This is a genomic window from Afipia birgiae 34632 (genome assembly GCF_000308295.2).
Taxonomy (GTDB): Bacteria; Pseudomonadota; Alphaproteobacteria; order Rhizobiales; family Xanthobacteraceae; genus Afipia; species Afipia birgiae.
Genome location: NZ_HG326653.1, coordinates 637648 through 694651, shown reverse-complemented (window position 1 = coordinate 694651; position 57004 = coordinate 637648). Strand labels below are relative to the sequence as shown.

54 protein-coding genes (1 of these 54 cut by a window edge) are annotated in these 57004 nt (G+C 62.8%); 27 read left to right on the top strand and 27 right to left on the bottom strand.

Annotation, left to right across the window (positions count from 1 at the left end):
- Positions 1-368 carry the 5' end (the start) of a bifunctional DNA-formamidopyrimidine glycosylase/DNA-(apurinic or apyrimidinic site) lyase gene (gene mutM / locus BN32_RS17285; RefSeq protein ID WP_019199086.1) on the bottom strand. 514 nt of this gene lie to the left of the window's left edge, so the window shows 368 of its 882 coding nt (coding positions 1-368); its start codon is at positions 366-368; the stop codon falls past the left edge of the window.
- Positions 369-377: 9 nt separating this feature from the next.
- On the bottom strand, positions 378-758 hold the full coding sequence (locus BN32_RS17280; protein ID WP_019199087.1) for a glyoxalase superfamily protein: 381 nt from the start codon (positions 756-758) through the stop codon (positions 378-380).
- Positions 759-877: 119 nt separating this feature from the next.
- Here BN32_RS17280 and ubiE point away from each other — a divergent pair, with 119 nt between their 5' ends.
- The 11 genes from ubiE to trxA all read left to right on the top strand — a co-directional run bounded on the left by ubiE (position 878) and on the right by trxA (position 17985).
- On the top strand, positions 878-1639 hold the full coding sequence (gene ubiE / locus BN32_RS17275; protein WP_019199088.1) for a bifunctional demethylmenaquinone methyltransferase/2-methoxy-6-polyprenyl-1,4-benzoquinol methylase UbiE: 762 nt from the start codon (positions 878-880) through the stop codon (positions 1637-1639).
- Positions 1636-3204, top strand: a complete 1569-nt coding sequence (gene ubiB / locus BN32_RS17270) for a 2-polyprenylphenol 6-hydroxylase (RefSeq protein ID WP_019199089.1) — start codon at positions 1636-1638, stop codon at positions 3202-3204. The genes ubiE and ubiB overlap by 4 nt, the downstream gene beginning before the upstream one ends.
- Positions 3205-3278: 74 nt before the next feature.
- Complete coding sequence (coaBC, locus tag BN32_RS17265) at positions 3279-4694, top strand: bifunctional phosphopantothenoylcysteine decarboxylase/phosphopantothenate--cysteine ligase CoaBC (protein ID WP_019199090.1); 1416 nt, start codon at positions 3279-3281, stop codon at positions 4692-4694.
- A 5-nt stretch (positions 4695-4699) separates the two neighbouring features.
- Positions 4700-5158, top strand: coding sequence for a dUTP diphosphatase (dut, locus tag BN32_RS17260; RefSeq protein WP_019199091.1), 459 nt, complete (start codon positions 4700-4702; stop codon positions 5156-5158).
- A gap of 152 nt (positions 5159-5310) precedes the next feature.
- Positions 5311-7827 carry a PAS domain-containing sensor histidine kinase gene (locus BN32_RS17255; protein ID WP_019199092.1) on the top strand — a complete coding sequence of 839 codons (2517 nt, stop codon included), beginning with the start codon at positions 5311-5313 and terminating at the stop codon, positions 7825-7827.
- Complete coding sequence (locus BN32_RS17250; protein WP_019199093.1) at positions 7824-9347, top strand: bifunctional tRNA (adenosine(37)-N6)-threonylcarbamoyltransferase complex ATPase subunit type 1 TsaE/phosphotransferase; 1524 nt, start codon at positions 7824-7826, stop codon at positions 9345-9347. Before BN32_RS17255 ends, BN32_RS17250 begins: the two co-directional genes overlap by 4 nt.
- 135 nt (positions 9348-9482) lie before the next feature.
- Entirely contained in the window at positions 9483-9806 is a 324-nt protein-coding gene (locus BN32_RS17245) for a hypothetical protein (protein ID WP_019199094.1), read from the top strand.
- 171 nt (positions 9807-9977) lie between these two features.
- Positions 9978-10700 carry a nucleotidyltransferase family protein gene (locus tag BN32_RS17240; protein ID WP_040426625.1) on the top strand — a complete coding sequence of 241 codons (723 nt, stop codon included), beginning with the start codon at positions 9978-9980 and terminating at the stop codon, positions 10698-10700.
- An 84-nt stretch (positions 10701-10784) separates the two neighbouring features.
- Positions 10785-13940 (top strand): double-strand break repair protein AddB, encoded by a 3156-nt coding sequence (gene addB, locus BN32_RS17235; RefSeq protein WP_019199096.1) that lies wholly within the window; start codon positions 10785-10787, stop codon positions 13938-13940.
- Positions 13937-17455: a double-strand break repair helicase AddA gene (gene addA, locus BN32_RS17230; RefSeq protein ID WP_040426624.1), complete on the top strand. Its 3519-nt coding sequence runs from the start codon at positions 13937-13939 to the stop codon at positions 17453-17455. Before addB ends, addA begins: the two co-directional genes overlap by 4 nt.
- 209 nt (positions 17456-17664) lie before the next feature.
- On the top strand, positions 17665-17985 hold the full coding sequence (gene trxA / locus BN32_RS17225) for a thioredoxin (RefSeq protein ID WP_002714060.1): 321 nt from the start codon (positions 17665-17667) through the stop codon (positions 17983-17985).
- A 759-nt stretch (positions 17986-18744) separates the two neighbouring features.
- Here the strand turns inward: trxA and BN32_RS17220 are convergent.
- The 3 genes from BN32_RS17220 to trpA all read right to left on the bottom strand — a co-directional run bounded on the left by BN32_RS17220 (position 18745) and on the right by trpA (position 21927).
- Positions 18745-19989, bottom strand: coding sequence for a bifunctional folylpolyglutamate synthase/dihydrofolate synthase (locus tag BN32_RS17220; protein WP_244438206.1), 1245 nt, complete (start codon positions 19987-19989; stop codon positions 18745-18747).
- Positions 19990-20087: 98 nt separating this feature from the next.
- Positions 20088-20999 carry an acetyl-CoA carboxylase, carboxyltransferase subunit beta gene (gene accD / locus BN32_RS17215; protein ID WP_019199099.1) on the bottom strand — a complete coding sequence of 304 codons (912 nt, stop codon included), beginning with the start codon at positions 20997-20999 and terminating at the stop codon, positions 20088-20090.
- Positions 21000-21090: 91 nt separating this feature from the next.
- Positions 21091-21927, bottom strand: coding sequence for a tryptophan synthase subunit alpha (gene trpA, locus BN32_RS17210; RefSeq protein ID WP_019199100.1), 837 nt, complete (start codon positions 21925-21927; stop codon positions 21091-21093).
- Between the two features lie 72 nt (positions 21928-21999).
- Here trpA and BN32_RS17205 point away from each other — a divergent pair, with 72 nt between their 5' ends.
- A complete protein-coding gene (locus tag BN32_RS17205; protein WP_040426623.1) occupies positions 22000-22344 on the top strand; it encodes an endonuclease domain-containing protein in 345 nt (114 codons plus the stop codon).
- 88 nt (positions 22345-22432) lie between these two features.
- On the opposite strand, the gene trpB is transcribed toward BN32_RS17205, so the two are convergent.
- The 7 genes from trpB to dapF all read right to left on the bottom strand — a co-directional run bounded on the left by trpB (position 22433) and on the right by dapF (position 28640).
- Positions 22433-23650, bottom strand: a complete 1218-nt coding sequence (gene trpB / locus BN32_RS17200) for a tryptophan synthase subunit beta (protein ID WP_019199102.1) — start codon at positions 23648-23650, stop codon at positions 22433-22435.
- On the bottom strand, positions 23647-24327 hold the full coding sequence (locus tag BN32_RS17195; RefSeq protein ID WP_019199103.1) for a phosphoribosylanthranilate isomerase: 681 nt from the start codon (positions 24325-24327) through the stop codon (positions 23647-23649). Before BN32_RS17195 ends, trpB begins: the two co-directional genes overlap by 4 nt.
- A gap of 74 nt (positions 24328-24401) precedes the next feature.
- Positions 24402-24806, bottom strand: coding sequence for a LapA family protein (locus tag BN32_RS17190; protein WP_019199104.1), 405 nt, complete (start codon positions 24804-24806; stop codon positions 24402-24404).
- 84 nt (positions 24807-24890) lie between these two features.
- Positions 24891-25199, bottom strand: coding sequence for an integration host factor subunit beta (locus BN32_RS17185; RefSeq protein WP_019199105.1), 309 nt, complete (start codon positions 25197-25199; stop codon positions 24891-24893).
- A 171-nt stretch (positions 25200-25370) separates the two neighbouring features.
- Positions 25371-26351: a signal peptide peptidase SppA gene (sppA, locus tag BN32_RS17180; protein ID WP_019199106.1), complete on the bottom strand. Its 981-nt coding sequence runs from the start codon at positions 26349-26351 to the stop codon at positions 25371-25373.
- Positions 26352-26515: 164 nt separating this feature from the next.
- Positions 26516-27766, bottom strand: a complete 1251-nt coding sequence (gene mtaB / locus BN32_RS17175; RefSeq protein ID WP_019199107.1) for a tRNA (N(6)-L-threonylcarbamoyladenosine(37)-C(2))-methylthiotransferase MtaB — start codon at positions 27764-27766, stop codon at positions 26516-26518.
- A gap of 1 nt (position 27767) precedes the next feature.
- Complete coding sequence (gene dapF, locus BN32_RS17170) at positions 27768-28640, bottom strand: diaminopimelate epimerase (protein WP_019199108.1); 873 nt, start codon at positions 28638-28640, stop codon at positions 27768-27770.
- 163 nt (positions 28641-28803) lie between these two features.
- On the opposite strand from dapF, the gene BN32_RS17165 reads away from it, so the two are divergent.
- Together BN32_RS17165 and BN32_RS17160 are read left to right on the top strand one after the other, a co-directional pair.
- Entirely contained in the window at positions 28804-29610 is an 807-nt protein-coding gene (locus BN32_RS17165; protein ID WP_019199109.1) for a GyrI-like domain-containing protein, read from the top strand.
- 51 nt (positions 29611-29661) lie between these two features.
- Positions 29662-30363: an SIMPL domain-containing protein gene (locus tag BN32_RS17160; RefSeq protein ID WP_019199110.1), complete on the top strand. Its 702-nt coding sequence runs from the start codon at positions 29662-29664 to the stop codon at positions 30361-30363.
- Between the two features lie 178 nt (positions 30364-30541).
- Here the strand turns inward: BN32_RS17160 and BN32_RS17150 are convergent, their stop codons facing one another.
- Entirely contained in the window at positions 30542-31600 is a 1059-nt protein-coding gene (locus BN32_RS17150) for an MBL fold metallo-hydrolase (protein ID WP_040426870.1), read from the bottom strand.
- Positions 31601-31880: 280 nt separating this feature from the next.
- Between BN32_RS17150 and ffh the strand changes: the two genes are divergently transcribed.
- The 5 genes from ffh (at position 31881) to rplS (ending at position 35563) form a co-directional block, all read left to right on the top strand.
- Positions 31881-33395 (top strand): signal recognition particle protein, encoded by a 1515-nt coding sequence (ffh, locus tag BN32_RS17145; RefSeq protein ID WP_040426622.1) that lies wholly within the window; start codon positions 31881-31883, stop codon positions 33393-33395.
- 45 nt (positions 33396-33440) lie between these two features.
- The gene (rpsP, locus tag BN32_RS17140; RefSeq protein WP_019199115.1) at positions 33441-33770 is read left to right on the top strand and encodes a 30S ribosomal protein S16; all 330 of its coding nucleotides are present in this window, start codon (positions 33441-33443) and stop codon (positions 33768-33770) included.
- A 12-nt stretch (positions 33771-33782) separates the two neighbouring features.
- Positions 33783-34316 (top strand): ribosome maturation factor RimM, encoded by a 534-nt coding sequence (gene rimM, locus BN32_RS17135; protein ID WP_019199116.1) that lies wholly within the window; start codon positions 33783-33785, stop codon positions 34314-34316.
- Positions 34317-34333: 17 nt separating this feature from the next.
- Positions 34334-35062, top strand: coding sequence for a tRNA (guanosine(37)-N1)-methyltransferase TrmD (trmD, locus tag BN32_RS17130; protein ID WP_019199117.1), 729 nt, complete (start codon positions 34334-34336; stop codon positions 35060-35062).
- A 102-nt stretch (positions 35063-35164) separates the two neighbouring features.
- The gene (rplS, locus tag BN32_RS17125) at positions 35165-35563 is read left to right on the top strand and encodes a 50S ribosomal protein L19 (protein WP_002714041.1); all 399 of its coding nucleotides are present in this window, start codon (positions 35165-35167) and stop codon (positions 35561-35563) included.
- An 82-nt stretch (positions 35564-35645) separates the two neighbouring features.
- On the opposite strand, the gene BN32_RS17120 is transcribed toward rplS, so the two are convergent.
- Positions 35646-36059 carry a VOC family protein gene (locus BN32_RS17120; protein WP_019199118.1) on the bottom strand — a complete coding sequence of 138 codons (414 nt, stop codon included), beginning with the start codon at positions 36057-36059 and terminating at the stop codon, positions 35646-35648.
- 124 nt (positions 36060-36183) lie between these two features.
- On the opposite strand from BN32_RS17120, the gene leuC reads away from it, so the two are divergent.
- Entirely contained in the window at positions 36184-37596 is a 1413-nt protein-coding gene (leuC, locus tag BN32_RS17115) for a 3-isopropylmalate dehydratase large subunit (RefSeq protein ID WP_019199119.1), read from the top strand.
- 77 nt (positions 37597-37673) lie between these two features.
- On the opposite strand, the gene BN32_RS17110 is transcribed toward leuC, so the two are convergent.
- Together BN32_RS17110 and BN32_RS27340 are read right to left on the bottom strand one after the other, a co-directional pair.
- Positions 37674-38078 carry a hypothetical protein gene (locus BN32_RS17110; protein ID WP_019199120.1) on the bottom strand — a complete coding sequence of 135 codons (405 nt, stop codon included), beginning with the start codon at positions 38076-38078 and terminating at the stop codon, positions 37674-37676.
- 279 nt (positions 38079-38357) lie between these two features.
- Positions 38358-38735, bottom strand: coding sequence for a hypothetical protein (locus BN32_RS27340; RefSeq protein ID WP_082757466.1), 378 nt, complete (start codon positions 38733-38735; stop codon positions 38358-38360).
- A 392-nt stretch (positions 38736-39127) separates the two neighbouring features.
- Between BN32_RS27340 and BN32_RS26895 the strand changes: the two genes are divergently transcribed.
- The gene (locus BN32_RS26895) at positions 39128-39328 is read left to right on the top strand and encodes a hypothetical protein (RefSeq protein ID WP_152343877.1); all 201 of its coding nucleotides are present in this window, start codon (positions 39128-39130) and stop codon (positions 39326-39328) included.
- Between the two features lie 22 nt (positions 39329-39350).
- On the opposite strand, the gene BN32_RS17100 is transcribed toward BN32_RS26895, so the two are convergent.
- On the bottom strand, positions 39351-39665 hold the full coding sequence (locus tag BN32_RS17100; RefSeq protein WP_040426620.1) for a hypothetical protein: 315 nt from the start codon (positions 39663-39665) through the stop codon (positions 39351-39353).
- Positions 39666-39828: 163 nt separating this feature from the next.
- Between BN32_RS17100 and BN32_RS17095 the strand changes: the two genes are divergently transcribed.
- Positions 39829-40227, top strand: a complete 399-nt coding sequence (locus tag BN32_RS17095) for a metallopeptidase family protein (RefSeq protein WP_040426619.1) — start codon at positions 39829-39831, stop codon at positions 40225-40227.
- Positions 40228-40347: 120 nt separating this feature from the next.
- The gene (gene leuD / locus BN32_RS17090) at positions 40348-40953 is read left to right on the top strand and encodes a 3-isopropylmalate dehydratase small subunit (protein WP_019199127.1); all 606 of its coding nucleotides are present in this window, start codon (positions 40348-40350) and stop codon (positions 40951-40953) included.
- 164 nt (positions 40954-41117) lie between these two features.
- Here the strand turns inward: leuD and BN32_RS17085 are convergent, their stop codons facing one another.
- The gene (locus tag BN32_RS17085; protein ID WP_019199128.1) at positions 41118-41999 is read right to left on the bottom strand and encodes an HpcH/HpaI aldolase/citrate lyase family protein; all 882 of its coding nucleotides are present in this window, start codon (positions 41997-41999) and stop codon (positions 41118-41120) included.
- 113 nt (positions 42000-42112) lie between these two features.
- Here BN32_RS17085 and BN32_RS17080 point away from each other — a divergent pair, with 113 nt between their 5' ends.
- Positions 42113-42772, top strand: a complete 660-nt coding sequence (locus tag BN32_RS17080; protein ID WP_019199129.1) for a carbonic anhydrase — start codon at positions 42113-42115, stop codon at positions 42770-42772.
- A gap of 51 nt (positions 42773-42823) precedes the next feature.
- Here BN32_RS17080 and BN32_RS17075 read toward each other — a convergent pair whose 3' ends face one another.
- Together BN32_RS17075 and BN32_RS17070 are read right to left on the bottom strand one after the other, a co-directional pair.
- Entirely contained in the window at positions 42824-43408 is a 585-nt protein-coding gene (locus BN32_RS17075; RefSeq protein WP_019199130.1) for a TIGR00645 family protein, read from the bottom strand.
- Positions 43409-43581: 173 nt separating this feature from the next.
- Positions 43582-44616: an aspartate-semialdehyde dehydrogenase gene (locus tag BN32_RS17070; RefSeq protein WP_019199131.1), complete on the bottom strand. Its 1035-nt coding sequence runs from the start codon at positions 44614-44616 to the stop codon at positions 43582-43584.
- A gap of 208 nt (positions 44617-44824) precedes the next feature.
- Between BN32_RS17070 and BN32_RS17065 the strand changes: the two genes are divergently transcribed.
- Together BN32_RS17065 and BN32_RS17055 are read left to right on the top strand one after the other, a co-directional pair.
- Positions 44825-45643, top strand: a complete 819-nt coding sequence (locus BN32_RS17065) for a hypothetical protein (protein WP_019199132.1) — start codon at positions 44825-44827, stop codon at positions 45641-45643.
- 320 nt (positions 45644-45963) lie between these two features.
- Entirely contained in the window at positions 45964-46341 is a 378-nt protein-coding gene (locus tag BN32_RS17055; RefSeq protein ID WP_019199133.1) for a hypothetical protein, read from the top strand.
- 110 nt (positions 46342-46451) lie between these two features.
- On the opposite strand, the gene leuB is transcribed toward BN32_RS17055, so the two are convergent.
- Positions 46452-47564: a 3-isopropylmalate dehydrogenase gene (gene leuB / locus BN32_RS17050; protein WP_019199134.1), complete on the bottom strand. Its 1113-nt coding sequence runs from the start codon at positions 47562-47564 to the stop codon at positions 46452-46454.
- A 197-nt stretch (positions 47565-47761) separates the two neighbouring features.
- On the opposite strand from leuB, the gene BN32_RS17045 reads away from it, so the two are divergent.
- On the top strand, positions 47762-48904 hold the full coding sequence (locus tag BN32_RS17045) for a YbfB/YjiJ family MFS transporter (RefSeq protein ID WP_019199135.1): 1143 nt from the start codon (positions 47762-47764) through the stop codon (positions 48902-48904).
- A gap of 92 nt (positions 48905-48996) precedes the next feature.
- Here BN32_RS17045 and BN32_RS17040 read toward each other — a convergent pair whose 3' ends face one another.
- The 6 genes from BN32_RS17040 to BN32_RS17015 all read right to left on the bottom strand — a co-directional run bounded on the left by BN32_RS17040 (position 48997) and on the right by BN32_RS17015 (position 56719).
- Entirely contained in the window at positions 48997-52185 is a 3189-nt protein-coding gene (locus tag BN32_RS17040; RefSeq protein ID WP_019199136.1) for an efflux RND transporter permease subunit, read from the bottom strand.
- A gap of 207 nt (positions 52186-52392) precedes the next feature.
- A complete protein-coding gene (locus BN32_RS17035) occupies positions 52393-53607 on the bottom strand; it encodes an efflux RND transporter periplasmic adaptor subunit (RefSeq protein ID WP_019199137.1) in 1215 nt (404 codons plus the stop codon).
- Between the two features lie 439 nt (positions 53608-54046).
- The gene (locus BN32_RS17030; protein ID WP_019199138.1) at positions 54047-54832 is read right to left on the bottom strand and encodes a molybdopterin-dependent oxidoreductase; all 786 of its coding nucleotides are present in this window, start codon (positions 54830-54832) and stop codon (positions 54047-54049) included.
- A gap of 9 nt (positions 54833-54841) precedes the next feature.
- On the bottom strand, positions 54842-55480 hold the full coding sequence (locus BN32_RS17025) for a cytochrome b/b6 domain-containing protein (protein WP_040426865.1): 639 nt from the start codon (positions 55478-55480) through the stop codon (positions 54842-54844).
- Between the two features lie 161 nt (positions 55481-55641).
- A complete protein-coding gene (locus BN32_RS17020; RefSeq protein WP_019199140.1) occupies positions 55642-55899 on the bottom strand; it encodes a hypothetical protein in 258 nt (85 codons plus the stop codon).
- Positions 55900-56122: 223 nt separating this feature from the next.
- Positions 56123-56719 carry a fasciclin domain-containing protein gene (locus BN32_RS17015; protein ID WP_040426863.1) on the bottom strand — a complete coding sequence of 199 codons (597 nt, stop codon included), beginning with the start codon at positions 56717-56719 and terminating at the stop codon, positions 56123-56125.
- Positions 56720-57004 lie beyond the last annotated feature (285 nt).

The following is a 57004-nucleotide window of genomic DNA, read 5'->3' as shown; positions in this document are numbered from 1 at the left end:
CGCGGATCGTTGAACGAGATCATGACGCCGGATGCCATGTGGAACACCACGTGATCGTGGGTTCGGTTTTCGCTGCGCGGATAGTGGAAATCGCCCGGCGTGCGCTCGCCTTCGGGAAGGGTCACGCGAAACGATCCCGACATGCCGAGATGCATCAGCAGCACGTCGCCGCTTTCCATATCGGCCATCAGGTATTTCGCGCGCCGGCCGAGGCCACTGACCACCTTGCCCTCAAGACGTGCGACGAAATCCTTTTGAAACGGAAATCGCAAGCCATCGCGGCGGGTCTCGACACGCGCGATCCGCTGCCCCTCCATCACCGGCTGCAAGCCGCGCCGAACGGTTTCGACCTCGGGTAATTCAGGCATCGGCTGCTCTCATGCCGAGGCCTTATCGGCTTCGCTGAAGGTGATATGATTGGAGAATGGATCGTACACGGTCAAAGTGGTGGCGCCCCACGGCTGCTTTTCGAGACCCGGGCGCATGTAGTTATAACCCTTCGCCGTGAGTTCGGCGTGGTACTCGGCAACGCCAACGGTATCGACCGTAATGTGGACGCCCGGCGAACCGTCCCCATGATGTTCACTGAGATAAAGCTGGATCCCGCCGCGCGAAATCCCCATGAACAGGGGCAATGACGGCTCAAAGCGATGCTCGAAATCGACCTTGAACCCGAGATAATCGAAATAAAACTCGCGCGCCTTGGCAATATCGAACATCCGCAGAATTGGAATAACTCGGCTGAACTCGATGGGCATGGGCGACCCCGCAGGCGATTTGCGCATTAACCTTGACGCGCTTTCCGACACGGTATGTAGCGCGCTGCGGCGCGACACGCTATGGTCCCGCCGCAAAAAGCCGCTTGGATAGACAGAGTATGGAACGGCCTGACGGAACGACGCATTTTGGCTTCCGGGACGTGGAGCTTGGCGAGAAGCAGACGCTCGTGAACGAGGTATTTCACAGCGTGGCCAAACGCTACGACCTGATGAACGACCTGATGTCCGGCGGCATGCACCGGCTCTGGAAAGAGGCGATGATTACCGCGCTCAACCCGCCGCGCTCCGACGCGCCGTTTGCGCTCCTCGATGTCGCCGGCGGCACCGGAGATATCTCCTTCCGCGCAGCCAAGGCCGCAGGCCACGGATTTCAGGCCACTGTCTGCGACATCAACACCGAGATGCTCGCTGTCGGTCGCGAGCGCGCAGTCGCGCAGCACCTCGATCATCAGGTGTCGTTTGTCGAAGGCAATGCAGAAGCCCTCGCCTTTCCCGACAACAACTTCGATGCCTACACCATCGCCTTCGGCATCCGCAACGTGCCGCGGATTCCGCTGGCGCTCAGCGAGGCCTACCGCGTGCTGAAACCCGGCTCGCGGTTTCTCTGTCTGGAATTCTCATCGGTTGATGTGCCCGGTCTCGATCGGATCTACGATCTGTTTTCGTTCAATGTGATCCCGCAGCTCGGCCGCGCGGTCACCGGCGACGCCGAATCCTATCGCTATCTCGTTGAATCGATCCGCCAGTTTCCGAAACCCAATGCCTTCGCCGAGATGATCGGCGCCGCAGGCTTTTCGCGCGTCAAGTACGACATCATGTCCGGCGGCATCGTCGCGCTCCATTCAGGCTGGCGTTTGTGATTTCTGCCATCACTCATACCCTGAGACTGGCGCGCGCGGGTTACGTGTTCGCGCGCGAAGGCGTGTTCGGCTTCGCCGATCCATCCACCATGCCGCCGCAGGCGCAGTTCGCGGTCCGCATGGCGCGGCTGATCGAACGGCCCGGCGCGGCGACCAGCGGACGGTTGTCCCGCGCATTGACGCGCCTTGGTCCGACATATGTGAAGCTCGGCCAGTTTCTCGCCACCCGGCCTGACGTCGTCGGCATCACGATGGCCCGCGACCTGGAGAATCTGCAGGATCGCCTGCCGCCGTTTCCGCAGGCGCAGGCGGAAGCCGTGGTGGTTACTGCGTTCGACAGGCCTGTGCCTGAGGTGTTTGCGAGTTTCGGCGAGTCGGTGGCTGCCGCCTCCATCGCACAGGTCCATCGCGCCGAAGTGGAAAAAGACGGCGTCCGCAAGACGGTTGCCGTCAAGGTGCTGCGGCCAAATGTCGGCGGCCGTTTCCGACATGATCTGAGCTCTTTCATGTTTGCCGCACGCAAGATCGAAGCGATTTCCGCAGAGGCGCGACGTCTGCGGCCGGTGGAAATCGTCGACACCCTGTCGCGGTCGGTCGCAATGGAAATGGATCTGCGGCTGGAGGCGGCCGCGCTCTCCGAGATGGCGGAGAACACCCGCGACGATCACGATTTCCGCGTGCCATCGGTGGATTGGGATCGCACCAGCCATCATGTGCTGACGATGGAGTGGATCGACGGGATCGCGCTCAATGATCGCGCCAAGCTCGAGGCCGCGCAAATCGACCTGCCGGATCTCGGCCGCAAGGTGATCCAGAACTTCCTGCGGCATGCGCTGCGCGACGGTTTTTTCCACGCTGACATGCATCCCGGCAACCTGTTCGTCGACGACACCGGACGACTGGTCGCAGTCGATTTCGGCATCATGGGACGGCTCGGCCTGAAGGAGCGCCGCTTCCTTGCCGAGATTCTGCTGGGCTTTATCACCCGCGACTATCGCCGCGTCGCCGAAGTTCATTTCGAGGCGGGCTATGTACCAGCGCATCACTCGGTGGAGAATTTCGCGCAAGCCATCCGCGCCATCGGCGAACCGATCCACAACCGCGCCGCCGATGAGATCTCGATGGCGAAATTGCTGTCGCTGCTGCTCGAAGTCACCGGCCTGTTCGACATGCGCACACGGCCCGAACTGATCATGCTGCAAAAGACCATGGTGGTGGTCGAGGGCGTGGCACGCGGCTTCGATCCCAAGCTCGATATCTGGACCACCGCCGATCCCGTGGTGCGTGAATGGATCGCGCGCAATCTCGGCCCGCTCGGCCAGATCGAAGGCGTGGTGCACGGCGCGGGCGACCTCGGCAAGGTATTGTCCGGGCTGCCTGCGATCGCCGCACGCTCGGTCGCCGTGCTGAACCAATTCGACCAGATGACCCGTGACGGCTTGGTGCTTTCGCCCGAAACCGTCGCCGCCATCGGCAAAGCCGAGGCGAAGCGCACCCGCTGGCAGACCGCCGCGCTCTGGATGATTGCATTGACGTTTATTGGGATTCTCTGGTCCATTCGCTGATGCGATAGCATTGCAATCATGATTTGATTGCAATGCTATCATTCGCTATAAATGACGCTCGTTAGGAGTATGTCATGGCCAGTCTGACCGTCCGTAAACTCGATGAAGCTCTCAAAGCAAGTCTCCGGCTGCGCGCCGCCAAGGCCGGCCGCTCGGTCGAGGACGAGGTGCGGATGATCCTGCGGGAGGCCGCGGAAGCACCGGCCAAGACCCAGTCGAGCCCCGCGCGAAGCACTCCGGCCCAGCCACACCGGCCCCGCACGCCGTCCGCCACGGATCTTCCCCGGGTGACGCTGATCATCGGCGGCGGCATCGCCGCCTACAAAGCGCTCGACCTGATCCGCCGCCTGAAGGAGCGCGGCATCCATGTCCGCAGCGTGATGACGCGCGCCGCGCAGCAATTCGTGACCCCGCTCACCGCCGGGGCGCTAGCGGATGAACGCTGCTACACGGACCTGTTCGACGCACAGAGCGAGTTCGACGCCGGACATATCCGCCTCGCCCGCGATACCGACCTGATTATCGTCGCCCCTGCCACCGCCGATCTGATGGCCAAGATGGCGCAGGGCCACGCCGACGATCTCGCCACCGCGATCCTGCTCGCGACCAATCGCCCGGTTCTGGTTGCGCCCGCGATGAACCCGCTGATGTGGGCCAATGCCGCCACCAAGCGCAACGTCGCGCAGCTCGCGCGCGACGGCGTCAGCTTCATCGGCCCGAACTCCGGTGAGATGGCCGAAGCCAACGAGGCAGGCGTCGGCCGCATGTCGGAGCCGACCGAAATTGCCATCGCGGCAGAGGCCATGTTGCGCCCGCTGCACACGGGTCCACTTGCAGGAAAGAAGATTCTCATCACCGCAGGCCCGACCCACGAGCCGATCGATCCGGTGCGCTATATCGCCAACCGCTCCTCCGGCAAGCAGGGTTACGCGATCGCGGCATCCGCCGCCGACGCAGGTGCGGATGTCACGCTGATTTCAGGCCCCGTCGATCTCGACGATCCTGCCGGCGTCCGCGTCATCCGCGTGGAATCCGCCCGCGACATGCTTGCGCAAGTGGAAGCCGCATTGCCGGTGGATATCGCGATCTTTGCCGCGGCCGTGGCCGACTGGCGCGTCGCCAGCGCCGGCGAGCAGAAGATCAAGAAGACCGCGAGCGGCATGCCGCCGCTGCAACTGGTCGAAAATCCTGACATTCTGGCGACGGTGTCGAAACGCCAGCAAAACCGGCCACAACTCGTGATCGGCTTCGCCGCCGAAACCCAGAATCTGATCGATAACGCAACATCGAAGCTGAAGCGCAAGGGCTGCGACTGGATCGTCGCCAATGATGTGTCGCCTGCATCTGGCGTGATGGGCGGGGACCGCAACACCGTCCACATTCTTACACGGGATAAAGCCGATATCGCGGTTGATTCCTGGCCGGTGATGACGAAAGAGGAAGTCGCCGGCGCGCTGGTGGCGAAGATCGCCGAGACTATGGAAGAATAACCCACATGACTTCGAGCAAAACCGTCGAGATCCAGCGCCTGCCTCACGCCGAAGGCCTGGCGCTGCCGGCCTATCAGACCGCGCATGCCGCGGGCCTCGATCTCCTGGCGGCGGTTCCCGAAGACAGGCCGCTGACGATGCAGCCGGGACAACGCGCGCTGGTGCCAACCGGGCTGATGATCGCGGTGCCGCCAGGCCAAGAGGCGCAGGTGCGGCCGCGCTCAGGTCTCGCATTCAAGCACGGCGTGACCGTTCTCAATTCGCCGGGAACCGTCGACGCCGACTATCGCGGCGAAGTTTCAGTGCTTTTGATCAATCATGGCGACGAGCCATTCACGATCCGGCGCGGGGAGCGCATCGCCCAGCTTGTCATCGCGGCAGTGTCGCAGGCAAATCTGGTGGCAGTTGCATCGCTGTCGCCCACCGATCGGGGCAGCGGCGGATTTGGTTCCACCGGGCGGTAGATCGATCCTCGCGGAGGGTCGAATCGCACCGCACAATCGCTCACGCAGCCATTATTTTGCAGTGCGATTCACGTTCACGGTCTGGACTCTTACCGGGCGACTCCTCTTGAGGATATTGTCGTTCGATTCGTGTGCGGCAGTTGGGATAGATCATGTCAGGCGTGATCGAGGGGATGCGGCGGACCTTGCTGTCGTGCACTTCGATTGTGCGCGGAGGCGCGGTTGGCCTTGGTGCGGCGGCCCTGCTCGGCATCGCGCCCGCTTTCGCGCGCGACGATGTCTTCCAGAACGCGCTGTCGCTCCTTGCAAACATCGACCGGCAGGAAATTGCCGCGCTGAGCGTCGCGGCTGCGGTCCTCGGATTCTCAGTGGTCGCGGCCATTCTGCTGATGCGCACACGGCTGCGCGCCGCGCACATCGAATCGCGTCTCCTCTCGGACAATCAGGCGCTGCAGCTCGAGGCGGATCGTTTTCGCGCGCTGCTGTTCGCCGAACCGCAGGTACTGATCTCATGGGCGGCGGGCGAAAACCGCCCCGACATCACCGGCGACGTGGCGATGCTGATGCCGCAAGGCGCTGACCCGTTCAGCCCGCAGCGCATCCTCGCCTTCGGAAGCTGGCTGCTTCCGGAACCGGCGCTTGCGATGGATCATGCTATCGACAACCTGCGCGAGGCCGGCGAAGGCTTCCAGCTCAATCTGTCGACGGCTGCCGGGCGCACCATCGAGGCGATGGGCCGCGCCATTGGCGGGCAAGCCATCGTTCGTATCCGCGAACTCTCTGGGGTGCGGATGGAACTCGCCGAACTGAACATCCGGCACAATCATTTGCTGGAAGAAACCGGCGCACTGCGCGCATTCGCGGAGGCCGTTCCGCTTCCGGTTTGGGCCAAGCGCAGCAACGGCGCGCTCAGCTTCGCCAATGCCGCCTACGCGCAGGCAACCGATGCGGCATCGGTCTCCGACGCCATCGAACGCAATCTCGAACTGCTGGATCATGAGGATCGTGCCAACATGGCGCGGGCGCTTGCGGACAAGAATGCCTTCGAAGCACGGGTTCCGATTGTGACCGGCGGTCAGCGCCGGATCTTCGACATTCACGCACTCAACGTGGCGGGTGGCAGCGCCGGGATCGCCATCGATGCGACCGAGGCCGCCAGTCTGCGCGCAGCACTGGAGCGAATGGCGGAAGCACATCGCCGCATGCTCGATCAGCTATCGTCTGGCGTCGCGGTATTCGACGCGTCGGGGCGGCTGACGTTCTACAACGATTCTTATCGCCGGCTCTGGGATTTCGACCGCGCATTCCTCGATGACAACCCGGACGATTCCAGCGTGCTCGACAAGCTCCGTGTCGCCCGGAAGATTCCGGAGCAACCGGATTTCCGTGCATGGAAGAACAAGCTGTTCGAAGCCTATCGCGCCATCGAACCCGCCAAGGACACATGGTATCTGCCCGACGGTCGCGCGCTCAGCGTCGTCACCGCGCCCAACCCCGAAGGCGGCGTCACCTACCTGTTCGACGACGTCACCGAAAGCCTGAAGCTGGCGCGACAGAACGACGGCCTGATCCGCGTCCAGCGCGAAACGCTGGACAATCTGGCGGAAGCCGTCGCCGTGTTCGGCAGCAACGGCCGCGCGCAACTATTCAATCCGCCTTTCGCGCGGATGTGGAAGCTGTCCCCGGAAGCGCTGGCGCAGCAGCCGCACATCGAAGCCGTCGAGCAGTGGTGCCGGCCGCTGTTCGACGACGACGCAACCTGGCAGAACCTGCGCGCCGCTATCACCGGCATCGACGATCGCATTTCGGTTCCGCTCAAGCTTGAGCGCAAGGACGGCAGTGTCCTGGACTGCACCACTATGCCGCTGCCCGACGGCGCGACCATGCTGACCTTCCAGGACGTCACCGACACCGTGAACGTCGAGCGCGCATTGCGCGAGCGCAACGAGGCGCTCGAAGCCGCCGACCAGATGAAGATCGACTTTGTTCATCACATGTCCTACGAGCTGCGCGCGCCGTTGACATCGATCATCGGTTTCGCGCATTTCCTCGGCGATCCGTCGACCGGGCCGATGACGCAGAAGCAGAGCGAATATCTGGGCTACATCACCACCTCGACCGATGCGCTGCTCGCCATCAGCAACAACATTCTCGATCTCGCCACCATCGATGCCGGCGCGATGAAGCTCAATCTCGGGCCGGTGGATTTGCGCAAGACCGTCGACGAGGCGACAGCTGGCATCCAGGACCGTCTCGCCCGCGAAAATATCCGGCTCGATGTTCATATCGATCCTGCCATTGACGATTTTGTCGCTGATGAGCGCCGCATCGTCCAGGTGCTCTATAACCTGCTGGCCAACGCAGTCGGCTTCTCGCCACCGAACAGTGCAGTGACTTTGCGCGCACGGCGCAGCCATTCGAGCGTGGTGTTTTCCGTGTCCGATTCCGGACCCGGCATTCCAGAAGAGGTCAAGGACAAGGTGTTCGACTGGTTCGAGAGCCATGCCAACGGATCGCGCCATCGCGGCGCAGGCCTTGGCCTGTCGCTGGTGCGGTCCTTTGTCGAACTGCACGGCGGCAAGGTCCATGTCGACTCAGTGGTCGGCAGGGGCACGACGGTGACCTGCGAATTTCCCGTCGACCAGACCTTCCGCAATGCTGCTGAATGAGCGATTCCTCGACATTTCACGCTGCGCTGGCCAATGAAGTCGCCACCGGCCAGCTCATGGCCGATCTCGCGCTGCTGCTGAGCGCGGGCGACGTCATCACCCTGTCGGGCGACCTCGGCGCCGGCAAAACTGCCGCCGCCCGCGCGCTGATCCGCTATCTCGCGCAAGACGACGATCTGGAAGTGCCGAGCCCCACCTTCACGCTGGCTCAAACTTACGATCTGCCGTCCTTCCCGCTGCTGCATGCCGATCTCTACCGCGTCAACGATCCGGACGAACTGGAAGAAATCGGATTATCGCCGCTGCCGGACGGCACTGTGGCGCTGATCGAATGGCCCGAGCGCGCGCCTCAGATGCTGCCGCCGGACCGGATCGACATCGCGTTCAGCCACCGCCCGTCACTCGGCACCGGCGCGCGTGCTGCCGAGATCACGGGATACGGCAAGCTGGCCGCGAAGGTCGAGCGGCTGGCAGCGCTGCGGCGCTTTCTCGAACTTGCAGGCAGCCTGGAGGCCAAACGCCAGCGCATGCCCGGTGATGCCTCGACGCGATCCTACGCGCGGCTCTTCAAAGGCGATCAATCGGCCATCCTGATGAATTCTCCGCGTCGCCCGGACGGACCGGCGCTGTACGACGGAAAATCCTATAGCGAGGCCGTCCATCTCGCCGAAGATGTCAGACCGTTCGTCGCGATCGCCAACGGACTGCGCGAGCGCGGCTATTCCGCGCCCGCGATTCATCATGCCGATCTGGACGAAGGCTTTCTCCTCACGGAGGATTTCGGCGGCGATCTCTTCATCGAGGGCGATCCACCGAAGCCCATCGCCGAGCGCTACCAGACCGCAGTGGATATGCTGGCGGCCTTCCATCAGGAACAACTGCCAGACGTGCTGCCGCTGGCGCCGCATCTCGAATATACCGTGCCGCCGTTTGACGACTCCGCAATGATGACCGAAGTCGGGCTGATGCCGGAATGGTATCTTCCCGACAAGGGCGTGACTCTGACCAGCAACATGCAGGCGGATTTCCTGCTGATCTGGAACGATCTGTTTGCGAAGCTCGCAGACACGCCCAAGACCTGGATGCTGCGCGACTTTCATTCACCCAATCTGATCTGGCTCGAGCATCGCAGGGACATCGGGCGCGTCGGCCTGCTCGATTTTCAGGACGCGGTGATGGGTCCCCCTGCCTACGATCTGGTCTCGCTATTGCAGGATGCCCGGATCGATGTGCCCGAAAGCATCGAGATCGCGATGCTAACCCGCTACGCCAAGGAACGGCGAACCGCAGATCCCGCTTTCGATCCCGCAACCTTCGTCCAGCAATACGCGATCATGTCCGCGCAGCGAAATACGCGGCTGCTCGGCACCTTTTCTCGCCTTAACCGGCGTGACGGCAAGCCGCAGTATCTGCGGCATCAGCCGCGGGTGTGGACATACCTCAACCGCGCCCTCGCCCATCCGTCGCTGGAGATATTCCGCGAATGGTGTGCGGCCCACGTCCCGCCGCCGATGGCCTGAAAGCCGCCACTTTGAAGGCATTGCCTTTACCGGTTGTTAGCCAGCCAACCCGTAATTTGGGTTCCGACGACTGTGCAGCGCAGCCCCGGCGATGCAACTCGGACGATCGATAATTAGCGAGTGGAGTGACATTTCATGGCAGCGGAACGACGTGTGGGCGACCGCGTGGTTTTCGAGCGCGGTTTTGCAGCTCACCTGATGGGCATTGATGGTACTTGGCGGCGCAATTGTCTGGTTGAGGATATTTCCGAGACCGGCGCGAAGCTGACCGTCGAAGGCTCCGTCGAAGGACTGAACCTCAAGGAATTTTTCCTGCTGCTGTCCTCAACGGGTCTGGCCTACCGCCGCTGCGAACTGGCCTGGGTCAATGGCGAGCAGATCGGTGCTGGATTTCTGAAACCTGACACCAAGAAGAAACCTGCCCGCCGCCCCGCTGGCTCACAGGTTGTGGAAGTCTGACGCTGAGGCTGGCGAAAATTCTCTCGGGCCCCTCGGTCGCACCGCTGTCACAAAGTGCGATTACAGCCTGAAGCGCCAGCGCGCGGTGCCGATTCGGATGCTATGCTTGGCATTCGTCAGTTTCCGCGAGCAGCTCCAAGGGGCTCGCGGATCAATCGAGATACGCATCAAATGCCCACCAAACCCGTTTCAGCCATGGTTCTCGCAGCCGGTCTCGGCACCCGGATGCAGCCGCTGACGGACAAGATGCCGAAACCGCTGGTGCCGGTTGCCGGCAAGCCGTTGCTCGATCATGTGCTCGACCGGCTCGCCGAAGCCAGCGTGACCACTGCCGTGGTCAATGTGCATTACCTTCCCGATCAGATCGTGCGGCATGTCAAAACACGGCAAATGCCGCGTGTTGTGATCTCCGACGAACGCGATGAGGTGCTCGGCACCGGGGGCGGCGTGGTGAAGGCGCTGCCGCTGCTCGGGGATGCTCCGTTCTATCATCTGAACGCGGATACGATGTGGATCGACGGCGTGCACCCCAATCTGCTTCGTCTTGCCGATGCGTTCGATCCAGCGCGGATGGATATTCTGCTGCTGATGGCGCCAACGGCGAACAGCATCGGCTATGCCGGTTCAGGCGACTACGCGATGCTGACCGATGGCGCGCTGCGCAAGCGCAAGGAGCATCAGGTGGTGCCGTTCGTCTACGCCGGCGCCGCCATTATGTCGCCCGCGATTTTCAGGAATGCGCCCGCGGGGGAGTTCTCCCTGACAAAGATATTCGACGCCGCCAACGAACAGGAACGGTTGTTCGGATTGCGACTCGATGGCCTCTGGATGCATGTCGGCACGCCAGACGCCGTCCAGGCTGCGGAAGAAGCCCTGCTCGCCAGCGTGGCTTAAACGGGTCCCGAAATCGACCCCGCGCGAGACTCCCCTCGCCTACCCCTCACATGCCATGATGCCGATCCCCGAATCGGAATTTTCATGCGCGTTTTCAACGTCCCCCCGTCTGCGCCGTTTCTTCACACGGTGATCTCGGCCCTTGTCGATGGCCGGCTCGTCGCGGGATTTGACGCGCGCGCGAATCCCGAACGGCTGGCGGACGCCACGCTCTACCTGCCGACACGGCGCGCCGGGCGCATGGCGCGCGAGGTGTTTCTCGATGTGCTGCAAACCGACGCCGTCGTGCTGCCGCGCATCGTCGCCCTCGGTAGCGTCGATGAGGATGAACTGGAGTTCTCCGACGACGGACAACTTGGCGGCCCTGAAGTATCCGTTCTGCCGCCGAAGCTGGACGACCTCGAGCGCAGGCTGACTCTGGCGCGGCTTGTCGCTGCTTGGGCCAAACTGCAACCGGCATCGCTTGTCGTCAGCAGCCCCGCATCGACGCTCTCGCTGGCAAGCGATCTGGCGCGGCTGATGGACGACATGGTGACGCGTGGTGTGGGCTGGGACGCGCTGGACGGCATCGTGCCGGACGAACTCGACATCTACTGGCAGCACACGCTGAAGTTCCTGAAAATTGCGAAGGAAGCCTGGCCCGCATATCTCGCGCAGATCGAACGTATCGAACCTGCGGCGCGGCGCGACATGCTGATCGCCGCAGAAGCAAAGCGGCTCGCGGCGAGCCAAAAGGGCCCTGTGATTGCTGCAGGCTCCACCGGATCGATGCCGGCCACCGCGAAATTCCTGCAAGCCATCGCGCAACTGCCGCAAGGCGCCGTGGTGCTGCCGGGACTCGACACCGACCTCGATGACGCTGCGTGGGAGTCGATCGGCGGCGTGGTGAACGCTGGGGGCATTATTGCAACGCCGGCAGCATGGAGCCATCCGCAATTCGCATTGCACGGACTGCTCGCGCGCTTTGGCATCAAGCGCAGGGACGTCGAGCCGCTCGCGATGCCGATGGCCCATGGCCGTGAAATACTGGCGTCCGAGGCGATGCGTCCCGCGACATCAAGCGAGAAATGGCACACGCAACTGGCCGACAAGGCGATCGCGCAGCGTATCGCGTCTGGCACCGATGGCCTGGCTCTGATCGAAGCCGCCAATCCGGAGATGGAGGCGCTGGCCATCGCCGTGGCAATGCGCGAGGCGCGCGAACAGAATCTCACTGCCGCGCTCGTCACACCGGACCGCGCGCTGGCGCGCCGCGTGATGGCCTCGCTCGGTCGCTGGAATCTCGCCTTCGACGATTCCGGCGGCGATTCCCTGATGGATACCTCGGCCGGAATCTTCGCGCGACTCGCGGCGCAAACCGTTGCGGAGGAACTCGCACCGCCATTCTTGCTGGCGCTGCTAAAACATCCGCTGTTCCGGCTCGGTCAGGCGCAAGGCACTTTTGCGAACGCCATCGGCGATCTCGAACTGGCGCTGCTGCGCGGCACGCGGCCGGCCGCCGGCAGCGAGGGACTGGCGCGGGATTTCGCGCGCTTCCGCACTGAACTGGCAAAACTCAGACGCAAGGAGCCGTCCGCTATTCACCGCTCCGAGCCCCGCGCGCAACTGGATGAGGTATCGCTCGATGCCGTGCAGGCGCTGATCGCCGATCTTGCCGCGGCCTTCAGGCCGCTTGAAGATCTGCGGCCGGGCAAGCCGCACGACCTCATCGACTATGCGGCGCGTCACTACGATGTGCTCAAACGCTTGTCGGCGGACGATAGAGGCATCGCTGCCTTCGAGGATTCCGATGGCAGCGCGCTGTCGAAGGCTTTCGATGATCTGTTTCAAGCCTGCGGCGTATCCGCCGACGACACGCCGGCGCCAAGCGGCCTGACGCTTGCTCCCCGCGACTACCCGGATGTGTTTCAGACTGCGTTCGGCGACCGTATCGTGCGCCGGCCACAATCGGTGGCGTCGCTTCGCATCTATGGCCCGCTCGAAGCGCGCCTCACCGAATGCGACCGTGTGATTCTCGGCGGCCTTGTCGAGGGCGTGTGGCCGCCGGCACCGCGTGTCGATCCGTGGCTGAGCCGCCCGATGCGGCATCAGCTCGGGCTCGATCTGCCCGAGCGGCGCATCGGTTTGTCAGCGCATGACTTCGCACAGTTGCTCGGCACGAGCGATATCGTTCTGTCGCGCGCGGCGAAAGTCGGAGGCGCGCCTGCGGTAGCCTCGCGTTTCCTGCACCGGATGGAAGCCGTGGCGGGGAAAGATCGTTGGGCACGAGTCAAGGACAAGGGCGACACCTATGTTCGCTACGCCAACGAACTCGACCGGCCGGATAGTGTGACACCAATGCTGCGTCCGGAGCCGAGGCCGGATGTCGCGCTCCGCCCGCTCAACATGTCGGTCACCGAAATCGAGGACTGGCTGCGCGATCCCTACACGATCTACGCCAAGCGCATTCTCAAACTGACTCCGCTCGATGCGGTGGACATGCCGCTAACCGCGGCAGATCGCGGATCCGCCATCCACGAGGCGCTGGGAGAATTTACGGCCCGGTTCGCGACCGAGCTTCCGGATGACATTGCCAGAGCCTTGCGCGAGATCGGCAGCGCGCACTTTGCGCCACTGATGGAGCGCCCCGAGGCGCGCGCATTGTGGTGGCCGCGTTTCCTGCGCATTGCCGACTGGTTCGCCGGCTGGGAAGCCCGGCGGCGGACGAACGTCATCCGCGTCGATGCCGAAATCCGCGGCGAGATTCCAATTCGTCTGGGCAACGGCCGCACGTTCAAACTCTCGGCGCGCGTCGACCGCATCGAGCATCGCACCGGAAATACCTACGCGATTCTCGACTATAAGACCGGCCAGCCGCCGAGCGCGAAGCAGGTGCGTCTTGGCCTGTCGCCCCAGCTCACACTGGAAGCGGCAATCCTGCGCCGCGGCGGATTCGACAACATCCCTGCGAGCGCGTCGGTCGGCGAACTCGTTTACGTTCGGCTCAGCGGCAACAATCCGCCGGGCAAGGCGACGGTGCTGGAACTGAAGGTCAACAAGAGCGACCCGCCGCAGCCGCCCGATGACGCGGCCGACGAAGCCCTGCAAAAGCTCGAAGGCCTGATCCGCCAATTCGAGAATCAGGACACGCCCTATCGCTCCGTGATCCTGCCGATGTGGGAAAACCGTTACGGCAACTACGACAACCTCGCGCGCATCAAGGAATGGTCTGCCGGCGGCATGGGGGAGGACGAGGAATGAGTTCTCCCCGCAAAGACATCCCCGATGCCGTGCGCGATGCGCAGGCACGCGCGTCGAATCCCGATGCATCGGCCTTTGTCGCGGCCAATGCCGGATCGGGCAAGACCCATGTGCTGGTCAACCGGGTCATACGGTTGCTGCTCACCGGCGTGCCGCCGGAGAAAATTCTCTGCATCACCTTTACCAAGGCAGCGGCCGCAAACATGGCGCAGCGCGTGTTCGAGACGCTGGGGCGCTGGGTCACGCTGCCCGACCGCGAACTCGATGAGGCGATCCGCGCGATCGGCGCGCCTGCGGCCCCCCCTCAGGCCCGCCTGCGGGCGCGCAAGCTGTTTGCCGGCGCGCTGGAAACCCCCGGTGGCTTGAAGGTGCAGACCATTCACGCGCTCTGCACCCGGCTGCTTCAGCAGTTTCCGTTCGAAGCCAACGTACCCGCACGCTTCGCGGTGCTCGATGACCGCGACCAGAACGAGATGATGGAGCGCGCCAATCTCGCGGTGCTGCTGGAAGCCGCCCGCGCGCCCGATAGTGCCGCAGGCCGGGCGCTCAACATCGCGATGTCCGCCGCCGCCGACGTGACCTTCAAGGACGTGGTGCGCGAGGCCTGCCTCAGCCGAGATCATTTCATCAAGTGGTCCGACAGCGCTGGCAGCTTCGAGGCTGCGCTGGCGCAAGTTACGCAGGCGCTGGGAGTCGGCGCTGATGTACGCATCGAGGACGTCGAGCGGGAGATTGTCGACGGACCGAACCTGCCTGTGCGCGAGTGGCAGGCAATAGCGGCGGCGCTCGATGGCGGCAGCGCCGCCGATGCCACGCAGGCCGAGCGCTTTCGGATTGCTGACGGTCTCACCAACCGCACTCAGGTCGAAGCCTATCTCGATATCTTTCTGACGGAAGTGAAAGGCGTCACGGGGCCTCGCAAGACCCTGATGACCAAGGCGCTTGCGAAGGTGCATTCCTCGCTGGCCGCGCGGATGGATGCAGAGCAGGCGCGGGTCCTTCAACTGGATGAGAAACGGCGCGCGGTCATGCAGCGAGACCGTGCCCTGGCTCTCTTTGTCATCGCCACTGCAGCGGCTGTAAACTATCGGCGCGAGAAGCAGGAGCGAGGCCTGCTCGATTACGACGACCTGATCGACAAGACCTACGACATGCTGACCAACGTGTCGTCCGGCTGGGTGCATTTCAAGCTCGACCGCGGCATCGATCACGTCCTGATCGACGAGGCGCAGGACACCAGCCCGCGGCAGTGGGACATCATCGAGCGCCTCACTTCAGAATTCACCTCGGGTGCAGGCGCGCGCGACGGCGTCAAGCGCACGATTTTTGCGGTCGGAGACGAGAAACAATCGATCTTTTCGTTCCAGGGCGCCGCACCGCGCGAATTCGATCATCGCCGCCGCGAGATGAAAGAGCGGTTCGAAGCCGCCGGGCTTCGCTTCGATCCGGTGTCGTTCACCTATTCGTTCCGCTCCGGCGAAGGCGTGCTGCAGGCGGTCGCGAGCACCTTCAAGACATCGGAGATCTACAAGAGCATCACCACCGACCTTGACGGAATGCCGCCGCACATGGCGCTGCAGGACGCAGCCCCGGCACTGGCCGATCTGTGGGAGATCGAGGCTCCCGATGCGCGCGACGACATCGAAGGATGGCGCGCGGCGTTCGACGCCATCGCCGAGACCAGTCCAGAGGTGCGGCTGGCGCGGCGGGTCCAGAACGAAATCAAATCGCTGGTCGCCGCGCGCACCATGACCGGCCCGCGCGATAAGCGCCGCCCGCTGCGCTACGGCGACATGCTGGTGCTGGTGCGGCGGCGCGGCCGCGCCTTCGACGCCATCATTCAGGCGCTCAAGCACGCCGGCATTCCTGTCGCCGGCGCCGACCGGCTCAAGCTGACCGAGCACATCGCGGTCATCGACCTGATGAATCTCGCCGACGCGCTGTTGCTGCCGCGTGACGATCTGGCGCTGGCGGTGGCGCTGAAAAGCCCGCTGCTCGGTCTCGACGACGATGATCTTCAAATTCTTGCCCCGCATCGCAAGGGCACGCTACGCGACGCGCTCACTGAGCACACCGCAAGCAACAGCAAGATCGCGGCGGCGCTGAACCGGCTGGAGCGTTACGAACAGCGGTTTGCGCAGGAAACTCCGTTTTCGTTCTACGCCTGGCTGCTCGGCGGCGACCGCGGTCGCGCACGCATGCTCAAGCGGCTGGGACCCGAGGCCGACGACGCCATCGATGAGTTTCTCGAACTGGCGCTGACCTATGAGCGGAAAGCGCCTGCCTCGTTGCAGGGCTTCATGGCGTGGCTGCGCGCCGCCGACACCGAAGTCAAACGCGACATGGAAATCGCGCGCGATGAGGTTCGCGTCATGACCGTACACGGCGCGAAGGGTCTTGAAGCGCCGGTGGTGTTCCTTGTCGATACCACCACCTCGCCGGCGGATACCCAGCGGATGAATCTCATTCGCATGCCGCAAGGCAATGCCGCGCCGAACGCACCGGCGGTCGTGCTCTGGGCCGGCAAGAAAGCGTATGACCTTCCGGTAGTCGCGGCTGCGCGCAGTGCGATGAAGGACGACACCGAAGACGAGTACCGGCGGCTGCTGTACGTCGCGATGACACGCGCCGCGGATCGCCTGATCGTCGGCGGCGTGCTCCCCGGCAACATGAGATCCGTGCGCCAGCTGTCCTGGTACGATCTCATCCAGAAGGGACTTGCAGACCCTGACTCTGGCCTGCAATGCGAGACCATCGCGACCGGCTTCGGCCCGGTGAAACGCTATGCGCGCCTTGAGGATACCCAATCGCAGGCGGAGACCGCTATACCGGTTCAGGAGATGCTCGCGCTGGAGCAGTTCCCGGCCTGGCTGAAGGAGCCCGCAGCTAGAGAAGTGCCCGCCGATATTCTGCTGCGCCCTTCGGATTCATCGCAAGACGATGCAGAAGGCCGCGCGACCATCACCGACGAATCCCGCGCCGCGCGCGAACGCGCGTTGAGGCGCGGGACACTGATCCATCGTCTGCTGCAGTCTCTCCCCGACATTGCAGTCGCGCGGCGCGAGAAAGCCGCGCTCGACTTCCTGCAGCGCAATGCGCATCAGCTATTCACCGAGGACGAACGCGCAGCACTCGCGCAGCAAGTGATCGCGCTGATCGACACGCCCGCCTTCGCGCCGCTGTTTGCCGAAGGCAGCCGCGCCGAAGTCTCGATCGCAGGGCGCGTGGCGCGTCGCGGACGACCGCCCGCGTTGGTGTCCGGCCAGATCGACCGGCTGGTGGTGACAACGAGCGATGTCCTGATCGTCGACTACAAGACCAATCACGCGCCGCCGCGCTCGGCGGCCGAGGCCCCGCAGGCCTATGTGCGGCAGCTCGCGCTTTATCGCGACGTGCTGCAACGGCTTTACCCTGGCCGGCAGGTACGCTGTGCATTGCTGTGGACAGAGACCGCCGCCATGGTGGAAATTCCCGCCTCCGCGCTGGACGCAGAGCTGCAATCGCTGGTTTCCTGAGACCTGCCCGCCGTCCACAGCGAGTACCGGCCTCGGCTAACCCTTTGAATCCGAGCCGATTCCTGGCGGGAGCAAGGGGCTCTGTGATGGAACACGTCCCGGTGACAAGCCTTGACCGGGCCGGGGGGCATTCATAGGTTCATTCCACGTTTCCGGCGCGCGATTCTCTCGGGAAGACCCCGCGCCTTCATCCAACGAGGCAAAACAACATGAGTGTGGGTAAGGTTTCGGACGCCGATTTCGACAAGGAAGTGCTGAACGCAAACGGCCCGGTCGTGGTCGATTTCTGGGCGGAATGGTGCGGCCCGTGCCGCATGATCGCGCCAGCGCTCGACGAGATCGCCGGCGCCATGGGCGACAAGGTCAAGATCGTGAAGCTCAACGTCGATGAGAGCCCGAAGACGGCCTCGAAGTATGGCGTGATGTCGATTCCCACCCTGATGATTTTCAAGGGCGGCGAGATGGCCTCGCGCCAGGTCGGCGCGGCTCCGAAGGCCAAGCTGCAGCAGTGGATCACCGCTGCAGTCTGATCGCACTTTCGGAAAGAGTCTTAGAAAAAACGGCCGGCGCAAGCTGGCCGTTTTTGTTTGGTTGGCGGTCTTGCTGAGGTCTTGCCCGATTTCTCACCCGGTCATCCCCGCGAAAGCGGGGATCCATACTCCCGCATTATCGATTCTTGATGTTGGAGCGATCTTTCGCGGTGTCATGACCCGGGGGTTATGGGTCCCCGCTTTCGCGGGGACGACGACTGCGGTGTTGCGCTGGTGTGCATCACCTCATCATTCCAGATTCGATTTTCAAACAGCCCGTTCATTCACGCACGCGCATTCGCTCTCGCGCATCGCGCGAGGTGAGCTTTGGTCTTGCCCCCCAACAGGTGAGGGGCATGGAGCGCCGCGAGGCGCAAATGTGTTGTTTCGCTTCCCGTGCGAAGGGAAGCGCGTCGCCTTACGGCGCTCCATTCGCGGCGATTTTGGGCGAGGGGAGCGTGCTTCCGGGACAGGACAGGCGCGACACGCGCCTCGATCCGGCTGGCTTTCGCCGGCCTTCATCCTGTCCGCGTCCAGCCACTGAAGGCAGAGCCACGTAGTTGGCCCGGACGCTGACCCCAGCCTCCCGGACGACGTGTGTGCGAGACACGCGCGCGGGCGCCACATCCTGCTCCGCTTCAAAAGCGCCCTCGAGAAGCGCCCCTCACGAACGGGACTATAGGAATATAATCACAATATCGGGAAATGTCAAGGAGAGATCGGAAATCTCAACACGTCGTCCCCGCGCAACGCCGAAGGTCAGGCCGGCAGCGTGCCGTTCTCGGTCAGCACATGTCCCGCCAGGTACAGCGAGCCGGTGATGAGAATGCGCGGCGGCACCTCATAGGCAAGCTTTGCAACCGATCTGAGCGCCGCTTCGACGCTCGAAGCCGTCTCGACCCGCATGCCGAGCTGCCGCGCGGCATCGGCCAGCACATCAGGCGCCATCGCATTGTCCTGATCGGGGATTTTCACCGCGATGATATGCCGGGTCAGTCCGGAAAAATTGGCAAGAAAGCCGCTGGCGTCCTTGTTCCCCATCATGCCCGCGATCACGACCAGCGGGCGCGACACCCGCTCCTCGAGATCGCCGAGCGCCGCCGCAACCACGCGGCCGCCGTCAGGATTATGCCCGCCGTCGAGCCAGATTTCGCAATCGTGCGGAGCGGCGGCGACCAGCGTTCCCGACGTCAGCCGCTGCATCCGCGCCGGCCATTCGGCGCGCGCGATGCCTTGCTCGAACGCGGACGGCTCGATCTTCAAGGAATCGATGGCGCGCAACGTTGCGATCGCAAGCCCGGCATTGTCGAACTGATGTCGCCCAAACAGCCGCGGCGCGGACAGATCCAGCAGGCCGCGCTCGTCGGAATAGACCAGCCGTCCACGCTCGACATTGACATGCCAGCCTTCCGTCGCCGCATGCAGCGGCGCACGGGCACGCTTCGCGATCTGCTCGATCACCGCAGTCGCCTCCGGCTGCTGTTCGGCATAGACCACCGGCACGCCCTTTTTGATGATCCCGGCCTTTTCAGTCGCAATCCTGGTCAGCGTCTCGCCGAGAAATTCGATGTGATCCATGCCGATCGGCGTGATGACGCTGGCCAGCGGCGCGTCGATGACATTGGTCGCATCCAGCCGGCCGCCGAGACCGACCTCCAGCAGCACCACATCCGCCGGATGTTCGGCAAACAGATGAAACGCCGCGGCGGTTTCGATCTCAAAAATCGTGATCGTCTCGCCGCCATTGACGCGCTCACAATGATCGAGCGCCCCGCGCAACTGATCGTCACTGACAAGGACGCCGCCGCCCACTTGGCCCAGACGAAAGCGTTCGTTGAAACGCACCAGATGCGGCGAGGTGTAAACATGCACGCGCAGGCCGGCCGCCTCGAGAATGGCGCGCAGGAACGCTACCGTCGAGCCCTTGCCGTTGGTCCCAGCCACATGAATGACAGGCGGAATGCGGCGCTCGGGATGATCGAGGCGCTCGAGAATCCGCCACATCCGGTCGAGCGTGAGATCGATGCGCTTGGGATGCAGCGATGCGAGGCGCGCAAGAATGTCGTCGTAGGACGGCGACGGATTTTTGGCCGCAGGCGAGGTCACGCCGGGGACGCGACCGCAGGCACGTCAGGCGGCAACGCGGCGACGGTGAAGCCCTCGGCGGCCGGCGCCTTGGTCAGCAGGCGGCAGAGACGCCCCAATGTCGCACGCAGGTCGTGGCGATGGACCACCATGTCCACCATGCCGTGCTCCTTCAGGTACTCGGCGCGCTGGAAACCTTCGGGCAATTTTTCACGGATGGTCTGTTCGATCACGCGCGCACCGGCAAAGCCGATCAGCGCGCCCGGCTCTGCGATCTGCACATCGCCCAGCATCGCGTAGGAAGCGGTGACGCCGCCCGTGGTCGGATTCGTCAGCACCACGATGTAGGGCTGACCAATTTCACGCAGCATCTGGATCGCGACCGTGGTGCGCGGCATCTGCATCAGCGAGAGAATACCTTCCTGCATCCGCGCGCCACCCGAGGCCGCGAAGATGATGAAGGGCGACTTCTTCTCCACTGCAAGCTCAAGACCTTTCACGACGGCTTCGCCCGCCGCCATGCCGAGCGAACCGCCCATAAAATCGAAATCCTGCACAGCGACAACCACGGCGTTGCCCTCAAGCTTGCCGTAGCCGACCTTCACGGCGTCGTTCATGCCGGTCTTGGTGCGCGCATCCTTGATGCGGTCGGCATACTTGCGCTCGTCGCGAAACTTCAGCGGGTCCGGCGTGACTTCGGGAAGCGCCACGTCGTACCAGGTCTCGTTGTCGAAGATCGACTTCAGCCGCGCAGCCGCGCCCATGCGCATGTGGTAATTCGAGCCGGGAATGACGAACTGGTTCTGTTCGACATCCTTGTAGAATACGAGCTGCCCGGAATCCGGGCACTTGATCCAGAGATTCTCCGGCGTTTCGCGCTTGAGGATGCTGCGAATCTTCGGCCGGACAACATTGGTCAACCAGTTCATGACGGGCTCCGCCTCGGTGAAGTGGATATATGGACGTCTGGGCGAAGACCGGCAACCCGGCTTTGCCCAAATATAGCTCTTGGCAGGCGCGCTATTCCGCCGCCTGTTTTGCGCCGCGCACGCCCTGTGCCAGCGCTGCCGCGAGATCGGCGACCGCAGGAACCGTTTTCGCCGTGGCGCGGCCCTCCGAATCCAGCGTCGCGCGCAGGGCGTCGATCAGCGCCGAGCCGACCACGGCGCCGTTCGCCGCCTGCGCGATTCCGGCTGCCGCCTCCGGTGTCCGGATGCCGAAGCCGACGCACACCGGCAACTGGGTGTGGCGCTTGATGCGTGCGACCGCCGCCGACACCTGCGCCGTATCCGCGCTGGCGGAGCCGGTGATGCCCGTAATCGAGACGTAATAGACAAAACCCGACGTGTTCGCGAGCACGGCAGGCAGCCGTTTGTCGTCGGTGGTCGGCGTCGCGAGGCGGATGAAGTTCAGCCCGGCCTTCATCGCAGGGATGCAGAGCTCGGTATCTTCCTCCGGCGGAAGATCGACGATGATGAGGCCGTCGACGCCGGCGGATTTCGCGTCAGAGAGAAATTTATCGACGCCGTAAATGTAGATCGGGTTGTAGTAGCCCATCAGCACGATCGGCGTCGTTGCATCGTCCTTGCGGAAGTCGCGCACCACACCGAGCGTTTTCTTCAGCGTGGTGCCGGCCTTCAGTGCGCGCAGGCCCGCGGCCTGGATCGCGGGGCCATCGGCCATCGGATCGGTGAACGGCATGCCGAGTTCGATAATGTCAGCGCCGGCCTTCGGCAGCGCCTTGATGATTTCGAGCGAAGTCGCCAGATCCGGGTCGCCGCACATCACGAAGGTGACGAAGGCAGCGCGGCCTTCTTTCTTCAGTTCGGCGAAACGTGTGTCGATGCGCGTGGTCATGATACGATACGAGCCGTGCTATACCTCTCCCCGCCGGGGAGAGGTCGGCCACGAAGTGGCCGGGTGAGGGGGATGGAGAAGTTTAAAGTAAGAGCACGAAGCCTACGCGCTTCGCAAACGAGCGCCGAAGGCAAGCTATGGCAGGCATTACGAGCTCGACGGCTGGCCCGCTGGAAATTTCGCCGCCAGCATCCTATCGAGCGATACATTGTGGATTTTGTAACGCTCGATGGAAAACTCATCGTCGAAGTTGACGGCGTGACCCACAGCGAGCCGTCGGAAGTCCTGGCCGACCAGGAGCGCACACAGGTCCTGAATTCCTGCGGCTTCCACGTCGTACGCGTATCGAACCAGGACATATACGACAACATAACTGGCGTGTTGGATATGATTGAAGTTACGTTGAACAACGATTGAGCGCCCCTCACCCGGCTGCCACGCAGCCGACCTCTCCCCGCCGGGGAGAGGTGAAGAAAGGGCGACCCACCCGTGACCATACGCGTGGTCACTTCTTTTTACCTTTGAGAATATCGCCGACCTGCGGCACGTCTTTGTCGCCGCGGCCCGACAGATTGACCACCATCAGATGATCCTTCGGCCGCTTCGGCGCGAGGTCCATTACTTTCGCAATGGCATGCGCGGGCTCCAGCGCCGGAATGATGCCTTCGAGACGCGACAACAACTGGAAAGCAGCGAGCGCTTCCTCATCAGTGGCCGACAGATAGGTGACGCGGCCGGTTTCGTGCAGCCATGAATGCTCGGGGCCGATGCCCGGATAGTCGAGGCCTGCGGAGATCGAGTGACCTTCCTGGATCTGGCCGTCGTCATCCATCAGAAGATAGGTGCGGTTGCCGTGAAGCACGCCGGGACGCCCGCCCGCGATCGACGCCGCGTGCAGATTGGTGAGGCCGTGCCCCGCCGCCTCGACGCCGAAAATCTCGACACCTGGGTCGTCGAGGAACGGATGAAACAATCCCATCGCATTAGAGCCGCCGCCGATGCAGGCGACCAGTGAATCCGGCAGGCGGCCTTCGGCCTCCTGCATCTGCGTGCGGGTCTCGGTGCCGATGATCGACTGAAAATCGCGCACCATCATCGGATACGGATGCGGACCAGCTACCGTACCGATGCAATAAAACGTGTCGGCGACATTGGTCACCCAGTCGCGCATCGCTTCGTTCATCGCATCCTTCAGCGTGCGCGCGCCGACCTGCACCGGCACGACCTTCGCGCCCAGCATTTCCATGCGGATCACGTTCGGCTGCTGCCGCTCGACGTCGACCGCACCCATGTAGACGATGCATTCGAGTCCGAAGCGCGCGCACAGCGTTGCGGTGGCGACGCCGTGCTGGCCCGCGCCGGTCTCCGCGATGATGCGCTTCTTGCCCATGCGCCGCGCGACCATGATCTGGCCGAGCACGTTGTTGACCTTGTGCGAACCGGTGTGGTTCAGCTCTTCGCGTTTGAAATAGATCTTCGCGCCGCCGAGATGCTCGGTCAGGCGCTCGGCAAAATACAGCGGCGACGGCCGGCCGACGTAATCCTTCAGGTAGCCGTTCATTTCCTTCTGAAACGACGGATCGGCCTTGGCGTCCGCGTAGGCCTTTTCCAGATCGAGGATCAGCGGCATCAGCGTTTCGGCGACATAGCGGCCGCCGAAAATGCCGAAGTGCCCGCGCTCGTCGGGACCGGAGCGGAAGGAATTGGGGAGAGGCAAGTTCATACGCTGCTCGCAATCTTCGAAGGGGCCGTCGCACGCTCCGCTTCGCGCGCGGCGCGAATGAAGGCACGGATCATATCGGGGTCTTTCACGCCGGGCGCGCTTTCCACGCCTGACGACACATCGACACCGCCGGCATGGGTCACGCGGATCGCCTCGGCAACGTTGCCGACATTGAGCCCGCCGCCCACCATGAACGGGATCGTCAGCGTGATGTTTTCAAGCAGGCGCCAGTCGAACGGCACGCCGAGACCGCCGGGACGGGTGGCATCCTTCGGCGCGCGCGCATCGAACAGGATGCGGTCGGACACCGCCGCATAGCCCGGAAGGCCTGCAAGATCAGCCGCCGTCGCAACCGACAGCACCTTCATCACCGGCAGTCCGAATTTCTGCTTGATGTCGCGCACCCGCGCGACGCTCTCCGACCCGTGAAGCTGCAGCAATCCCGGCTGCAGGGCGTCGATGCAGTTTTCAAGCGTGGCGTCGTCGGCATCGACCGTCAGCGCGGCCTTGACGGCGCGGCTTTTGACCAGTCTGCCGAGTTCGCGCGCGGTGCCCAATGTGACATGGCGGGGCGAGGCCTCGAAGAACACGAAGCCCACCATGTCGGCACCAGCATCCAGCGCGACCTCGAGGGTCTCGCGCGTGGACAGGCCGCAAATCTTTACCGCAAGTGACATGGTCTCAGGGCACATTCCGCCATAGGCCGGTGTTCAGAGCGTCAGGCCGTAGGCTTTGGGGTGATCGGCGGGTTCTACAACGCCGCGCCGTGCTTGTCTCGCCCGACGGCCAGATATTGCGGAGCCAGACCGGGGCTCAGCGCCGGAACCTGCCCTCCGGGCGCCGCCGCCAGCGCCCGCTCGCGCTCGCGCTGGGCCACCAGTTCGGCGCGGGCATGACGCGCATCCGCCTCATGCAGCCGGGCGGCACGGCGCCAATGGCGCTGGCCGAACCAGGTCGCGATGCCCCCCGCAATGACCCCGAACACGGCGACGACGATGATAACGACAAACAACGGCAGCGAGACGCCGAGGGCCGGGTCGCTGGAGTTGAAAGGATCGAACGACAGCGTGACGACGTGGCGGTTCGCAACCGCGAAAACGACGAACAGGATCGCGAGCGGCAGGATCACCAGGACGTTGAAAATTTTCCGGAGCATGGTGCGTCCTCGCGACAAAGCCTGAAAGCGCGGTTCGCAAAATTCGGGCGGCCGCGCTCTGGAATTATTATACGGCCGGTCGGATCAGGTCGCTACGGCCGGGTCCGCCGCCTCGTCGCGGTTCAGCCGCTCGCGCATTTCCTTGCCGGTCTTGAAGAACGGCACGCTCTTCTGTTCGACAGGAACATGCGCGCCGGTGCGCGGATTGCGGCCTGCGCGCGCGGGGCGGTGTTTCACCGAAAAGGCCCCAAAACCACGCAGTTCTACGCGATCGCCACGTGCGAGCGCTGCAACGATTTCGTCGAGAATTGCGTTCACGATGTTCTCGACATCCCGCTGATAGAGGTGCGGGTTATGCTCGGCGATGCGCTGAACGAGTTCGGATTTGATCATTGAGTGTTGGGCCCGTGACGTGCGGTTAGACATTTCCTTGAAAAAGCGTTGAACTGTCAAGTCGCTAATTCAAAGTGTGACAAGGCTAAATCGCGTGACAAATGCCGGAATTCGTTGTTGGTCCCGTCACCGCAATGCGGTGAAGAACGACTGAAACCGGATTCATCACACTCAGTTTGCAGATGATGGATGCCAAAGCGCGAGCATGCCATCGAGGCCAAACCGGTCGACCGCCTGACTGACGCCGGACTGCTCAAACTGGCGCGAAAGCGCCGCGAGCCCCATCGCATCGAGAGCAACCGACGCGGTTGCCCGCAAAAAAGTCATGTCGCCGAAGCGCGGAGAGAGCTTGAAATCCCTCACCGGGACGCCTGCGCCGACTTTCTTTTGCGCAACCAGCCATGCAACAGCGGTTTTCTCGTCTCCGAGCTGATCGACCAGCTTGAGGCCCACCGCCTGACGGCCGGTGAACACGCGGCCATCCGCCACCGTCTGCAATGTTGCGTCATCCATGCCGCGGCGATCCTTCACAAGACCGCGAAACCAGGCATAGGAATCCTTCACCAGCGCATCGAGCGCGGCGCGGGCTTCCGGGCTGGTGGGTTCATAACCGTTGGGCGCCGCCTTGAGAGGCGACGACTTCACCTCCTCGACCTTGACGCCGACGGTCTTGAGCAGATCCGACACATTTGGAATCTGAAACAGCACACCGATCGAACCGACCAGCGAGGTTTGCTGAGCGATGATCTGGTCCGATGCCAACGCCGCGATGTATCCGCCCGACGCGGCGAGGCCTTCCACCACGACGACCATCGGCTTCTTCGCCTTGAGGCGGGTCAGTGCGTCAAAGAGCTGCTCCGAACCGGCCGTCGTGCCGCCCGGCGAGTTGATATGGACGATCACCGCCGCCGCGGATGAATTCTCCAGCCGCTCCAGCGCTTCGACACGTGTTTGATCGCTTCGGATCAAGCCGTCGATCTTCACACGCGCGATCGCGTTCGATCCCGTGACTGCGGTGCGCGCCGACGGCGATGCGAATGCTGCGATCGCAACCACTGCGGCAATGACGCCCAGCGCGGCCACCACGCGCCAGAACGTCAGCTTGCGGCGAATGCGGCGGCGATCAACGATCACATCGGAATCGAGCGACATGGATTTTCTCCTCAAGCATCAGATACTTTGCAACGGCCATGAAGATCGTTGCTCTGAAAAGTTATCCCGCGCTTTTGCGGGTGCAGCCTTGATGCATGGTAAACTCAATACATCAATTGCAACGCAATTTGAAGATAACAAGGCGGCTGCAACTCGCCTGATTCTTACGCAATCAGACGCGCGCCGTCGTGGCCCGCGATCCTGAGCGCATGCACGGCGCCTTGCACACCACCCGTCACCGCGACCGGAATAAAATGCTCCGTGCGTCCCTGAGTCGCGCTTTCGATCAGGACGTCGCGCACGGTTTCGACTTCCGATGCAAGTCGCCGTCGCAGCGCGGCCTCGCCGTTTGCGCGCAGCCGCCGCGCGCGATCCTTGATCACGCGGCCATCGACCTGAGGCATCCGCGCCGCCGGCGTGCCGGGCCGGGGTGAATAGGGAAACACATGGAGGAATGTCAGATCGCATTCGTCCACCAGCGCTTGCGAACGTTCAAACATCTCTTCGGTTTCGGTCGGAAAGCCCGCGATGATGTCAGCACCGAACGCGATGTCCGGTCGCAGCCGGCGCACCTGCCGGCAGAAATCAATGGCGTCGGCACGCGAATGCCGCCGCTTCATCCGCTTGAGGATCAGATCGTCGCCGGCCTGCAACGACAGATGCAGATGCGGCATCAGCCGCTGTTCCGTTGCGATCACGTCGAGCAGGTCACCGTCAGCCTCGATGGAATCGATCGACGAGATCCGCAGCCGCTTAAGGTCCGGAACGTGTTTGAGGATCTGCTTCGTCAGCATCCCGAGTTTCGGCGCGCCCGGCAGATCCGCGCCGTAACTGGTGAGATCGACGCCGGTCAGCACGATCTCCGCATGGCCTGCCTCGGTCAGCGCCCGCACCTGATCAACCACCGCCCCCATGGCCACCGAGCGCGAATTGCCGCGGCCATAGGGGATGATGCAGAAGGTACAGCGATGGTCGCAGCCGTTCTGCACTTGCACGAAGACCCGCGGCAGGCCGCGCTGGAATCCGGCAGCGAGATGCGGCGCCATCTCGGTGACCGCCATGATGTCGGAGACCGCGATCTTTTCACCCGAGACCTCGAATGCGGCGCGGGTGTCGCGCCATGCGGCGCTGCGCATCTTGTCGTCGTTGCCCAGGACGCGATCGACTTCGCTCATCTGCGCGAACATCTGCGTCTGGGTCTGCGCCGCACATCCCGTCACCACGATGCGCGCATCCGGTCTGTCGCGCCGGAGCTTGCGGATGGTCTGGCGGGCCTGGGCGACGGCCTCGTTGGTCACCGCGCAGGTGTTGACGACGATGGTGTCCTGAAGGCCCGCGCTTTCCGCTTCGCGCTGGATCACATCCGACTCGAATGCGTTGAGCCGGCAGCCGAAGGTGACGACGTCAACGCCCATCTCAGGCAACGTCGGCGAACAGCGCCGGATCGAAACGGCCTTCGAACTCGAATGCCGCAGGCCCGGTCATCAATACGTGATCGTCCTGCGCACGCCATTCGATGGTGAGTTCGCCGCCAGGCAGCGTCATGTGCACGATGCGCTCGGTCCGCTTCAGCCGGGCCGCGGCGACCGCAGTCGCGCAGGCCGCAGAACCGCAGGCCTTGGTCAGGCCCGCGCCGCGTTCCCATGTACGCATGACGATGTGCTCGCGGTCCACGACATGCGCGAGCGTGATATTGGCGCGCTCCGGGAAAATCGGGTGGTTCTCAAGCAATGGCCCGAAGCGTTCGAGATCGTAGGCTTCGATGTCATCGACCCAGAAGATCGCGTGCGGATTGCCCATGCTGACGACCGACGGCGAATGCAGGATCGGCGCATCGATCGGCCCGATCTGCAATTCGATATAGCGTGTGTCGCGGAATTCCTCCGCCAGCGGAATATCCTGCCAGCCGAACTTCGGCATACCCATGTCGACGGTGTAAAGATCGGGCGCCGGTCCCTGCCAGCAATTAAGAAGACCTGCACGGGTCTCGAACGTCAGCGCAGTCTTGCCGGTTTCCTCGAACACCTGCCGCGCGACGCAGCGCATGCCATTGCCGCAGGCTGCGGCCTCCGAGCCGTCATTGTTGTAAATGCGGATGAAGGCGCTGGTGCCTTGAACGCGCGGCGGATGCAGCACCATCAGCTGGTCATAAGGTACGCCTCCGGGTGAGGCAATTGCGCGCGCCTCGCCAGGCGTGACGGTCCCTGCCGAATCACGCAAGTCGAGAACGACGATCTCGTTGCCGATCCCGTTCATCTTGGCGAAGCTATGGTTGGCGAGCGTGCTCATGATCCCAGCTATATGGCGAATGCGGAGCGACTTGGCCAGAGTGGTTGCCTGCCTCGCGATTGCCCAGTTTGGAACGCATGCCAGTTCCGAGCGGTTCGTGGTAATCTGTGTCCGCTTCGCCGCCGGACAAGATTTACCCCCGCAGACGCTTCGGAGACCATGAATGACGAATACCCGCGTTGCCGTTTTGGTCGCCATGGCGCTGGTCGTTGCGGCAGCGGTCTGGTTCAAGCTGCCCATGGGATCGGTTACAGGGCCGGTCCAGTCGCCATCGTCCAACACCACAGCCACGGCAGTCCCACCGGCGCCTTCGGTTGCACCGGCAGCAGCACCTGAGACACCCGCTCCGGCCGCACCTACCCCGTCAGCTTCAACGGCAACACCGGCGGCTCCGTCAGCGCCCGCAGCCGAAGCTCCGGCGCCTGCGCCGCCGGCAACCGCGCAAACACCTGCTAACCCGACCGCCCCGGCGGCAGAGGCGCCATCGTCCGCACCGAACGCGCAGACCGCTGACCCGTTCGGCGAGCAGCAGACCCTGACCGCCAGGAAGGTCGTGATCCTGAAAGGCAGCGCGAACTGGGATAACGCTTTCGAGACGCTGGTAGGGTCGCTGAAAACGCTGTCGGGGTTTCTCGACAAGCAGGGCATCAAGCCTGCGGGGTCGCCCCTGATCGTCTACACCTCGACCGACGATGCAGGCTTCACCTATCAGGCCGAAATTCCGGTCGATCAGGAGCCGAAGAACCTCGCCAGAGGCATGAGTGTCGGCACGTCGCCCGAAGGCCCGACGCTGAAATTCGTCCATCGTGGCTCGTACGACAACATGGACAATACCTATGAAGCGATCACCAACCACCTCGACGACAAGAAACAGGAAGCCAAGGATACGTTCATTGAGGAATACGTCACCGACCCGCTGACGACGACAGAAGACAAGCTCGTCATCAACGTGTTCGTTCCGCTCAAGTAGAATTGCCGCTCAAGTAAACCTGCCGCTCAAAATGGAATCTGGAGTTTAAAAATGCGCGCCCGCACTGTCATCGCCGCGATAGCCCTTGCCGCCATGGCCACGTCTGCATGGGGACAGACACTGCCACCAACGGTTTCGGTCACCGGCGAAGCTTCGATCTCCGTGCCGCCGGACCTGGCGCAGATCGACAGCGGCGTCACCACCGAGGCAAAGACCGCACGCGAAGCCTCCGAGGCCAACAACAAGGCGATGGGCGGTGTCTTGCAGGCGCTCAAGAACGCGGGCCTTGCCGAGAAGGATATCCAGACCTCACGCCTGTCGCTGTCGCCGCAGAGCGCACCGAACCGCAACGCCAACGCCCCGTTCCTGATCGTCGGCTACCGCGCGAGCAACCGCGTCACCGTCACCATTCGCGACATCACCAAGGTCGCCGACACCATCGACGTGCTGGTGGGCGCCGGCGCCAACGAGATCAGCGGCATGAGTTTCATGGTGTCGAAGGCCTCGAAGCTGCTGGACGACGCGCGCGCGGAAGCCATCGCGGATGCGCGGCGCAAGGCTGAAATCTACGCGAAAGCCGCTAACATCTCGCTCGGCGCGCCGATCAGCATCTCGGAAGAAACGGCGCCGGGCCCGATGCCCTATCGCAAGATGGCGGCGGACATGGCCGCATCCGCGCCGGTGGCGCAGGGTCAGGAAACGCTGCGCGTCTCGGTTAGCGTGTCCTACGAGATCAGGCCGAAGGCGCAGTAGCAGCCGCCGTTGCGAGGAGCACTTGCGACAGCTCCCAAGGTCATTCCGGGGCGCGCGAAGCGCGAACCCGGAATCTCGCAGAACCCATCAAGATTCCGGATCAACGCGCCAAGCGCGTTGTCCGGAATGACGGCGAACCGGGCCGAGCCAAGCACAACTCATCACGCTCCGGCCTTCATCAAATCTCGAACACCTGACCCGGCTTCAGCGCGACGAATTTTTCGTGCGCCACGCCCGCGGCATCGAGCGCCGTCGCCAGATCGTTGACCGGCGCATCAATGGCCTCGTCGGTCAGCTGAAACGTGCCGTGATGATGTGCCAGTGCCATCTCGGCTCCGCAGTCCGCCAGCGCCTTCACGGCATCTTCGGGGTTCATGTGCATTTCGCGCATGAACCAGCGGGGCTCATAGGCACCGATGGGCAGGATCGCCGCGCGCAGCGGGCCGTGCGTTTCGCGGACGCGCCGGAAATGCGCGCCGGTGCCGTAGCCGGAATCGGCGACGAGGTAGAGTTTTCCAGCCGGGGTCTCCAGCACGAAGCTCGCCCACAATGCCTTGTTGCGATCGAACAGCCCGCGCGCGGTCCAGTGGCGCGTCGCCACCAGTGTAACGGCTACGCCATTGCCGATCTCGACCCGCTCGTTCCAGTCAAACGCCTCGGCGCGGATCGCCGCGTCGTTTGACGCCATCGTCACATCGTTGCCGAGCGGTGTGATCACGCGCGGCGAGAATTTCGCAGCGAGCCTTGAAAGAGTCCTGGCGTCGAGATGGTCGTAGTGTCCATGCGACACCAGCACCACGTCGATCGGCGGCAACGCCTCGAAAGCGATACCGGGATCGTTGACGCGCTTCGGCCCGGCAAAGCTTATCGGCGACGCCCGTTCCGACCACACCGGATCGACCAGGATATTGAGGCCCGCGGTCTGGATCAGCCAGCTTGCGTGACCGACATAGGAAAACCGTACCTTGCCGCCGGTGACCCGCGGCGGCGGCGTATCGGCATAGGGGCTCGGCGCGCGCTCGGGCCACTTGGCGGCCTGCTTGGTGAGCTGCCAGCGCAGCACTTCCCAGAGCTTCTTTGGCGGCGAACCGTCGGGGTCAAAAAAACAGGTGCCGTCGAAATGATCGGAGGGCGGGCCGGCATAGGTTTTCATGCGGGAAATCCAGACAGATGGCACGCCCACGGTAACCGCGGCGCCGGCGAGCAGACCAAAAACACGGCGGCGGCTGACTTGCATGGGTCCAAAAGGGCCGAAACGGCCCATCCGGGCCAACAGTTAGGTTCCCCAATGGTACATCGCAACCCGGCCCAGAATCAGCATTTTTCGGTCTTTTCTTGACTTTTCGGGCTACGGGCGGTTTAACCCCCGCACTTCTCGGAAAGACGTTCTTTTCGACCCGCCGCCCGGCACTGGATGCCGGAGGCCAACGCCCGACAGCGCTGTGCGCCCTCGGGCGTAAAAGTGTTTGGAATTTCACGTCCCAACCGGGACATGAGCAACGGGATGTAGCGCGGCCATGTTCGACAATCTGTCGGAAAAGCTTGGAGGCATTCTCGATCGGCTGACGCGGCGCGGTGCGCTGTCGGAAGCCGATGTCGATGCCGCCATGCGCGAAGTGCGCCGCGCGCTGCTCGAGGCCGACGTCGCCCTCGACGTGGTGCGCTCGTTCATCGACAAGGTCCGCGAACAGGCGATCGGCGCCACCGTCGTTAAGTCGGTGACGCCGGGCCAGATGGTCGTCAAGATCGTCCACGACGAACTGGTCGCAACCCTTGGCTCCGACGGTCAGCAAATCGATCTCAACGCGCCCGCCCCGGTCGCGATCATGATGGTGGGTCTGCAGGGTTCCGGTAAAACCACCACCACCGCGAAGCTGGCGCGCCGCCTCACCCAGCGCGACAAGAAAAAGGTTCTGATGGCGTCGCTCGACGTCTATCGCCCGGCCGCGCAGGAACAGCTCGCCGTCCTCGGCCGCGATCTGTCCATCGAGACGCTGCCGATTGTGGCGGGACAGAAGCCGGTACAGATCGCGCAGCGCGCGCTGCAGGCCGGCAAGCTCGGCGGCTACGACATCGTGCTGCTCGATACCGCGGGCCGCACGACACTCGACGAAGAGATGATGACGGAAGCCGCGGAGGTGAAAACCGCCGCGAAGCCGCATGAAGTGCTGCTGGTCGCCGATTCGCTGACCGGTCAGGATGCCGTCAATCTCGCGCGCGCATTCGACCAGCGTGTCGGCCTCACCGGCATCGTGCTGACGCGAGTCGACGGCGACGGACGCGGCGGCGCTGCGCTCTCGATGCGGGCGGTTACCGGCAAGCCGATCAAGCTGATCGGCACCGGCGAAAAGACCGATGCGCTGGAAGACTTCCATCCCTCGCGTATTGCGGGCCGCATCCTCGGCATGGGCGACGTCGTCTCCCTCGTCGAAAAGGCCGCGGCGCACATCGATGCCGAGAAAGCCGCGCGCGTCGCCGAGAAGATGCGCAAGGGCAAGTTCGACCTTGCCGACCTGCGCGATCAGTTGCAGCAAATGCAGACCATGGGCGGTCTCGGCGGCCTGATGGGCATGATGCCCGGCGTCGCCAAGATGAAAAACCAGATCGCTGCCGCCAACCTCGACGACAAGGTCGTGAAGCGTCAGATGGCGGTGATCGATTCCATGACGCGCGAGGAGCGCAAGAATCCCGACATCCTCAAGGCCAGCCGCAAAAAGCGCATTGCCGCCGGCGCGGGCCTGAAGGTCGAGGAAGTCAACAAGCTGCTCAAGATGCACCGGAACATGGCCGACATGATGAAGGCCATGGGTCAGGGCAAACGCGGCCCGCTTGCGGGCATGGCGCAAGCGATGGGCTTTGGCGGCAACGGCATGCCGTCGGCTGACGCGATGAAAGAACTGGCTGCGAAGATGCCCGGCGGAATTCCGCAAGGCGCGCCGTCGCTGCCGAAAGATTTCCCGGGCCTTCCAGGGCTGGGAAAACCAACACTGCCGGGCCTCGGCGGATTTCCGGGGATCGGCAAGAAGAAATAGCCGAAACAGTTTTCACGAAATTCAAACACACCAACGGAGAATAGAATGTCAGTCGTTATCCGCCTCGCCCGCGCAGGCACCAAGAAGCGTCCGGTCTATCACGTCGTCGTCGCCGACTCGCGCTTCCCGCGCGATGGCCGCTTCATCGAGCGTCTCGGTCACTTCAACCCGCTGCTGCCGAAGGACAACGAGACGCGTCTCAAGCTCGACATGGACAAGGTCAAGGCCTGGCTCGCCAAGGGTGCGCAGCCGTCGGACCGCGTGATGCGCTTCCTCGACGCCGCGGGCGTCAAGAAGCGTGAGCCGCGCAAGAATCCCGAGAAGGCCGTGCCGCGCAAGGAGCGCAAGGCTGCCGCCGAAGCCGCCGCCAAGTAATCGCATTCAGCGGTGACGCGCGATCCGGGCATCTGCGTTGCAAGAATCGGCGCCGCGCACGGTGTGCGCGGCGAGGTGCGATTGTGGCCGTTCACCGAAGACCCGATGGCGGTGATCGATTACGGAACGCTCTCGACCAAGGACGGTGCGCGGCAGTTTGAAGTGGTGCGCGCCCGCATCGCCAAGGATCATCTGGTCGCGGTGCTCAAGGGCATCACGACCCGCGAGGATGCCGAGCGCATCAACGGCCTTGAGCTTTACATTGATCGCGACAAACTTCCCGAGACGGAAGAGGGCGAGTATTACCACGCCGATCTGATCGGACTGCGGGCCGTTGATCCGGCTGGCGGCGCGATCGGCAGGGTGTTTGCGATCCATAATTTCGGCGCGGGCGACATCATCGAAATCGCGCCGCCGCAGGGCCCGACCTTGCTGCTGCCGTTTACCGACGCTGTGGTGCCAACGGTCGATCTCGCCGAGGGCCAAGTGGTGATCGTGATGCCGCAAGAGATCGAAGGCGATTCTCCGCACGACGCGGATATCTGAACCGGGATACCCGAATCATGTGGCGCGCCACCGTGCTCACGCTGTTTCCGGAGATGTTTCCAGGCCCGCTCGGCATCAGCCTCGCGGGCAAGGCTCTGGCATCGAACCTGTGGGCGCTTGAGACGCGCGACATCCGCGACGCCGCCACCGACAAGCACCGCAGCGTCGATGACACCCCGGCCGGCGGCGGACCCGGCATGGTGCTGCGTGCCGACGTGCTGGCAGCCGCCATCGATGCCGCCGACATTGCTCCGGACCGCCCGCGCCTGCTGATGAGCCCGCGGGGTACTCCCCTGACCCAAAAAAGGGTGATGGAACTTGCGGTCGGCCCCGGCCCGCTGATCGTCTGCGGCCGCTTTGAGGGCATCGATCAGCGGGTCATCGAGGCCCGTGGGCTGGAGGAAATCTCCCTCGGGGACTACGTGCTCTCAGGCGGAGAAATCGCGGCGCTGGCCCTTCTGGACGCCTGTGTGCGGCTTCTGCCAGGCGTCATGGGCAAGCTAAGCTCCGGAACCGACGAGAGTTTTTCGGATGGACTACTTGAATACCCCCAATATACCCGCCCGCAGGATTTCGAGGGCCGGACCATCCCGGATGTTCTGGTGTCAGGCGACCATGCCCGAATCGACGCCTGGCGGCGGACCGAGGCCGAAGCCCTGACCAAGGCCCGGCGGCCTGACCTCTGGGCGGCCAAAATCGCCCAGAACGTCGCTCCAAGGTCACGAAAAGACACGACGAAAGGGTGACAACGGGGCGGCTATGGCGTATACGACCGGCCAATCCGTGCAGACGCTGGATACGAATTTCCGCGCAGCCCCTTCCGGGCGCGCCGCCGATGGAGTTTTGTGATGAACATCATTCAAGAGCTCGACAAAGAGCAGCTGGAAAAGCTTTCCGCCGGAAAGACGATTCCCGATTTCGGACCGGGCGACACTGTCATCGTCAACGTCAAGGTTGTCGAAGGCGAGCGTTCGCGCGTGCAGGCCTATGAAGGCGTTTGCATCGGCCGCAACGGCGGCGGCATCCACGAGAGCTTCACCGTCCGCAAGATTTCCTACGGCGAAGGCGTGGAGCGCGTGTTCCCGATCTACTCGCCGATGATCGACTCGATCAAGCTTGTCCGCCGCGGCAAGGTGCGTCGCGCCAAGCTGTATTACCTGCGCGGTCTGCGCGGCAAATCGGCGCGCATCGTCGAGAAGCAGGACAACCGCGAAAAAGAAACGCTCAAGGCCGCTTCGGGCGAGTAATCGCGCAGCGCTTGATGATCTACGTAAAAAGCGCGGCGCATCGCCGCGCTTTTTTATTTTGCGAAATCGATTTCGGCAGCGCCTATTTCTGCTTGAGCGGCCCGTTCATGATCCAGCGATGACCGAAGGGATCGCGCACGATCGCGGTCCGCGTGCCCCAGAACGAATAGGTCGGCGTCACTTCGCCTTTTGCGCCCAATTTTGTGGCGCGCTCGAACACCTCATCGACCTTTTCGCCGGCGCTAAATTCGAGGCTGATCGACATGGTTACCGGTTCCCCTGGCAACGGCGTGCGCGCGGTGCCGAATTCGGGAAACGCGTCGGACAGAAACAGCGCGCCGCCATTGATCTCGAGTTCGCAGTGCAGGATGCGCAAGCCGTCCATCGCCGGCATCAGCGCCTTCTGTTTGGCATCGAAGGCGGCGGTGTAGAAGGCAATCGCGCCGGCGGCTGGCGAAACGGTGAGATACGGTGCAACCGGCGGGCGTGCGGACATTGTGCGATCCTGCGTAAGCAACTATGTGGTCAGGATACTTTCCCCGTCCGCGTTAAGCGAGTAAAAAGGCTGCCTCTGCTATCGGCGGCCTCAGGGGCCGCGAACACCAATCCGGACGACTAAAATGGCCAAAGCGACCACGCTCTACGACAAGATCTGGAACGACCATCTGGTTGATGAGCAGCCCGACGGCACCTGCCTGCTCTACATTGACCGCCATCTTGTCCATGAGGTCACCTCGCCGCAGGCCTTCGAAGGATTGCGAACCAGCGGCCGCAAGGTTCGCGCGCCGAAGAAGACGCTCGCCGTTGTGGACCACAACGTTCCCACCACGGATCGCTCCAAGCCCAATCCCGATCCGGAAAGCGCCGAGCAGATCGCGACGCTGGCCGAAAACGCGCGTGAATTCGGCGTCGAGTATTTCAACGAGCACGACAAGCGTCAGGGCATCGTCCACGTCATCGGTCCGGAGCAAGGCTTCACGCTGCCCGGCAGCACGATTGTCTGCGGCGACAGCCATACCTCGACGCACGGCGCATTCGGCGCACTGGCGCATGGCATCGGCACGTCGGAGGTCGAACATGTGCTCGCCACCCAGACGCTGATTCAGAAGAAGGCCAAGAATATGCGCGCCACCGTCGACGGCACATTGCCCGACGGCGTCACTGCGAAGGATATCATCCTCGCGATCATCGGCGAGATCGGCACTGCCGGCGGCACCGGCTATGTGCTCGAATACGCCGGCGAGGCGATCCGCGCGCTGTCGATGGAAGGCCGCATGACAGTCTGCAACATGTCGATCGAAGGCGGCGCACGCGCCGGACTGATCGCGCCCGACGAGAAGGCCTACGAATTCCTGAAGGGCCGGCCGATGGCGCCGACAGGTGCCGCTTGGGATGCCGGCGTGCGCTATTGGAACACGTTGCGGACCGACGAAGGCGCTCACTTCGATCACGAGATCCGTCTGGATGCCGCGAAGCTGCCGCCGATCGTGACCTGGGGCACCTCGCCTGAGGACGTGGTATCGATCTCGGGCTTCGTGCCGGATCCTGCGAAGATCGAGGACGAAGCCAAGCGGTTGTCGAAGCAGCGCGCGCTCGACTACATGGGGCTCAAGGCCGGCACGAAGATCACCGACATCAAGCTCGACCGCATCTTCATCGGCTCCTGCACCAACGGGCGCATCGAGGATTTGCGCGCGGCCGCCAAAGTCGTCGCCGGCCACACCGTCAACGGCAACCTCAATGCGATGATCGTGCCGGGCTCAGGCCTTGTGAAGGAGCAGGCCGAAGCCGAAGGGCTCGACAAGATTTTCATCAAGGCCGGATTCGAATGGCGCGAGCCGGGTTGCTCGATGTGCCTTGCGATGAACCCCGACAAGCTGGCGCCGGAAGAACGCTGCGCTTCGACATCGAACCGCAACTTCGAAGGCCGTCAGGGCTTCAAGGGCCGCACCCATCTGGTGTCGCCTGCAATGGCGGCAGCCGCAGCCATCGCCGGACATTTCGTCGACATCCGCGAGTGGCACGCGACCTGAGCCATTCGCATCGACAACATCAAAAGAAACAGGCGCTCGCAAGAGCGCCTGTTTTGTTTTCTCGGTTCGCTGAACCCTTACCAGCCAAATCCGAAACCGAACCGCGGACCAAAGCCGTAGGGGCGATAGCCATAGCCGCCATACGGATAGCCGAAGCCGTAGCCATAAGGCCGGTAATAGGCCGGTCGATAGTAGGGACGGTAGTATGGCCGGTAACCATAGCCGTAGCCGTAATACGGCCTGTAGTAGGGACGATAGTAAGGGCGGTAGTACGGCCGGTAATAACGTGGACCGTAGTAGCCGTAACGCCGGTAGTAGCGGCGGTGTGCGCTGACATCCGTCGGCCTGGCTTCGTCCGCCAGTCGCGCATCATGGCCCGATGGTACTGTTGAAGCCGGCGCGGCGCTCGCCGGGGCAAGTGAAATCCAGCCTGTGAACGAAAGGGTAGCCGCGACAACCGCAGCTCCTACAAATTTTCTCATAGCAGTTCTCCTCGGTCTTGCTCAGCACGATGAAGATAACGCACATCATCGATTTCCGTTTCGCTGAAATCGCCTGACGGCAACCGTTGACCCTGCGAACCAGGCGCGATCATGTCTCTGCGCAGATCGCGTCGCGTCAACGTTATCGCGCTTCACTGAAAGTTAGGGACGCCGATCTGAACGTCACATGAATGCGGTGGCGGCATGTCGGAGTATCATACAAACGAAAACAGGCGCCGCGAGGCGCCTGTCTGTGTCTCATTCCGGCGTGATTTCGGGTCAATGATGACCCCCGCCGTGGTGTCCCCCATGGTGTCCAAAACCGTGATGCCCTCCATGGTACCCCAAACCGTGGTGTCCAAAACCGTGGTGGCCGCCGCCCCCGAATCCGTAGGGGAGATAACCAAAGGAACTGCCGTAGTAGTACGGCTCACGGTAGGTCCGGTAATAAGGCTGCGCGACATAGCGCCGATGCATGTGATGCCGGTGATGATGATGATGGTGGCGCCGGCGCGCGCTGATGTCGGTGGCCTCCGGCGTCTTCTGCGGAGTTACCCTCTGCGAAGATTGCGGCGCGGCAACGGCCGAGCCGATGGCAACATCGCCGCCGAATGAAACTGTTGCAGCCACCATAGCTGCGCCAATCCAAGTCTTCATGATTGATCCTTTGATGGTTTTACATACTCAATCATAACGCATATCCCACCCGCCATTTCCCGCGACAAGGCGACGCGGCGACGCCATCAACGATGACTCCCGTATGAGCAAGTCTGTCTCGATGTTGATAAACACAGAATCGTGACCGATCTATCTGTAGCGACGATGATGCCAGCTATGGTGACGGCGCCAACCATGATGCCCGCGCAGACTCGTCCATATGCTTGCGCATCGGTTCGAGCGGCGATGGTCGGATGTTAGGGAGAATGACGTGAACGCAAACTGAATATTGCCGCCGCAATGATGAACGCGATCCGTCTCATCCAAAACGGTTGAAACCGGAATCCAGCAAGAACGTAATTCGAGCGCTCCACTAGAATTAGGAGGATCTGATGTCTCGACTATCTCGCGCGGGATTGTTGCTCGCAGGTGCCCCCGCAGGATTGCTTCTCGCCCAAAGCGCTGATGCGTCACAAGGCCCCGGAATAGCGCCCGGGACCGCAGGCGCATTCACGCAGACGGCCATGGCAATCATTGTCTACGGCGCGTCCGCAGCGATCATCGCCGCAGGTCTGATCGGCGTGCTCAAATGAAATGATGCAGAATATTGGCGCGTCAGCCGCTCCAGTAGCAGTTCACGCGCGGCACGATCACGGTCCCGCTCGGACGGTATTCCTGTTCGTAGTGGGCGTTGCAGACCCGCTTGGAGTTCGGGCCAGGATAATTCGAACCGCGATAAATCCGAACGCGGCGCGGTGTGCGCCGAACGACCTCGCGGCTTTGCGCAGAAAACTCCTCCGCGGCGAGCCCATGACCAGTTGTCTTGATGTGGGAATCCGTCGATTGCGCCTGCGCACTTTCTGGAAGAGCCAGAATGACCAGACCTGCGAAGAGGCCCATGAGAATGGCTGAAGTGACTGCCCGCGTCATGAAGCGCCGTCCCGTATTCTTTCCAATCGACGGGCGGCAAAGTCTCCGATCAGGGCGCGCGCGTCAACAGGCGTGTCTTCGGCCGCCCGGCGGCGTCTCCCTCGCCGCTGATCAGCCTTCATCGCCCCTTGGCGCTGGCAGCCAAGCCCTCTAAAAGGGGCCAATGTGGCCGACCGCGAAATCTCCCACCCTTGCCGAAATGGAAGTCATCGCGCATGACGCGTTCGCGCGGCTGCCGGACCACTTCCGCGCCCTGTGCGAGGGCGTCATCATCCAGATCGACGATTTCCCCTCGGAGGAAGTTCTCGAGGAAATGAAGGCCCAGAGCGAATTTGATCTGCTCGGGCTGTTTCAGGGCGTCGGCCTGCCGTTCCGCTCGAGCGGCGACGTCGCCCCCATGCCGAACATGGTCTGGCTCTACCGGCGTCCGATCCTCGATTACTGGGCCGAGAACGACGAGACACTGGGCCACATCGTCACGCATGTTCTGGTGCACGAGATCGGGCACCATTTCGGATTGTCGGACGACGACATGGAAACGATCGAGGCGAGCGTCGCCTGAGGCAAAGCAGGGCCGGATTTTGCGCCAATTTGGCCCTTTGCGGCCCCCTCTAATCGCGATAAGAACCTCTCTAATCCGGGTTCAGACCCGTGACCGGCCCACTCTCATCCGGAACCTCTGATGGACAAGTTTACGACCCTCGAAGGCGTTGCCGCGCCGCTGAAGATTATCAATGTCGATACCGACATGATCATCCCGAAGCAGTATCTCAAGACCATCAAGCGCACCGGCCTCGGCAAGGGACTGTTTTCCGAGCAGCGCTACAAGGACGACGGCAGCGAGAACCCGGACTTCGTCCTCAACAAGCCGTCGTATCGCAAGGCCAAGATTCTCGTGGCCGGCGACAATTTCGGCTGCGGCTCGAGCCGCGAGCATGCTCCATGGGCGCTCGGCGACTTCGGCATCCGCTGCATCATCTCCACCTCGTTCGGCGACATTTTCTACAACAACTGTTTCAAGAACGGCATCCTGCCGATCCGCGTCTCGCAGGACGAACTCGACAAGCTGTTCGACGATGCGGATCGCGGCGCCAACGCCACCATGACCATCGATCTTGAGAAACAGGAAATCCGCGGTCCCGACGGCGGCTCGATCAAGTTCGAGATCGATCCGTTCCGCAAGCACTGCATGCTGAATGGTCTCGACGACATCGGCCTCACCATGGAGAAGGGCAAGTCGATCGACGTGTTCGAGGCCAAGGAAAAAGCCGAGCGTCCGTGGCTGTAGGTCGACACTAGACCGCGATCCAGCCGACCAATGACGCGTCATACGCGGGCTTGACCCGCGTATCCATCAGTCTTCAAAATGCATTTTTTGCGAAAAGATGGATTGCCGGATCAAGTCCGGCAATGACACCGAGGATGTCAGCACGGCTGCGTACTCATCCCCAGCTACATCACCTTCAACGCTGCGATCGCATCGGCGATTCCGATGGTCCGCTTCGCCATCTCGACATGCAGCCGCTCGACCATCTGGCCGTCGAGTTGGACCACGCCCTTGTTCGCGTTCTCCGGCAGATCGAACACGCCCATGATCTTGCGCGCGCGGGCGATCTCCTCGGCAGGCGGTGTATAGGCCGCGTTGGCCGCATCGATCTGCCCCGGGTGAATCAGCGTCTTGCCGTCGAAACCCATGTCGCGGCCCTGTGCGCACTCCTTCGCGAAGCCTGCAACGTCGTTGATGTCGTTATAGGGGCCATCGAGAATCTCGATGCCGGCCGCCCGCGCGGCCAGGATGCAATGCGCGAACAGCGGCAGCATCGCGGCGCGTCCCGGCAGCATCCTCATTCGCGTCTCGCGCGCAATATCGTTGGGGCCCATGACAAAACCTGCCAGCCGCCTGTCGCCTTCGCGCGCGGTCGCAGCGATGTCCTGTGCCGAGAGCACTCCGAGCGGCGATTCAATCATCGCCCAGAGCACGATGCCGGGATCGGCCTTAAGCGCCCGAAGGCGCTCTTCGAGCGTTTTGATGTCGGCAGGGCGTGAGATCTTCGGCACCAGAATCCCGTCGGGCTTCGCCCTGGCGGCCATCGTCAGGTCGTGCTCCCACCACGGCGAATCCAGATTGTTGATGCGGATGATGATTTCCCGCTTGCCGAACCCCTTGGCTGCGACGGCTTCCGCGATCTGGTCGCGCGCCATCGGCTTGGCATCCGGCGCCACGGAATCCTCAAGATCCAGAATGACACCGTCGGAAGGAAGGTTCCGCGCCTTGTCGAGCGCTCGTGCATTCGAGCCTGGCATGAACAAGACGCTGCGGCGCGGACGGATCATGATCGGGTTTCCATTGGGGAAGCGCTTGAGTAGCACTTCGCCACCGCTGCCGAAAGGCTTGTTCCGATTGCTCTCCTAGGTTAGCCAACCGGGACAAATTTGCGAGGCCTCTCATGTCACCCTTTCCCGAACACCTGCTCGCCGGCTACCAGACCTTTGTCACCCAGCGCCTGCCCACCGAGCAGTCCCGCTACCGCGAACTGTCGCAAATCGGCCAGTCCCCGGAAGTCATGGTGATTGGATGTTGCGATTCCCGCGTGTCGCCGGAAGTGATTTTCGACGCCGGACCGGGTGAACTGTTCGTCGTCCGCAACGTCGCCAATCTGGTGCCCGTCTTCCAGCCCGACGGCAACGCGCACGGTGTCTCGGCCGCGCTCGAGTATGCGATTCAGGTCCTGAAGGTGAAGCACATCGTCGTGCTGGGGCACGCGCAATGCGGCGGCATTCGCGCCTTCGTCGACGACAGCGCGCCGCTGTCTCCCGGCGACTTCATCGGCAAATGGATGTCGATGTTCGTCAAGCCGGGCGAGACGGTCGCGCAACGCGATCACGAAACGATGCAGCAGTTCGTGACGCGGATTGAAAAGGCGGCCGTTCTGCGCAGCCTGGAGAACCTGATGACGTTTCCGTTCGTGAAGAAGCGCGTCGAAAGCGGCGAACTGCAACTCCACGGCGCCTATTTCGGCGTGGCCGAAGGGTCGCTGTCCATCGTCGACCAGAACACGAACGAGTTCAGCCGCGTCTATCAAAGTATATTGGCGTCTCAGGCCTAGAACTGGCGCGCATTCTGGCAGCAAGACCGAGCCCGCCTGGCGGAGTACGCGCTAGTGCACGGCCTTGTCCGCGGCGCCGTGACCGCCGAGCCGGTCCGACCACACGATCAGCAGCGTCGAGACGACAAACACGAGATGGATGCCGGCAAGCCAGCCGAGCTTCTGCGCATCGAACGTCGCATCGATGTTCATGAAGGCTTTCAGCACCTGAATCGCCGAGATCGCCACGATCGACGCCAGCAGCTTCTGCTTCAGTCCCGCGAAATCGACCTTGGTCATCCACTCCGGCCAGTCGGGATGGCCGCGCGGATCGATCCGTGAGACGAAATTCTCGTAACCCGAGAACACCACGATCAGGATCAGATTGCCGGTGAGCGACACGTCGATCAGCGACAGCACGCCGAGAATGATGTCGGATTCCTTCGCCCCCGGCGCGTGCAGCACAAACTCGATCAACAACAGGACGAACTTGAACAGCAGCACGACGAGGCTGACGACGAGCCCGAGATAGAACGGCGCCATCAGCCAGCGGCTGTTGAACAGCACCGTTTCGAACGCCTTCTCACCGCGCTTCAGCGCGGGGTTCGGCTGATACGCTGCCGTGGCAGGCCGGTGCTCAGATGGCTCGCTTGTCATCCTGGTCCCCGGCGCTCGTGTCCTGAATCCGAAGTTCGCATCATTTTGCAGCGCATCCTATAGCGAACTTCAGATTCAAAAGGACACTAGAAATCTATAACTCCGGTGTGGTTTTGGTTCGCCAGTCCGTGCCGAGAAATGTTGCGGACCTGCGAACCACCACACCGGCCCGCTCAGGCTGCCTTCTTTTTCGGCTGCAGCAATTTGCGGTTGACCAGGCATTCCGCGATCTGGATCGCGTTCAGCGCGGCGCCCTTGCGCAGATTGTCCGACACGCACCACAGCACGAGGCCGTTCTCCACCGTCGCGTCCTCGCGGATGCGGCTGATGTAGGTGGCGTCCTCGCCGGCGGCTTCGTATGGCGTGACGTAACCGCCGGGCTCGCGCTTGTCGATCACCAGACAGCCCGGTGCGGTGCGCAGGATGTTGCGGGCTTCATCCTCCGAGATCGGATTTTCGAACTCGATGTTGACGGCTTCGGAATGCCCGACGAACACCGGTACGCGCACGCAGGTCGCGGACATTTTGATTTTGGGATCAAGAATCTTCTTGGTCTCCATCATCATCTTCCACTCTTCCTTGGTGTAGCCATCCTCCATGAAGACGTCGATCTGCGGGATGACGTTGAAGGCGATACGCTTCGGGAATTTGTTATTGATCAGTTCGCTGTTGGTGTAGACGGCCTTGGTCTGCGAGAACAGCTCGTCCATCGCATCCTTGCCCGCGCCGGACACCGACTGATAGGTCGAGACCACGACGCGCTTGATCACTGCCTTGTCGTGCAGCGGCTTCAGCGCCACCACGAGTTGCGCAGTCGAGCAGTTCGGATTGGCGATGATGCCCTTCTTGGTGAAGCCGGCAACAGCGTCCGCGTTCACTTCAGGCACGATCAGCGGCACATCCGGATCCATCCGCCACGTCGACGAATTGTCGATCACCACCGCGCCGGCTGCCGCGATCTTCGGCGACCATTCCTTGGACACGGCTCCGCCGGCCGACATCAGGCAGATATCGACGTCGCTGAAATCGTAATGTTCGAGCGCTTTGCATTTCAGGGTGCGGTCGCCATAGGACACTTCGACGCCCATGCTGCGGCGGGAGGCCAATGCGACCACCTCGTCAGCCGGAAAACTGCGTTCGTCCAGAATGTTGAGCATTTCCCGGCCCACGTTGCCGGTCGCTCCAACTAGCGCAACCTTGTAACCCATCGTTGACTCTCCGAAGAAAAATGCTTCGCCACCGCCGCCTGCGGAAGGGAAGAGGGAGCGCTTCTATGCGAAAAACCGCCCAAATACAACGCAGAAGCAACTGCGGGGCGGGTCGGACGTCAGGTGGCAGGAGGCTTCATTGCCGTGGCCACGGCGGAAGGTCGTTCCCGTTTTATGACCGGAACAGAACGTCCGCCACGAGTCATATATGAACCCGACCCTGCTCGATCAGCCCCTCCAGGATGCTTCCGGAATCCACCCGGCGTTGCGCAGCTTTGCTGACGAATGCAGCGCCGTCGCGGTCCGGATTCTGGCTTATATCTGCGGCCTCGCGGTGCTCGCCGTTATTGCGGTGGATCTGGTCTCGGCCGTGCCGGTCGCTGCCAACACCAACGCTGGGCTTCCAACCGCTCCGGGCTGGACGCCTGCCAGCCGCCCGCATCCGGCCTTTGCTATCAGCAAACTAGATTTGTCCGACAGAACAGACGCTTACGAGATCCTCCGGCACCCCGAAGGGGGCCGCAAGGATATTTTGCGCTGGGCCGCGACCAGGGATGAAGCCCCGACCGCGGAAGTCGAGATTTACCGCCCGGGCGGCGAGCTGGATGCATTTACCGCCATCGACGCCGACGTTGCATCCCGGATGGCCGGGCGGGTGACGGAGGGTACCGAGCCGGCGGGCTTCATCGACACCAAATTCGGCCGCGTCCCCCTGATCCGCTTCAGCGGAGCCGCTCAGTCCGGCAAGGAAACCTGTCTGGGCTTTGCCAAGACTTTCACCGTCCCCAGCGTCCGGATCAGCGGATGGGCCTGCCAGGCCGATACGATGGCCAGCCAGCGGGCCTTCGTCGGCTGCACCCTGAACCGGCTGATCCTGCTGTCGGCCGGCAATGACCCGAAAATGGCCGAGTTGTTCGCGCGCGCCGAACTCAAGCGCGACACCTGCAACACGGCAACAATTGCGCCGACCACATGGATCGCATCGAACGAGGCGCCGCAGTTGCGCGGCGCATTCACGCAAGATTGAGATCGAGCGTGAGCACCGAAGCGTCTTTTCAGGTCGCTCCTCTGAACTCACGCGACTGTCACCGACAGCATGATCGTCCGCATCAGCGTGAAGGGCGGACTGTCCACGGCCGCCGCGCAGGCATTCTTCGAGGAACGAATGACGCGGTCGGCGCGTTGCAGGTGCGGAGCCTGTCGCAAATCACCGACACCCGGCCGCCGCGCCCGCCCCCTTGGGACAACCCCGCCGAATATGCCGAACAAGTGTGGCCCATTGGTCCTTGTGGGAGACTGCCGGAAACGGGTATGGTGCGACGCAATTGGGAATGTGACGAGGATTCAATGGCTTTGAAGTACCCGGGCGCGAAAACACTGGCGATCTTGCTGGCGACGGCCGCGATTGTGACCGCCGGATTCGGCGTTACCGCCGCCGATGCCCAGACCCGGAAGCGCGTCGTTCAGGACGATCCGACCTATGATGGTCCGCCGCGCAAGGCGGTCAACTCGTCCTACCAGCGCGGCCGGACCCGCGTTTACGTAACGCGCCGCTCGTGGCTCGACGCTGGCACCGAGGTCGTTCCCGGCGAGCGCAAGTTCACCGACTACGCCTTCCCGCCGGGCTATTCCTACGGCCAGCAGATTGACCGCCTGTACACCAGCCGCCGTCCGCTCGGCGATCAATGGGATACCGGCATGCCGTTCCCGTTCCCGCTCTACTGATTTTCAGCGAACGTCTGAAATTGAAAATGCCCGGCCGAAGCCGGGCATTTTTATGCGGATTTGCATAAGGCAAACCGGTGACGAACTTCGCCCGAAAGGGCGAAATCGTGTCACGCGCTGAGAGCATCCAGTTCCGCGACAATCGCCTCGCCCATCTGCGAGGTGCTGACCACTGTCGAGCCTTCCGACTTGATGTCGCCGGTGCGCAGGCCCTTCGCCAGGGTTGCCGCGATGGCCTGATCGATCAGGTCGGCTTCCTTCTGCAGGTCGAACGAATAACGCAGCGCCATGCCGAATGAGGTCAGCATCGCAACCGGATTGGCCATGCCCTTGCCGGCGATGTCCGGCGCCGAACCGTGCACCGGCTCGTACAGCGCCTTGCGCTTCTTGGTCTTCGGATCGACTTCACCCAACGATGCCGACGGCAGCATGCCGAGCGAACCGGTCAGCATCGCCGCGATGTCGGAGAGAATGTCACCGAACAGATTGTCGGTGACGATCACATCGAACTGCTTCGGCCAGCGCACGAGCTGCATCGCGCCGGAATCCGCGAGCTGGTGCTCAAGCTCGACATCCTTGTATTCGCGCGCATGCACCTGCGTCACGACTTCCTTCCAGAGCACGCCACTCTTCATGACGTTGTGCTTTTCCATCGACGTCATCTTGTTGCGGCGCTTGCGCGCCAGCTCGAAGGCGACGCGCGTGATGCGCTCGATCTCGTAGGTGTCATAGACTTGTGTATCGACCGCGCGCTTCTGACCGTTGCCGAGATCGGTGATGGTCTTCGGCTCGCCGAAGTACACGCCGCCGGTCAGTTCTCGCACGATCATGATGTCGAGGCCCTCGACGACATCCTTCTTGAGGCTCGATGAGTCTGCCAGCGCCGGATAGCAGATCGCCGGACGCAGGTTGGCGAACAGCGCCATGTCCTTGCGCAGACGCAGCAGGCCCGCTTCGGGGCGCGCGTCGTATGGAACATCCGCCCACTTCGGTCCGCCCACCGCACCGAAGATCACGGCATCCGCGGCCTGCGCCAGCGCCATGGTGGCGTCGGTGATCGCGACCTTGTCCGCATCGTAGCTCGAACCGCCAACCAGACCGGTTTCAGTCTCGAACTTGGCGATGCCGCGCTTGCCGAGCCAATCGATGACGCGCTTCACCTCCGCCATCACTTCGGTGCCAATGCCGTCGCCGGGGAGAAGGAGGAGCTTGTGCGATGCCATGATCGAATGCCTTGAATTGTTGATTGTATGCAGAATGTCTGCAATTCGCGCGGACTTGCTAAAACGCCCTTGCAGAATTGGCAAGACACCATTGCCCTCTCGTGATTGGCCAAGCCTCACCGAAACTGCCAATGTGCCGCAGCTGCCGGAGCCGTCCCGTGACATCCCCCGAATCTGCCGCCCCGTTCGCGCACCCGATGCGCATGATCCTGATCCTCGCGCTCGCGCCTGCCATCGGGCTCGGCATCGGCCGCTTCGGCTACACGCTGGTGTTGCCGGACATGCGCGACTCGCTCGGCTGGTCGTATTCGACCGCGGGCTTCATGAACACGGTCAACGCCATCGGCTATCTGGCTGGCGCGCTGGGCGCGGCCGCCTTCATCCGCCGCGTCGGCGTGTTCCGCTCGGTCTGGATCGGCGCGCTGGCCTGCGTCGTGTCGCTGGCGATCTGCGCACTGTCAGGCAACGCCATCATCTTCGGTTTCGGAAGACTGCTGTCGGGCCTCGGCGCAGCGACCACCTTCGTCGGCGGCGGGACGCTGGCCGCGACCATCGCACAATCGCGGCCGATGAAATCCGCGCTGCTGCTCAACCTGTTCTACACCGGCCCCGGCACCGGCCTGATCGTCTCGGGCCTCGCCGCTCCGTTTCTGCTGCAATATTTCGGTCCCGGCTCGTGGTGGATCGTGTGGGTGGCGCTGACGATCATCTCGGCGCTGATGATGATTCCGCTGATGCTGAATCCAATCGACGTTGCCGCAAACGAAACGTCGGTCAGCACAACTCCGGTCGCATTGCGCCCGATCGCGTTCTATCTCGCCGGCTATTTTCTGTTCGGCGCGGGCTACATCGCCTACATGACCTTCATGATCGCCTATGTCCGCGACGGCGGCGGCGGCGCTGGAGCCCAGAGCGCGTTCTGGTGCCTGATCGGATTGATGTCGTTCGCAGGCTCGTGGCTGTGGCGCGGGCTGATGGCGCGCGGCAACAGCGGCACGACCATCGCGATCATGATCGCGGTCACCTGTCTTGGCACATTCATCGCGCTGCTCGGCACATCGCCGATGCTGCTGGTGGCGTCGGCCTTCGTGTTCGGCCTGTCGTTCTTTCCGGTGGTGGCTGCCACCACCGTGTTCACGCGGTTGAACTATCCGCCGGAGGCATGGGCGAAAGTGATCGGCGTCATGACCATCACTTTCGGTCTTGGCCAGACGCTGGGCCCGTTCGTCACCGGCGCGATCACCGACGTGATGGGGCTGTCGTATGCGCTTCGGGTTTCCACCGCCGCGCTGGCGCTGGGCGCGGTGCTGTGCGCGTTTCAGCGGCCGCTGAAGGCGTAATGCCCGTCATTGCGAGGAGCGAAGCGACGAAGCAATCCAGTTTTTTCTGGATTGCTTCGCTACGCTCGCAATGACGAAGAAATGCGTAAACTTTACGACGCCGGGGTCTGCGCCGGACGTCGACGCCGGAACATGCCGGTCAGCCGCTCCCACTTCGATCCCGATGCCGGCGTGATCTCGCCGTCGCGCTGGTTTCTCGAGAAGAACTTCGTCACCGCGACGAAGAACACCGGTACGAACAGCAGCGCCAGAACCACGACCGCGATCATGCCGCCCATCACCGTGGTGCCGAGCGCGTGCTGGCTCTTCGCGCCGGCACCGCTGGCGATCACCATCGGCAACACGCCGCAGACGAATGCCAGACCCGTCATCAGGATCGGCCGGAAGCGCAGATGGCACGCTTCCATCGTCGCCTGCATCAGCGGCGTGCCCTTGGCCCGCAGGTCCTTGGCGAACTCGATGATCAGAATGGCGTCCTTCGCCGCCAGACCGATGATCGTGATCAGCGCCACCGTGAAATAGACGTCGTTCGACAGGCTGCGCGACATCGCCGCAATGACCGCGCCGAGAATGCCGAGCGGCACCGTCATCAGCACGGCGATCGGAATCGTCCAGCTTTCATAGAGCGCGGCCAGACACAGGAACACGATCAGGGCCGAGAGCGCGAGCAGGAACGGCGCCTGCGAGCCCGACAGCTTTTCCTGCAGCGATTGTCCGGTCCACTCGAAGCCGAAGCCCCGCGGCAGTTTCGCGGTCAAACGCTCCATCTCCGCAATCGCGTCGCCGGAGGTGAAGCCGGGCTTTGCCTCGCCCGAGATACGCACCGACGGATAGTAGTTGAAGCCGACGATCTGCGTCGGGCCGACGGTCCACTTGATCGCCGCGAACGACGACAGCGGCACCAGATTGCCGCGGCTGTTCTTAACGTTGTACGACAGGATGTCCTGCGCGTTCATGCGGCCGATGCTGTCGGCCTGCACGATCACGCGCTGCATGCGGCCCCGGTTCGGGAAGTCGTTGACATAGGCCGAGCCGAGATTGGTCGAGATCGTGCTGTTGATGTCGGCGAAGGTGACGCCCTGCGCGGCCGCCTGTTCGCGGTCGATGATGAGCTGCACCTGCGGCGCTTCGGGCAAGCCTTCGGCGTAGACATTCTGCAGCACGCGGCTCTGCCTGGCCTCTGCGAGCAGGTCGTCCTTCGCCTTCATCAATGCGGCGTAGCCCTTCTGGCCGCGATCCTGAAGACGGAACGAGAAGCCCGACGAGTTGCCGAGGTTGTCGATCGGCGGCGGCTGCAACGCGGAAATCTTGGCATCCTTGATCGACTTCAGCGAATTGTTGATGTCCGCGACAATAGCTGCGGCAGAATCGTTCGGTCCGCGCTCGGACCAGTCCTTGAGCGTCACGAAGGCCTGCGCCGTGTTCTGGCCTTGCCCTAAGAAGCTGAAGCCGGTGAGGAAGGTCACCTCATCGATGCCCGAGCGGTTCTTCAGGAACTGCTCGACCTTCTCGACTGCGGCCTGCGTACGATTGAACGACGATTCCGGGGGCGTCTGCACGTCCACCGTGATGAAGCCCTGATCGTCGACCGGCAGGAAGCCGCCGGGCAGCCGCGAGAAGCCGAACACAAGGCCGCCCAGCAGCACCGCGTACAGAATCAGCAGCCGTCCGGTGCGCTGGATCGACCAGCCGACGACGCGGCCGTAGCCGTCCTTCGCCCGGTCGAGCCGTGTGTTGAACCAGCCGAACACGCCGGTCTTGGCATGGGCATGCCCCGCCTTCACCGGCTTGAGCAGCGTCGCGCACAGCGCCGGCGTCAGCGACAGCGCCATCAGCGCCGAGAAGGAAATCGCGGCGACGATGGTCACCGAGAACTGGCGGTAGATGATGCCGACCGAACCCGGGAAGAACGCCATCGGCACGAACACCGCGATCAGCACCAGCGTGATGCCGATGATGGCGCTGGTGATCTGCGTCATCGCCTTGCGGGTGGCCTCCTTCGGAGAGAGTCCCTCCTCCGACATGATGCGTTCGACGTTCTCGACCACGACGATGGCGTCGTCGACCAGAATGCCGATCGCCAGCACCATGCCGAACATGGTCAGCATGTTGATCGAGTAGCCGAACAGATAGAGCGTCGCGCAGGTGCCGAGCAGCGCGATCGGCACCACGATGGTCGGGATCAGCGTGTAGCGGAAATTCTGCAGGAACAGGAACATCACGATGAAGACGAGGACGACCGCTTCGATCAGCGTCGTCACCACCTTGGAGATCGACGCCTCGACCACCGGCGTGATGTTGTAGGGAATGTCGTAGGTGATATTGGCCGGGAAGTACTTCGACAGTTCCTTCATCTTGGCTTCGACCGCGCTCGCGGTCGCCAGCGCGTTGCCGGTCGGCGACAGCAGAACCGACAGGCCGGCGCTCGGCTTGCCGTTCAGGCGCGTGGTGAACTGATAGCCCATGCCGCCGATCTCGATGCGCGCGACGTCGCGCAGGCGCACCGTCGAGCCGTCGGGATTGGCGCGCAGCACGATGGCGCCGAACTCGTCGGCCGAGCCGAGCTGTCCCTTGACCAGGATCAGCGCGGAAATCGACTGGTCCTTGCGGCTCGGTTCCGAGCCGACACTGCCGGAGGCGACCTGCGCGTTCTGCGCCTGAATCGCCTTGGTGACGTCGTCGGCGGTGAGGTTGTAGCCGACCAGCTTGACCGGATCGACCCAGATGCGCAGCGAGCGCTCGGTCGAATACAGCGTGGCGCGGCCGACGCCGGGAATACGGCGGACTTCGCCGAGCACGTTGCGGATCATGAAGTCGCCGAGGCCGACCTCGTCGAGGCTGCCGTCGGTCGATTGCAGCGTGATGATCTGCAGCACCGCGCTGGAGGCTTCTTCCACCAGGATGCCCTGCTGGATCACGGCGCGCGGTAGGCGCGCCTCGACGCGCTTGATGCGGTTCTGCACTTCGACGGAGGCGAGATTGGAATCGGTGCCCGGAACGAAGTTGGCGATGATTTCGACCTGGCCGAGCGAGTCGCTGGTGGATTCGAAATTGAGAATGCCGGACGCGCCGTTCAGTTCTTCCTCGATCAGCCGCGTGGTCGAGTTGTACAGCTCTTCTGGCGACGAGCCGGGATAGCTGGTCGAGATCGAGATCGAGGGCGGCGCGATGATCGGATACTGCGCAATCCCCAGGAACGGAATCGAGATCAGTCCGATCAGACAAATGAAGAGTGCAACCACCCAAGCGAAAATCGGGCGGTCGATAAAAAAGGCGGGCATGGACGTCGCTTTCTCGAATCTGGTTCTGAGATTCTGCTTCGGACCGGCGCAGACACATCAGTGTTTGTTGTCTTCACCTCTCCAAATGGGAGAAGGCAGCGAGCACAGCTCGCGGTGAGGGGGATCCGACTTTCAATCCGGGCATTTCACACGCCCCTCACCCCAACCCTCTCCCGGCAAGGAGAGGGCGTATTTCTCAGGTCGCGTTCACTGCACTTGCGATTTTGCAGGACCAGTTGCGGCCGCCGACTTGTCGAGCGGATGGCCTGTCTCTCCGGACACCCGCCAGTTGCTCGTCTTGACGGCATCGCCGGCGACGAACTTCTGGAAACCCTCGACCACCACGCGTTGGCCGGGCTTGAGACCTTCGGTGATCAGCCACTGGCCGTCGACGAGGCCGCCGGTGCGAACCGGCTGCGCCACGATGCGGTTGTCGTCCTTCACCAGAAAGACTTCGCTAGCGCCGGACGAATTGCGCTGGATCGCCTGCGGCGGCACCACGATGGCGTCGGGGTCGCGGCCCTGTTCGATCTGAACACGGACAAACATGCCGGGCAGCAATTCGCGGCTCGGATTCTTGAACTCGCCGCGCAACGTGACCTGTCCCGTGCCGGCATCGACCTTGGCATCGGAGAACAGCAGCTTGCCGGCCAGCGGATAGGATGCGCCGTCGTCGAGCACGAGACGAACCTTGGCCGCGTCTTCCGAGATGCGGTCCAGATCGCCGCGCTCGAAATCGCGGCGCAGCCGGTTGAGGTCGTTCACCGACTGGGTGAAGTCGGCATAGACGGAATTCAGCTGCTGGATCGTCGCCAGCGCATGAGCTTCGTTCTGCACGACGAGCACCCCTTCGCTCAGCAACGCTGCACCGATGATGCCGTCGATCGGCGCGCGGATCGTGGCGTAGCCGAGGTTGAGGCGCGCACGCGACACGTCGGCGGTGCGCGCGGCGACTTCCGCCTTGGCCTGCGCCAGGGTCGCGATCGCGACTTCGTTGGAGGCCGGCGAGGCCGCCTGGCTCTTGGTCAGCGTCTCGATGCGCACGGCATGCTGCGACGCCTGCTGCATGGCAGCTTCTGCCTTGGCGAGCGCGGCTTCCGCCGCCTGCAATTCAACTTCGAACGGCTTCGGATCGATCTGGTACAGCGGATCGCCGGCCTTCACCTCTTTGCCCTGCTCGAACAGGCGCGCGACGATGATACCGGACACCCGCGGACGAACGTCAGCGACCCGCAGCGGCGCGATGCGTCCGGGAAGCTCCCGGAAGATGGCCTGCGGTGCGGCCTTGACGGTGACGATGCTGACTTCGGGCGGCTCAGGAGGCTGGGCCGACGCGACGCTCTGGTCGTTGCAGCCGGAAAGCAGGACTGCAGCCCCAAAAAGCAGGGCCAGTGACGGAATCGCGTGGGAACGCGCTAGCATTTCGTATCCTTCTTATTTTCGCATGGCCGGGAACCAGAGCGATCGGGATAAAACCCCTCGCGCGACCTGAATTCACGACCTTGCTGATAGGTCTCAGCATGAATCGTGCCGGTGTGCATTGCAACAACACCACAGGGCGACCGGATGTCGCGCCAACACTAAGTGACTGTTTTTACTAAAGTTAATGCACATTAAGATTGCTCACAATTGCGTCAGCAAATTGTGAGACCCCGACTGCTTTTGAGGCAAAAGTATGCAGGTATGGCAATTGCCTATTTTGACGGCAGCGGCGAATCACGCCCGCGTTCTGCGCATGGGTCGGGATGGAAGGCGAACATGCATAGGAGGCTGTAGCGGCGCAGTGGCACCTTTGCCGGGCGCGGGGCTGCGTTTTGCTCCCTCTCCCCGTGAACGGGGAGAGGTGAGGGAACATCCCGCGCTAGCTGCCGCTGAACGAGTTGTAGCCCTGGTCTTCCCAGTAGCCGCCCTTGTAGTCGTTGGTGACTTCCATCGAGACCACATATTTCGGGTTCTTGAACCCGAGCTTGGTCGGCACCCGGATTTTCATCGGATAGCCGTAGGCGCGCGGCAGGATTTCGTTGTCGAACCTGAACGTCATCTGGGTCTGCGGATGCAGCGCGCTCGGCATATCCAGCGGCGAGTTGTAGCCGTCCACGTCGGCGCAGTTGAACCAGACGTATTTCGCCTTGGTGTCGGCGCCGATCAGTTGCAGAAAGTGACTGAGCCGCACGCCGGTCCAGCTTCCGATCGCGCTCCAGCCCTCGACGCAGATGTGCCGCGTGATCTGGTTTTCCTGCGGCAATTTATAAAGCTCATCGAGCGTCCACGATTTCCTGTTCTCGACCAGACCGCGCACCTCGAGCTTCCACGCCTTGCCGTCGATATCAGGCGCATCGTCGAGCGCGTAGTAGGCATTGAATGGAAACGGCCGCGTGATCGCGCTTTCCGGGAACGTCGGCGCCAGTGTGTTCGGATTGAACAGCTTGGCCTGCACCGCGTCGTTGAACTTGGAGATTTGCGTCAGCATCGATTCGGCCGAGAAGCTGTCGATGACGTCGCAGCCGGTCAGCAGCGTCAGGGCGCCGAGGCTTGCGCCGCCGGCGATGAAACGTCGGCGCGACAGGTCCGGCATCACCTTCAAGGCGTCCCTGACCAGCAACTGCTTGTCGACGCCGGGAATCAGAAGTTTGCGCATGCGTCCCATAACTTGCTCCTAGCGTCCGATAATCATGGCGCGCAGGCTTTTCGGCACCAAGAGCGCCAGCGCGACATGGATCACCAGGAATCCGACAATCGCGGCCATACAGAAGAAATGCACGTAACGCGCCACGTCATAGCCGCCGAACAACGCGGTCAGCCATTGCAGTTGCACCGGCTTCCAGATCGCGAGACCCGACAGCACGATGACGATGCCGACGGCGATGATGCCGGCATACAGCAGCTTCTGCACATAGTTGTAGGTGGAGAGGTCGGCATGCGAGAGCTTGCCGGTCAGCGCGGCCCTGGTGTCGCCGACCACGCCATCGACGGTGATCGGCAGCAGCTTTCTGCGAAAGCGTCCGGTGATCAGACCCAGCGTCAGATAAACAAGACCGTTGACCATCAGCAGCCACATCGCTGCGAAGTGCCATTGCAGCGCACCGCCGAGCCAGCCGCCCAGCGTGATCGAACGCGAGAAGGTGAAATTGAACAGCGGCGAGGCGTTGTAGATCTGCCAGCCGGACATAATCATGAGGATCATCGCCAGCGCGTTGATCCAGTGCACGATCCGGACCCAGGCGGGCTGAATGACCTTGGCCGCGCCGGCGGCCTGTGCTGCTGCCTGCGAATGATCGGCTGCGATGCTGGACATGAGCGTTTCCGGTTTCATGATGTCACAAACACCATACGGGACATTCTAGTCCGTGTTACGCCCCGCGTCGTAAAATTCCCTATTCAGAACAGTGGTGAATACCAGGACAGGTTCACAAAACCGCGAGGCGGAGCCCGTACGGCCCGACAACACCGACAGTGCTATTCGATGATGCGGAACCAACTGGCCAGTGGCCGGCTGTCCTGTCCGCTGTCGGCCGCAGCTTCGGCGTCATCTGCCGATAGTTTATAAATTTTCACATGCACGTCTGCGATCAACAGCTCCGTTCCGGCGATCGCCCGACGGACGCACTCGTCCGAGTGAGCATCAACCGGATTCTCAAGCAGCTTCTCGAATTGTTCCTTCTCCCGGATCAATCGCGCGAGGATCTTTCCAAGAACCTCCAGCTGTTCGCTCATGTGCGGCTTCGTTCTCGCCGAAATCCGCGCAGGATTCTGGTTCGTCGCCTGACTGCCGTCAGACCGGTCGCGCCCAGCGTCTGCGCCCGGTGGATGTGGCCAGGGAATCAACGCGATGCCGATCGCGCCTGTTCCATAGCTCGAAAGGACTACGCTGCAGCGCGGAGCTTGCTGCGATGCGCTCCCTCTCCCCGCTTGCGGGGAGAGGAAGGCCGCGCCGCACTTACGACTTCGGCATCAGCACCGTATCGACGACATGGATCACGCCGTTCGACTGATTGACGTCGGCGATGGTGACGGCAGACGTGCCGCCCTTGGCATCGACGATCCAGACCTTCTTGCCGTCGAGTTTCACGGCGAGGGTTTCGCCTTCCACCGTGGTCAGCTTCTTGCCGTCGGTCAGGTCGGCGGCGTTCAGCTTGCCGGGCACCACGTGGTAGGTGAGGATCTTGGTCAGCGTCGCCTTGTTCTCAGGCTTCACCAGCGTATCGACGGTGCCCGCCGGCAGCTTGCCGAATGCGGCGTTGGTTGGTGCGAACACGGTGAACGGGCCCTTGCTCGACAGCGTATCGACCAGACCCGCGGCCTTCACTGCGGCGACCAGCGTGGTGTGATCCTTCGAGTTGACCGCGTTCTGAACGATGTTCTTGGAGGGGAACATCGCGGCGCCGCCGACCATCACGGTCTTCTCGCCGGACATTTCGCTTTTCATCATCTTGTCCTGCGCCTGGACTGGCGCAGTCACGACGGCCGTCAGGGCCAGTGCGCCGATTGCGGCGGCGGACAACAGGGCGATGCGGGTTGAGTTGATCTTGAGCATGTGTCGTCTCCCGATGAATTGGAAAGTTTCGCCGGTCATCCGGCGGAACGAACGACAGAGCTGATCGTCAGGGATTGCAGATCATTGCGCCGTCGTTGGCTGAACTACGGCAGCCCTCGCGGTGCGTTTCAGGAAATAAATTTTCGGGAGTTTGAAACTTTTGGAGATGGGATTCGTGCAGGAGCGATGATGGGCTCTTCACCTCTCCCGCTTGCGGGGGAGGTCGGCGCCATAAGCGCGTTTACGCGCGTCTTCGACGCGCTATGGCGCCGGGAGGGGGACCCA

Excerpts from the sequence above, each read along its gene's own strand:
- BN32_RS17280 (WP_019199087.1), bottom strand. The coding sequence starts at position 758 with ATGCCCATCGAGTTCAGCCGAGTTATTCCAATTCTGCGGATGTTCGAT.
- ubiE (WP_019199088.1), top strand. The coding sequence starts at position 878 with ATGGAACGGCCTGACGGAACGACGCATTTTGGCTTCCGGGACGTGGAG.
- coaBC (WP_019199090.1), top strand. The coding sequence starts at position 3,279 with ATGGCCAGTCTGACCGTCCGTAAACTCGATGAAGCTCTCAAAGCAAGT.
- dut (WP_019199091.1), top strand. The coding sequence starts at position 4,700 with ATGACTTCGAGCAAAACCGTCGAGATCCAGCGCCTGCCTCACGCCGAA.
- BN32_RS17255 (WP_019199092.1), top strand. The coding sequence starts at position 5,311 with ATGTCAGGCGTGATCGAGGGGATGCGGCGGACCTTGCTGTCGTGCACT.
- BN32_RS17250 (WP_019199093.1), top strand. The coding sequence starts at position 7,824 with ATGAGCGATTCCTCGACATTTCACGCTGCGCTGGCCAATGAAGTCGCC.
- BN32_RS17245 (WP_019199094.1), top strand. The coding sequence starts at position 9,483 with ATGGCAGCGGAACGACGTGTGGGCGACCGCGTGGTTTTCGAGCGCGGT.
- BN32_RS17240 (WP_040426625.1), top strand. The coding sequence starts at position 9,978 with ATGCCCACCAAACCCGTTTCAGCCATGGTTCTCGCAGCCGGTCTCGGC.
- addB (WP_019199096.1), top strand. The coding sequence starts at position 10,785 with ATGCGCGTTTTCAACGTCCCCCCGTCTGCGCCGTTTCTTCACACGGTG.
- addA (WP_040426624.1), top strand. The coding sequence starts at position 13,937 with ATGAGTTCTCCCCGCAAAGACATCCCCGATGCCGTGCGCGATGCGCAG.
- trxA (WP_002714060.1), top strand. The coding sequence starts at position 17,665 with ATGAGTGTGGGTAAGGTTTCGGACGCCGATTTCGACAAGGAAGTGCTG.
- BN32_RS17220 (WP_244438206.1), bottom strand. The coding sequence starts at position 19,989 with ATGTGGCGGATTCTCGAGCGCCTCGATCATCCCGAGCGCCGCATTCCG.
- accD (WP_019199099.1), bottom strand. The coding sequence starts at position 20,999 with ATGAACTGGTTGACCAATGTTGTCCGGCCGAAGATTCGCAGCATCCTC.
- trpA (WP_019199100.1), bottom strand. The coding sequence starts at position 21,927 with ATGACCACGCGCATCGACACACGTTTCGCCGAACTGAAGAAAGAAGGC.
- BN32_RS17205 (WP_040426623.1), top strand. The coding sequence starts at position 22,000 with ATGGAGAAGTTTAAAGTAAGAGCACGAAGCCTACGCGCTTCGCAAACG.
- trpB (WP_019199102.1), bottom strand. The coding sequence starts at position 23,650 with ATGAACTTGCCTCTCCCCAATTCCTTCCGCTCCGGTCCCGACGAGCGC.
- BN32_RS17195 (WP_019199103.1), bottom strand. The coding sequence starts at position 24,327 with ATGTCACTTGCGGTAAAGATTTGCGGCCTGTCCACGCGCGAGACCCTC.
- BN32_RS17190 (WP_019199104.1), bottom strand. The coding sequence starts at position 24,806 with ATGCTCCGGAAAATTTTCAACGTCCTGGTGATCCTGCCGCTCGCGATC.
- BN32_RS17185 (WP_019199105.1), bottom strand. The coding sequence starts at position 25,199 with ATGATCAAATCCGAACTCGTTCAGCGCATCGCCGAGCATAACCCGCAC.
- sppA (WP_019199106.1), bottom strand. The coding sequence starts at position 26,351 with ATGTCGCTCGATTCCGATGTGATCGTTGATCGCCGCCGCATTCGCCGC.
- mtaB (WP_019199107.1), bottom strand. The coding sequence starts at position 27,766 with ATGGGCGTTGACGTCGTCACCTTCGGCTGCCGGCTCAACGCATTCGAG.
- dapF (WP_019199108.1), bottom strand. The coding sequence starts at position 28,640 with ATGAGCACGCTCGCCAACCATAGCTTCGCCAAGATGAACGGGATCGGC.
- BN32_RS17165 (WP_019199109.1), top strand. The coding sequence starts at position 28,804 with ATGACGAATACCCGCGTTGCCGTTTTGGTCGCCATGGCGCTGGTCGTT.
- BN32_RS17160 (WP_019199110.1), top strand. The coding sequence starts at position 29,662 with ATGCGCGCCCGCACTGTCATCGCCGCGATAGCCCTTGCCGCCATGGCC.
- BN32_RS17150 (WP_040426870.1), bottom strand. The coding sequence starts at position 31,600 with ATGCAAGTCAGCCGCCGCCGTGTTTTTGGTCTGCTCGCCGGCGCCGCG.
- ffh (WP_040426622.1), top strand. The coding sequence starts at position 31,881 with ATGTTCGACAATCTGTCGGAAAAGCTTGGAGGCATTCTCGATCGGCTG.
- rpsP (WP_019199115.1), top strand. The coding sequence starts at position 33,441 with ATGTCAGTCGTTATCCGCCTCGCCCGCGCAGGCACCAAGAAGCGTCCG.
- trmD (WP_019199117.1), top strand. The coding sequence starts at position 34,334 with ATGTGGCGCGCCACCGTGCTCACGCTGTTTCCGGAGATGTTTCCAGGC.
- rplS (WP_002714041.1), top strand. The coding sequence starts at position 35,165 with ATGAACATCATTCAAGAGCTCGACAAAGAGCAGCTGGAAAAGCTTTCC.
- BN32_RS17120 (WP_019199118.1), bottom strand. The coding sequence starts at position 36,059 with ATGTCCGCACGCCCGCCGGTTGCACCGTATCTCACCGTTTCGCCAGCC.
- leuC (WP_019199119.1), top strand. The coding sequence starts at position 36,184 with ATGGCCAAAGCGACCACGCTCTACGACAAGATCTGGAACGACCATCTG.
- BN32_RS17110 (WP_019199120.1), bottom strand. The coding sequence starts at position 38,078 with ATGAGAAAATTTGTAGGAGCTGCGGTTGTCGCGGCTACCCTTTCGTTC.
- BN32_RS27340 (WP_082757466.1), bottom strand. The coding sequence starts at position 38,735 with ATGAAGACTTGGATTGGCGCAGCTATGGTGGCTGCAACAGTTTCATTC.
- BN32_RS26895 (WP_152343877.1), top strand. The coding sequence starts at position 39,128 with ATGTCTCGACTATCTCGCGCGGGATTGTTGCTCGCAGGTGCCCCCGCA.
- BN32_RS17100 (WP_040426620.1), bottom strand. The coding sequence starts at position 39,665 with ATGACGCGGGCAGTCACTTCAGCCATTCTCATGGGCCTCTTCGCAGGT.
- BN32_RS17095 (WP_040426619.1), top strand. The coding sequence starts at position 39,829 with ATGTGGCCGACCGCGAAATCTCCCACCCTTGCCGAAATGGAAGTCATC.
- leuD (WP_019199127.1), top strand. The coding sequence starts at position 40,348 with ATGGACAAGTTTACGACCCTCGAAGGCGTTGCCGCGCCGCTGAAGATT.
- BN32_RS17085 (WP_019199128.1), bottom strand. The coding sequence starts at position 41,999 with ATGATCCGTCCGCGCCGCAGCGTCTTGTTCATGCCAGGCTCGAATGCA.
- BN32_RS17080 (WP_019199129.1), top strand. The coding sequence starts at position 42,113 with ATGTCACCCTTTCCCGAACACCTGCTCGCCGGCTACCAGACCTTTGTC.
- BN32_RS17075 (WP_019199130.1), bottom strand. The coding sequence starts at position 43,408 with ATGACAAGCGAGCCATCTGAGCACCGGCCTGCCACGGCAGCGTATCAG.
- BN32_RS17070 (WP_019199131.1), bottom strand. The coding sequence starts at position 44,616 with ATGGGTTACAAGGTTGCGCTAGTTGGAGCGACCGGCAACGTGGGCCGG.
- BN32_RS17065 (WP_019199132.1), top strand. The coding sequence starts at position 44,825 with ATGAACCCGACCCTGCTCGATCAGCCCCTCCAGGATGCTTCCGGAATC.
- BN32_RS17055 (WP_019199133.1), top strand. The coding sequence starts at position 45,964 with ATGGCTTTGAAGTACCCGGGCGCGAAAACACTGGCGATCTTGCTGGCG.
- leuB (WP_019199134.1), bottom strand. The coding sequence starts at position 47,564 with ATGGCATCGCACAAGCTCCTCCTTCTCCCCGGCGACGGCATTGGCACC.
- BN32_RS17045 (WP_019199135.1), top strand. The coding sequence starts at position 47,762 with ATGCGCATGATCCTGATCCTCGCGCTCGCGCCTGCCATCGGGCTCGGC.
- BN32_RS17040 (WP_019199136.1), bottom strand. The coding sequence starts at position 52,185 with ATGCCCGCCTTTTTTATCGACCGCCCGATTTTCGCTTGGGTGGTTGCA.
- BN32_RS17035 (WP_019199137.1), bottom strand. The coding sequence starts at position 53,607 with ATGCTAGCGCGTTCCCACGCGATTCCGTCACTGGCCCTGCTTTTTGGG.
- BN32_RS17030 (WP_019199138.1), bottom strand. The coding sequence starts at position 54,832 with ATGGGACGCATGCGCAAACTTCTGATTCCCGGCGTCGACAAGCAGTTG.
- BN32_RS17025 (WP_040426865.1), bottom strand. The coding sequence starts at position 55,480 with ATGTCCAGCATCGCAGCCGATCATTCGCAGGCAGCAGCACAGGCCGCC.
- BN32_RS17020 (WP_019199140.1), bottom strand. The coding sequence starts at position 55,899 with ATGAGCGAACAGCTGGAGGTTCTTGGAAAGATCCTCGCGCGATTGATC.
- BN32_RS17015 (WP_040426863.1), bottom strand. The coding sequence starts at position 56,719 with ATGCTCAAGATCAACTCAACCCGCATCGCCCTGTTGTCCGCCGCCGCA.